This window comes from Lysobacter sp. Root690 (assembly GCF_001427785.1).
Classification (GTDB): Bacteria; Pseudomonadota; Gammaproteobacteria; order Xanthomonadales; family Xanthomonadaceae; genus Lysobacter.
Map to the genome: position 1 here is coordinate 879,607 of NZ_LMHM01000013.1, position 57,671 is coordinate 937,277.

46 protein-coding genes (1 of these 46 running past the window's edge) are annotated in these 57,671 nt (G+C 67.5%); 21 read left to right on the top strand and 25 right to left on the bottom strand.

Features of this window, described 5'->3' with window-relative positions; genetic code table 11:
* Positions 1-157 precede the first annotated feature (157 nt).
* A complete protein-coding gene (locus ASD86_RS15850; protein WP_056112841.1) occupies positions 158-1,534 on the bottom strand; it encodes an MFS transporter in 1,377 nt (458 codons plus the stop codon).
* A 420-nt stretch (positions 1,535-1,954) separates the two neighbouring features.
* The gene (locus ASD86_RS15855) at positions 1,955-2,965 is read right to left on the bottom strand and encodes an NADP-dependent oxidoreductase (RefSeq protein ID WP_056112381.1); all 1,011 of its coding nucleotides are present in this window, start codon (positions 2,963-2,965) and stop codon (positions 1,955-1,957) included.
* 76 nt (positions 2,966-3,041) lie between these two features.
* On the opposite strand from ASD86_RS15855, the gene soxR reads away from it, so the two are divergent.
* The 4 genes from soxR to ASD86_RS15875 all read left to right on the top strand — a co-directional run bounded on the left by soxR (position 3,042) and on the right by ASD86_RS15875 (position 6,475).
* Positions 3,042-3,521, top strand: coding sequence for a redox-sensitive transcriptional activator SoxR (soxR, locus tag ASD86_RS15860; protein WP_056112384.1), 480 nt, complete (start codon positions 3,042-3,044; stop codon positions 3,519-3,521).
* Between the two features lie 152 nt (positions 3,522-3,673).
* Positions 3,674-4,183, top strand: a complete 510-nt coding sequence (locus ASD86_RS15865) for a DUF1993 domain-containing protein (protein WP_056112387.1) — start codon at positions 3,674-3,676, stop codon at positions 4,181-4,183.
* Positions 4,184-4,944: 761 nt separating this feature from the next.
* A complete protein-coding gene (locus ASD86_RS15870) occupies positions 4,945-5,496 on the top strand; it encodes an Ig-like domain-containing protein (RefSeq protein WP_056112391.1) in 552 nt (183 codons plus the stop codon).
* A 688-nt stretch (positions 5,497-6,184) separates the two neighbouring features.
* Complete coding sequence (locus tag ASD86_RS15875; RefSeq protein WP_056112844.1) at positions 6,185-6,475, top strand: hypothetical protein; 291 nt, start codon at positions 6,185-6,187, stop codon at positions 6,473-6,475.
* A gap of 868 nt (positions 6,476-7,343) precedes the next feature.
* Here the strand turns inward: ASD86_RS15875 and ASD86_RS15885 are convergent.
* The 3 genes from ASD86_RS15885 to ASD86_RS15895 all read right to left on the bottom strand — a co-directional run bounded on the left by ASD86_RS15885 (position 7,344) and on the right by ASD86_RS15895 (position 9,074).
* Complete coding sequence (locus tag ASD86_RS15885) at positions 7,344-7,874, bottom strand: tail fiber protein (protein ID WP_056112394.1); 531 nt, start codon at positions 7,872-7,874, stop codon at positions 7,344-7,346.
* Between the two features lie 65 nt (positions 7,875-7,939).
* A complete protein-coding gene (locus ASD86_RS15890; protein ID WP_056112397.1) occupies positions 7,940-8,470 on the bottom strand; it encodes a tail fiber protein in 531 nt (176 codons plus the stop codon).
* A 73-nt stretch (positions 8,471-8,543) separates the two neighbouring features.
* Positions 8,544-9,074: a tail fiber protein gene (locus ASD86_RS15895; RefSeq protein WP_056112399.1), complete on the bottom strand. Its 531-nt coding sequence runs from the start codon at positions 9,072-9,074 to the stop codon at positions 8,544-8,546.
* Between the two features lie 434 nt (positions 9,075-9,508).
* On the opposite strand from ASD86_RS15895, the gene ASD86_RS15900 reads away from it, so the two are divergent.
* Together ASD86_RS15900 and ASD86_RS15910 are read left to right on the top strand one after the other, a co-directional pair.
* Positions 9,509-16,069 carry a putative Ig domain-containing protein gene (locus tag ASD86_RS15900; RefSeq protein ID WP_162253678.1) on the top strand — a complete coding sequence of 2,187 codons (6,561 nt, stop codon included), beginning with the start codon at positions 9,509-9,511 and terminating at the stop codon, positions 16,067-16,069.
* A 735-nt stretch (positions 16,070-16,804) separates the two neighbouring features.
* A complete protein-coding gene (locus ASD86_RS15910; protein WP_056112407.1) occupies positions 16,805-17,461 on the top strand; it encodes a hypothetical protein in 657 nt (218 codons plus the stop codon).
* A 7-nt stretch (positions 17,462-17,468) separates the two neighbouring features.
* Here the strand turns inward: ASD86_RS15910 and ASD86_RS15915 are convergent, their stop codons facing one another.
* Together ASD86_RS15915 and ASD86_RS15920 are read right to left on the bottom strand one after the other, a co-directional pair.
* On the bottom strand, positions 17,469-18,251 hold the full coding sequence (locus ASD86_RS15915; RefSeq protein ID WP_200957257.1) for a hypothetical protein: 783 nt from the start codon (positions 18,249-18,251) through the stop codon (positions 17,469-17,471).
* A gap of 630 nt (positions 18,252-18,881) precedes the next feature.
* Positions 18,882-19,193 (bottom strand): HPF/RaiA family ribosome-associated protein, encoded by a 312-nt coding sequence (locus tag ASD86_RS15920; RefSeq protein WP_056112411.1) that lies wholly within the window; start codon positions 19,191-19,193, stop codon positions 18,882-18,884.
* Between the two features lie 259 nt (positions 19,194-19,452).
* Here ASD86_RS15920 and ASD86_RS15925 point away from each other — a divergent pair, with 259 nt between their 5' ends.
* Entirely contained in the window at positions 19,453-20,193 is a 741-nt protein-coding gene (locus ASD86_RS15925) for a sulfurtransferase (protein WP_056112414.1), read from the top strand.
* A 199-nt stretch (positions 20,194-20,392) separates the two neighbouring features.
* The gene (locus tag ASD86_RS15930) at positions 20,393-21,022 is read left to right on the top strand and encodes a hypothetical protein (RefSeq protein WP_056112417.1); all 630 of its coding nucleotides are present in this window, start codon (positions 20,393-20,395) and stop codon (positions 21,020-21,022) included.
* A gap of 291 nt (positions 21,023-21,313) precedes the next feature.
* Here the strand turns inward: ASD86_RS15930 and ASD86_RS15935 are convergent, their stop codons facing one another.
* Positions 21,314-22,570 (bottom strand): TIGR03862 family flavoprotein, encoded by a 1,257-nt coding sequence (locus ASD86_RS15935; RefSeq protein ID WP_056112847.1) that lies wholly within the window; start codon positions 22,568-22,570, stop codon positions 21,314-21,316.
* Positions 22,571-22,742: 172 nt separating this feature from the next.
* On the opposite strand from ASD86_RS15935, the gene ASD86_RS15940 reads away from it, so the two are divergent.
* A complete protein-coding gene (locus tag ASD86_RS15940) occupies positions 22,743-24,401 on the top strand; it encodes a serine hydrolase (protein WP_056112418.1) in 1,659 nt (552 codons plus the stop codon).
* Positions 24,402-24,881: 480 nt separating this feature from the next.
* Here ASD86_RS15940 and ASD86_RS15945 read toward each other — a convergent pair whose 3' ends face one another.
* A complete protein-coding gene (locus tag ASD86_RS15945) occupies positions 24,882-25,793 on the bottom strand; it encodes a LysR family transcriptional regulator (protein ID WP_056112421.1) in 912 nt (303 codons plus the stop codon).
* 104 nt (positions 25,794-25,897) lie between these two features.
* On the opposite strand from ASD86_RS15945, the gene ASD86_RS28275 reads away from it, so the two are divergent.
* Complete coding sequence (locus tag ASD86_RS28275; protein ID WP_056112425.1) at positions 25,898-26,545, top strand: cold shock domain-containing protein; 648 nt, start codon at positions 25,898-25,900, stop codon at positions 26,543-26,545.
* 264 nt (positions 26,546-26,809) lie between these two features.
* Positions 26,810-28,126, top strand: coding sequence for a sorbosone dehydrogenase family protein (locus tag ASD86_RS15955; protein ID WP_056112429.1), 1,317 nt, complete (start codon positions 26,810-26,812; stop codon positions 28,124-28,126).
* 36 nt (positions 28,127-28,162) lie between these two features.
* Here the strand turns inward: ASD86_RS15955 and ASD86_RS15960 are convergent, their stop codons facing one another.
* The 3 genes from ASD86_RS15960 to ASD86_RS15970 all read right to left on the bottom strand — a co-directional run bounded on the left by ASD86_RS15960 (position 28,163) and on the right by ASD86_RS15970 (position 37,245).
* Positions 28,163-28,834 (bottom strand): hypothetical protein, encoded by a 672-nt coding sequence (locus ASD86_RS15960; protein ID WP_056112433.1) that lies wholly within the window; start codon positions 28,832-28,834, stop codon positions 28,163-28,165.
* 105 nt (positions 28,835-28,939) lie between these two features.
* On the bottom strand, positions 28,940-31,318 hold the full coding sequence (pbpC, locus tag ASD86_RS15965; RefSeq protein WP_056112436.1) for a penicillin-binding protein 1C: 2,379 nt from the start codon (positions 31,316-31,318) through the stop codon (positions 28,940-28,942).
* Positions 31,315-37,245, bottom strand: coding sequence for an alpha-2-macroglobulin (locus ASD86_RS15970; RefSeq protein ID WP_056112439.1), 5,931 nt, complete (start codon positions 37,243-37,245; stop codon positions 31,315-31,317). Before ASD86_RS15970 ends, pbpC begins: the two co-directional genes overlap by 4 nt.
* 495 nt (positions 37,246-37,740) lie before the next feature.
* Between ASD86_RS15970 and ASD86_RS26860 the strand changes: the two genes are divergently transcribed.
* The 3 genes from ASD86_RS26860 (at position 37,741) to ASD86_RS15980 (ending at position 39,624) form a co-directional block, all read left to right on the top strand.
* Positions 37,741-37,893 carry a hypothetical protein gene (locus tag ASD86_RS26860; protein ID WP_157476720.1) on the top strand — a complete coding sequence of 51 codons (153 nt, stop codon included), beginning with the start codon at positions 37,741-37,743 and terminating at the stop codon, positions 37,891-37,893.
* 67 nt (positions 37,894-37,960) lie between these two features.
* Entirely contained in the window at positions 37,961-38,431 is a 471-nt protein-coding gene (locus ASD86_RS15975) for a hypothetical protein (protein ID WP_056112442.1), read from the top strand.
* Positions 38,432-38,634: 203 nt separating this feature from the next.
* Positions 38,635-39,624, top strand: coding sequence for an LLM class flavin-dependent oxidoreductase (locus ASD86_RS15980; protein WP_056112445.1), 990 nt, complete (start codon positions 38,635-38,637; stop codon positions 39,622-39,624).
* Between the two features lie 67 nt (positions 39,625-39,691).
* Here the strand turns inward: ASD86_RS15980 and ASD86_RS15985 are convergent, their stop codons facing one another.
* From ASD86_RS15985 to ASD86_RS16015, 7 genes are all read right to left on the bottom strand, one after another.
* On the bottom strand, positions 39,692-40,219 hold the full coding sequence (locus tag ASD86_RS15985) for an ATP/GTP-binding protein (protein ID WP_056112850.1): 528 nt from the start codon (positions 40,217-40,219) through the stop codon (positions 39,692-39,694).
* 28 nt (positions 40,220-40,247) lie between these two features.
* Positions 40,248-41,210: a hypothetical protein gene (locus tag ASD86_RS15990; RefSeq protein ID WP_056112448.1), complete on the bottom strand. Its 963-nt coding sequence runs from the start codon at positions 41,208-41,210 to the stop codon at positions 40,248-40,250.
* Between the two features lie 52 nt (positions 41,211-41,262).
* On the bottom strand, positions 41,263-41,622 hold the full coding sequence (locus tag ASD86_RS15995) for a roadblock/LC7 domain-containing protein (protein ID WP_056112451.1): 360 nt from the start codon (positions 41,620-41,622) through the stop codon (positions 41,263-41,265).
* A 123-nt stretch (positions 41,623-41,745) separates the two neighbouring features.
* Positions 41,746-42,186: a roadblock/LC7 domain-containing protein gene (locus ASD86_RS16000; RefSeq protein ID WP_056112455.1), complete on the bottom strand. Its 441-nt coding sequence runs from the start codon at positions 42,184-42,186 to the stop codon at positions 41,746-41,748.
* Positions 42,187-42,748: 562 nt separating this feature from the next.
* Complete coding sequence (locus tag ASD86_RS16005) at positions 42,749-43,120, bottom strand: FKBP-type peptidyl-prolyl cis-trans isomerase (protein ID WP_235567784.1); 372 nt, start codon at positions 43,118-43,120, stop codon at positions 42,749-42,751.
* Positions 43,121-43,399: 279 nt separating this feature from the next.
* Positions 43,400-43,864 carry an SUKH-3 domain-containing protein gene (locus ASD86_RS16010; protein ID WP_056112458.1) on the bottom strand — a complete coding sequence of 155 codons (465 nt, stop codon included), beginning with the start codon at positions 43,862-43,864 and terminating at the stop codon, positions 43,400-43,402.
* A gap of 7 nt (positions 43,865-43,871) precedes the next feature.
* Entirely contained in the window at positions 43,872-44,708 is an 837-nt protein-coding gene (locus ASD86_RS16015) for a helix-turn-helix transcriptional regulator (RefSeq protein ID WP_056112464.1), read from the bottom strand.
* A 131-nt stretch (positions 44,709-44,839) separates the two neighbouring features.
* On the opposite strand from ASD86_RS16015, the gene ASD86_RS16020 reads away from it, so the two are divergent.
* Positions 44,840-45,247 carry a hypothetical protein gene (locus tag ASD86_RS16020; RefSeq protein WP_056112467.1) on the top strand — a complete coding sequence of 136 codons (408 nt, stop codon included), beginning with the start codon at positions 44,840-44,842 and terminating at the stop codon, positions 45,245-45,247.
* A 424-nt stretch (positions 45,248-45,671) separates the two neighbouring features.
* The gene (locus ASD86_RS16025; RefSeq protein WP_056112470.1) at positions 45,672-46,892 is read left to right on the top strand and encodes a cytochrome P450; all 1,221 of its coding nucleotides are present in this window, start codon (positions 45,672-45,674) and stop codon (positions 46,890-46,892) included.
* A gap of 53 nt (positions 46,893-46,945) precedes the next feature.
* On the opposite strand, the gene greB is transcribed toward ASD86_RS16025, so the two are convergent.
* The 3 genes from greB to ASD86_RS16040 form a co-directional block, all read right to left on the bottom strand.
* The gene (gene greB, locus ASD86_RS16030) at positions 46,946-47,470 is read right to left on the bottom strand and encodes a transcription elongation factor GreB (RefSeq protein WP_056112473.1); all 525 of its coding nucleotides are present in this window, start codon (positions 47,468-47,470) and stop codon (positions 46,946-46,948) included.
* A gap of 7 nt (positions 47,471-47,477) precedes the next feature.
* On the bottom strand, positions 47,478-47,972 hold the full coding sequence (locus ASD86_RS16035; protein WP_056112476.1) for a copper resistance protein NlpE: 495 nt from the start codon (positions 47,970-47,972) through the stop codon (positions 47,478-47,480).
* 76 nt (positions 47,973-48,048) lie between these two features.
* Positions 48,049-49,584 carry a helicase HerA-like domain-containing protein gene (locus ASD86_RS16040; RefSeq protein ID WP_056112479.1) on the bottom strand — a complete coding sequence of 512 codons (1,536 nt, stop codon included), beginning with the start codon at positions 49,582-49,584 and terminating at the stop codon, positions 48,049-48,051.
* 209 nt (positions 49,585-49,793) lie between these two features.
* Here ASD86_RS16040 and ASD86_RS16045 point away from each other — a divergent pair, with 209 nt between their 5' ends.
* From ASD86_RS16045 to ASD86_RS16055, 3 genes are read left to right on the top strand one after another with little or no spacing between them, the layout of a single operon-like run.
* Positions 49,794-51,386 (top strand): transglycosylase SLT domain-containing protein, encoded by a 1,593-nt coding sequence (locus ASD86_RS16045; protein WP_056112482.1) that lies wholly within the window; start codon positions 49,794-49,796, stop codon positions 51,384-51,386.
* Between the two features lie 30 nt (positions 51,387-51,416).
* Entirely contained in the window at positions 51,417-51,842 is a 426-nt protein-coding gene (locus ASD86_RS26865; protein WP_157476722.1) for a hypothetical protein, read from the top strand.
* Positions 51,839-52,519 carry a lysoplasmalogenase gene (locus tag ASD86_RS16055; protein ID WP_056112487.1) on the top strand — a complete coding sequence of 227 codons (681 nt, stop codon included), beginning with the start codon at positions 51,839-51,841 and terminating at the stop codon, positions 52,517-52,519. Before ASD86_RS26865 ends, ASD86_RS16055 begins: the two co-directional genes overlap by 4 nt.
* Before the next feature lie 107 nt (positions 52,520-52,626).
* Here ASD86_RS16055 and ASD86_RS16060 read toward each other — a convergent pair whose 3' ends face one another.
* From ASD86_RS16060 to ASD86_RS16070, 3 genes are read right to left on the bottom strand one after another with little or no spacing between them, the layout of a single operon-like run.
* Complete coding sequence (locus tag ASD86_RS16060; protein WP_056112490.1) at positions 52,627-53,685, bottom strand: hypothetical protein; 1,059 nt, start codon at positions 53,683-53,685, stop codon at positions 52,627-52,629.
* A gap of 32 nt (positions 53,686-53,717) precedes the next feature.
* Positions 53,718-54,566 carry an archaetidylserine decarboxylase gene (gene asd / locus ASD86_RS16065; protein ID WP_056112494.1) on the bottom strand — a complete coding sequence of 283 codons (849 nt, stop codon included), beginning with the start codon at positions 54,564-54,566 and terminating at the stop codon, positions 53,718-53,720.
* Positions 54,563-55,207, bottom strand: a complete 645-nt coding sequence (locus tag ASD86_RS16070; RefSeq protein ID WP_056112497.1) for an SCO family protein — start codon at positions 55,205-55,207, stop codon at positions 54,563-54,565. Before ASD86_RS16070 ends, asd begins: the two co-directional genes overlap by 4 nt.
* Positions 55,208-55,576: 369 nt before the next feature.
* On the opposite strand from ASD86_RS16070, the gene prmB reads away from it, so the two are divergent.
* Complete coding sequence (gene prmB, locus ASD86_RS16075) at positions 55,577-56,506, top strand: 50S ribosomal protein L3 N(5)-glutamine methyltransferase (protein WP_056112501.1); 930 nt, start codon at positions 55,577-55,579, stop codon at positions 56,504-56,506.
* A gap of 671 nt (positions 56,507-57,177) precedes the next feature.
* Positions 57,178-57,671 carry the beginning of a chorismate synthase gene (aroC, locus tag ASD86_RS16080; protein WP_056112504.1) on the top strand. 637 nt of this gene lie beyond the right edge of the window, so the window shows 494 of its 1,131 coding nt (coding positions 1-494); the start codon lies at positions 57,178-57,180; the stop codon falls past the right edge of the window.

A 57,671-nucleotide genomic window follows, 5' to 3' on the forward strand; every position in this document is an offset into this window, starting at 1 on the left:
GGCGAGTTCGATGCTTCGCAGCGCTGGATGAACTGCGCGACTTCAAATTCAAGCAAAAGCCTCCAGCTGTAGGAGCGGCGTCGTACTGGAGTGCCTTCGATCACAAGCCGCGACTGCGGGAATAAAGCCTGATCAACCGCGAGGTCTGCGACCGACCTCAAGCCGCCTCGACCCGTACCCGCGCCGCCAGCATCAACCCCAGCAGCGCCAGCGCGAAAGCGATCGCGAACCCGCACAGATAAGCCAGCGTGTGCGACGTGCTCAATAACGCGGCGAACAACGAACCGCCGACCGCCAGCGCCGTCGCCGTATAGATCGCATCGCCCAAGTGCAACGCCGACGAGTTCACCCCTTGCTGTTCGGGCGGCGACAGTTCCAGCATCAACACCGACAAAGTCGGATAGATCAGGCCCATGCCGAGCCCGGACAGCACCCAACCGGCGACGCCGATTGCGAGTGGAGTGCGCGGCCAGATCAAGGCGGCGATCGCGATCACGCCGAGCGCGAGCATCGCCATGCCGGCCTGCAGGAACCGCTGCGGCGCGCGTGGGTCGGTGCTGCGGCCGCGATACCACGAACCGGTCGACCAACCGATCGCGCCGAGAGTCAGCACCAGCCCGGCCCAGGTCGGCGACAGCCCACGCTCCTGCGACAACAGCAACGGGATGTAGGCTTCGCTGAGAAAGAACCCGCCCGCGGCGATGCCGCGCAGCGAGACCACGGCCGGCAGGCCGCGCGCGGCGCGCAGCGCGCCGACCGGCAGCAGCCGCGATGCGGCCCAGCCGAGCAGCGCGATCGCCGGCAGCAGCCAAGCCAGCGCGGGCCAACCGCGTTGCTGGCCGCCGTAGTGCAGCGCGAGCAGGCTGGCGGTGGTCAGCAACGCCCACAGCAGCCGGGTGCGTTGCTGGCCGGCGCTGTGCATCGCCTCATGCGTCGCCGACGGGCCAAGCCCGCGCAGCGACGGCAGCACCAGCCAGGCGGCGACCAGCGCCACCACCGGCACCGACAGAAACACCCAACGCCAGCCGAGATGTTCGACGATCGCGCCGCTGATCGCCGGGCCGACCACCGCCGGCACCGCCCAGGCCGCGGCGAACGCGACGAACACCTTGACCCGCAGCGCGACCGGATAGACCCGGCCGACCACCACGTACAGCGCGACCGAGATCAACCCGCCGCCGAAGCCCTGGACCACGCGGCCGGCGATCAAAGCGAGCATCGACGGCGCCAGCCCGGCCAGGATCAGGCCCAGCGCGAACCAGGCGATGCCGTGGCGCAACGGCGCGACCGGACCGCGCGCATCGGCCCAGCGGCCCGCGGCGACCATGCCGACCACGCTGGCGGCGAGGGTGCCGCCGAACGCGAGCGCGTACAGCGGCAAGCCGTCGAGCGCGCGCGCGACCGTCGGCATCGCGGTGGTCACCGCCAGCGCTTCGAAGGCGACCAGCGCGACCAGGGCCACGGCGCCGAGGCTCAGGCCGCGGTAGCGCGGTGCGAACAGGCTGTCGGTGGCGTCGGCTGAGTCGGCTGCGATGTTCGAGACCTCGCGCTCGTCGGCGTTTTCGTCGGAGTGTTTGATGGAACGGGTTTCCTGCAAGGAGGGATTGGCGGCCGCGGAATCTCGCGCGAAAGAATTCTGCGCGAAGAAATCCTGCGCGGACGCTTGGCTGGACCGGGCTGCAGCGCCGACGCGCAAAGACTCGGACGCGCGACGATCCGCATCGCCAGCCGGTATCGGACGATTCGCCATCATGAGCCGGGTGCTTTCCATGCCGACGACTTCAGCCGTTGCCGCCCGATCGGGCAAAGGAGGCTGTCGCCGGCAGGCGCTCGACCGTGGAAGACGCTCCAGACCCGATGCGACCGCTCCGCCTAGCCAGCAGTTGTTCGTCGGACATCGGGACTGGAGCGCCTTCCGCGGTCGAGCGCGAAGACGGCGGTGCGGCTGCGATCTTCATGCGCAGAATCTCAACGCCAACGGCGCGTACACCATCAGCACGACCTTGCCGCGCCCGGGCCCGCGCTCGACCGCGCGATGCGCTTCGGCGGCGCGGGTCAGTGGAAACATCTCGCGCACATGCACCAGCAGGCCATGGCGTTCGTGCATCGCGACCAGTTCGGCCAGACGCGCGCGGCTGCGTTGACCGCGCGCGATCCGCAGGCCGAGCCGTTGCGCGCGCGGCGAATCGCACAAGGTCGCGATGCGGGCGGGGTCGCCGCACAGCGCGAGCCAGTCGTCGAAGCGATCGACACCAAGCGCATCGAACACCGCGTCCACGCCGTCGGGCGCCAGCACCCGCGCTTGCGCGAGGCCGCGGTGATCGTCGTCGATCGGCTGCGCGCCGAGCGCGCGCAGGTAGTCGTGATCGACCGCCGCGGCGCTGCCGATCACCCGCAGGCCCCAGGCGCGCGCCAGTTGCACCGCGACGCTGCCGATGCCGCTGGCGGCGCCATGGATCAGCACGCGTTCGCCGCGTCGCAGGCCTAGATCGCATAGCGCGGCGTGCGCGGTCTGGCCGGTCGAGGGCAGGGCGCCGGCCACCGCCCAACTCATCGTGACCGGTTTGTGGACGACTTGTTCGGCCGGCACGGTCAGCACTTCGGCGTAACTCATCGCCACCGCCCAGCCCATGACTTCGTCGCCGGGGGCGAACGCGTCGACCCCTGCGCCGACTTGATCGACGACCCCGGCGAATTCGTTGCCGAGCCGGCGCGGGAACGCCAGGGTCTGGACATCGCAGGATTCGCCGTCGCGGCTCAGGCCGCTGCGCGCGGCGATGTCGCCGGGCCGCACCCCGGCCGCGCGCACCCGCACCCGGATCTTGCCGGGGCCGGCCTGCGGCATCGGCAATTCGATCGCATGCAGCACCTCGGGCGCGCCGTATCGGTCGAATACGACGGCCTTGACGTGGCTGGCATGCGCGGAACTATCGGGTGGATGTGGAGCGGCGTGCGGGATGGCCATGGCTTGACGTCGAAAGAGGTCGAAGCGCACGATAAAACCTCAACATTGGTTAAGGTCAAGCCCCGGGCGGATCCGCATGAACATGGAACTCACCGTCGGCCAGGTGGCCGAACGCTCCGGCGTGGCGGTATCGGCCCTGCATTTCTACGAAGCCAAGGGCCTGATCCACAGCCTGCGCACCGCCGGCAACCAGCGCCGCTACAGCCGCGATACCCTGCGCCGGATCGCGGTCATCCGCGTCGCCCAGCGCGTGGGCATGCCGCTGGCGACGATCCGCGAGGCGCTCGACACCTTGCCCGGATCGCGCGCGCCCACGCGCGCGGACTGGGTGCGGCTGTCGGCGGCGTGGAAGGACGAACTCGAACAGCGCATCGCCAACCTGAGCCTGATGCGCGACACCCTGGACCAGTGCATCGGTTGCGGTTGCCTGTCGATCGACCGCTGCCGCCTGGCCAATCCGGACGACACCTGGGGCGAGCAGGGCTCGGGCGCGCAGCGGTGGGCGGCGGCGTTGCAGCAAGCCAAGCCGCGGCGTGGAGGCAAGCGCGCGGACTAGGCCGCTGACGTCCCGCGCGCTGTGGTGAGCCGGAGTTGCCTGCAAAAAACCGCGGCGATTTGCCGCGAGCGCGCATAGCGGTGTCGCTGCCGTCGTTACGGCCAAGTCGTGTGGCGTACCATGGGCGTTTCCCTCAGCACGACGAAATCGCCATGACCCTTTCGATGTACTCCGCCAGCGTACCGGTGCTCAAGCAGATGCTCGGCAGTCTCGCCGAGATCCTCGCCAAGACCGAAGCCCACGCCGGCGAACACAAGATCGACCCCGACGCCTACCTGCAGGCGCGTCTGTTCCCCGACATGTTTCCGCTGCTGCGCCAGGTCCAGATCGCCTGCGACTTCGCCAAGGGCGTCAGCGCGCGCCTGGCCGACGTCGAAGTGCCGGTGTACGACGACACAGAGCGCAGCTTCGCCGAACTGCAGGCCTTGATCGCCAAGACCATCGACTTCGTCGGCAGCCTGGAACCGGCGCTGTTTGAGGGCGCGCAGGACCGCGAGATCGTGTTGCGCCCGGGCACGCCGAAGGAACGCCGTTTCGGCGGCGCCGATTACCTGGTCCATTACGGCCTGCCGCAGTTCTTCTTCCACGTCACCACCACCTACGCGATTTTGCGCGGCAACGGCGTCGACATCGGCAAGCGCGATTTCATGGGCAAGTACTGAGTCGCAGGTAACGATCCAAGCGATCGCGGCGCCGTTGCGGCGCCGCGGTTGCGATCGCGATCGGCGGCGAGAGTTCGTTTGCCGATTCCGTCGCGGCCATCTTGAAACGCTCGCTTGCTTGAGCGTTCGATTCAAACCGGCGTCGTTTTATGGGCACGACGCTGCCGACCCGGGCTTCCCGGCAGGGCGCTGCGGTTTTTCGCGTCGTTAAGTCCCGCGTTCGGCAAGCGCATCCGATCGCTTGAACGCATCATTGGCCGACCGATTTCGAAACCTCGCGCGGGCGTCGACCCGCGCATGCGGCGCTGCGCGTCGATTCCCGTCTGGATGCCGCCAGCGATACGCTGAAGCCCACGCGATTCGCGCTTGCGCGGCTGCGCGTCGCGCCGCACGAATCTCGCGAAAAACACCCGCCCATCCGCCGCCGCTGCGCGCTATTTTTATTGTCGATCCGCGCGGGTTTCGCCGCTTGCCGATCGCGCGCACGACGACGCTGTGACGCCCATCGAAAACCCGCCGTGAAGGCGATTTTTGCGCTCGCGCGACGGCCCAATCTCGGCCTGTGCGACACCCGGATGGGATCATGTTTTCCCGGTGGCGACAGGACGTCGCAACGGGTCCGGAACCCGGCACAGATCGCCGATCAAGAGCTCGCCAGGGCACAGCCCCATCGACAGCTCACTCGCATCGCGCAAGCGATGCGGCGCAAGGATGCGCGGTCCGGAACATCCCCCATTCGTTGCAACCCAGAAGGAGTTGGCATGCCGTACAAGAGTATCCAGGGGCCCCTCGTACTGAGTCTGGCGCTGATCGCGTCCGGCGTCGGTGCGTCCGGTGCCCCGAACGTGAGCCAGACTCGCAGTCCGGCTTCGCAGCCGCTGCGATCTTCGATCCAGGAAGTTTCGCCGCACGACGAGGCGCGCTTGCGCTTCGAACAGGCGGTTGCGCCCGACCGCGAGCGCCAGACGTTGGCGCGGTCGATCCAGAACGACATCCAGGGCCTGCGCCGTTACGAGCCGCTCGCCGCGGCCGATCTGGTCACCCACAGCCTCGACGGCGCCGCGTCGACCGTCGCCTTGCGCGGTTCGATCGGCAACGGCGCGGCCATGCACTACAGCCTGGCGCAGCCGCCGCGGCACGGCGAAGTGCGGATTCGGGACGGTCGTGCGACCTACATCCCCGATCCGGGTTTCGAGGGCGTCGACACCTACACCTATCGCGTGCAGTCCGGTCCGGACAGCGTCGAAGCGGTGGTGGCGGTGACCGCGATCCGCGACCGCGTGCTGCCCGCCACAGCGGCCGCGGTTTTGTAACCCGTCCGACGCGGCTCGCGCCGCAGGTTTCACCGTCGCCGCATGGATCGCGGCGACGCTACCGGTACCCCTCGGAAAGGGGTAGGGGACGGCCGCGCACAGGCGTGCGCCGATACGCAGTACCCGGATCGGACCGCGCGCATGGCGCGGCCGGTCCGCCGGCCATCTCGTCGTGGTGATGGCCTGGCCGATCGGACCGGCGCGACGTGCGCCGTTCGAGACGGGATTGCGCGATCCCCGGTGTCGACCGGTTCGCGGCGTTCGCCGGCGTATCGCCAGGCGGACGCCGCGGCCGGCACGGACCGCGATGCAGGTCATGTGACGCCTCATGGCGCCACGCAAGGTTTGGACGCCTTTCATCTCCGTCAGTGATGAAAGCCGAAGCGGGCAGGGAAGCCCGCGCTGTTGGCGGCTCCGGCCGTAGTCCCGCCGCAACTGGGCTTGCGGCGGGGCGGCCGGAGCCGGCGATGGNCGTTCGCGAGGTTCGCGTGTTGCCGGCGATCGCAACGGGACGGCCGCGTGGGCAAGTCCCGGACAGGCCGAAGCGATCGCCGCGCCGCCAGTCGTCGGCCCGTTCGGGTCCGATGGATCGACCATCCGCCACGCATCCGCGCAAAAACTTCTCATGGGGCTTGCATCGCAGGCCGCGCGCGACGACGATGCGTCCTCGGCTTGGGGAGGCCCCGCGATGGAACTGTTGACACTCGATCACTTCAGCTCGCACGTAAACGAGACCTACTCGGCCGTGCTCAACGACGGCGAAGTACCGTTCGTGCTGGTCGAGGCGCGCGCGCTGAGCACGCGGCCGCAGCAGGCCGTGCGGGCGCCGTTCTCGCTGCTGTTCCGCAATGCCTCGGCGTTCCTGTTTCCGCAGCAGACCTATGTCATGCGCCACGCCTCGATCGGCGAAGTCGGCATCTTCCTGGTTCCGGTCGCGCGCGAGCGCGAGGGTTTTCTGTACCAGGCGATCTTCAACTGATCGATCCGCGTTGAGCGGAGCGGGCGGCGCGACTTCTTATTTGCTCGTCATTCCCGCGAAGGCGGGCATTGCGTTACTTCGGCGCAGCCGAATATCCAGGGTTTCTTGCAGGCGTGACGCTGAAGTCTCTGGATATTCGGCTTCGCCGAAGAAGACCCGAACCCGTCTTGGCGGGAATGATGAGCAAAAAACCGCGGCCGCTGCGCGCGCGTGCACGCCCATCGAAACCCGATCACGGCTGACGACATGAGGCTGGGGCCAGATCAAGCCCGGTCCAATCAAACCTGATTCGACGAGTCCGATTCAATCGAGCCCGGTTCAATCAACCTGCTCAAATCAACCCAACTCCGGCCACCAGCGCATCAGCGCATGCGTAGGCATCGCTTCGACCACGCCGAAGCCCAACCGGCGATACAAGCGCAGCGCATCCTGATTGCCATGCTCGACATGCAGACGCATGCCGCAGCGCGCGGCCTGTGCCTGCTGCTGCGCCCATCCGATCAGCGCGGTGCCGATGCCTTGTCCGCGCGCGCCGTCGCCGAGGCTGATGTCGACCAGCAGATGGTCGGGCTGGTTGGTCTGCAGATAGAAGCGTCCGACCGGCTGGCCGTCGCGTTCGATGATGAGGAAATCGACGCCCTGGTAATGGCGCGTGTAGTGAATGTGCTGCAACGCGAACTGCTGATCGAGAAACGCATGCAGCGCCGGCTCGGGCCAGCCCATCGGCGCGAACTCGATGCCGCGCAGTTGCCGGTACAGCAGGCGCAGCCAGGCGATGTCCTGACTATGGGCCGCGCGCAGTCCGATCCCGCGTCGCCATAGCNTCGGGGAACGACAGCGGCGCGGTGGTCGGATTGACGTGCAAGATTTATGGGAACGAGGGGAAGATGCCTTCCAGCGCGATGCAGAAGTTCATCGCGAGATAGGGCTGGCGGTTTTCGTGCGGCTGGTTGTTGCCGGTGGGCAGGACCAGGGTGGGCGAGAACTGGGCGTTGGCGGCGGTGCCGGTGGCGAAGGCGTTGGTGTTGGGCGAACCCAGCGAGTTCCCGCTGCTCGGTATGGCCGCCTTTTTCGCAGTGGTGTTTTGGTTGTACAAGGTGACGCCGTGAATATGGCTCGGCATTTCCTGGGTGGTCAGGGTGACAGAGTTCGAGCCGAAGGTCTCGCCCATCGAACGATCGGTGAGGCCCGGTCCCTGGCCCTGGCTGCAGCCGACGCGGTTGGCGAAGTTCGGCAACTGGAACGTGGTCCGCCCGTCCCCGCCGTACTGAGTGCCGAGCAGGGCGAACAAAGCGGTGTTCTGCTGGATCGGCAGGGTCGTGCCGTCGCAGAACGACCAGCCGCGCGGAGCGAAGTTGAAACCGAAGATCTGGATTTGGCCGATGAAAGGCTCGGTCATGACGATGTCCTCTTATATCTGCCGCTGCGACCGCTCGATGCGGCGCGCGGCGTGGGCGGGTGGGCTCAGCTCTGCGAGGGGAAAACACCGGCCCAGGCAATGCAGAACTGCACCGTCAATGTCGGCATGAGGTTGGCGTGTGGTTGATTACCGCCGCTGGGAGTCAACGAAGCGGGATTCATCGTGATGGGGGTGGAGCCGCTGGTGTCGGTGACGTACATCAAGTCGCCGTTGAGGCCGCCCAGTTCGACGCCGACGCCGATCTGGGTCGCGCCGGCGGTCGCCGGCGTCGCCAGCAGGGTGTGGCCGTGGGCCGGCATCTGTTGCTGGGTAAGGGTGACGTTTTCGCTGCCGCTCGCCTGGCCGATCACATAGGTGCCCAAGCCCGGACCGGTGCCCTGGTGGATCGGCACCTGACCCTGCAGATCGGGCACGGCGAAAGTGTTGACGCCGTCGCCGCCGTAGGTGGTGCCGAGCAGCGTGTACAGAACATCGTACTCGGCAATGGGTTTCAACTTGCCGTCGCAGGCAAACCAGCCATTGGGAACGCGGCCGAAACCAAACAGTCGGATCTCGCCGACATAGGGCGTACTCATGGTAATTACTCCGGAACCTTGAATGCTGAAAGGTGTGGCCGCCTCGTGCGACCTTCTGGTAGCTGCCCGCGGCTCAATTGCGCGACGGGTAGATACCTTGTATGGCGATGCAGAAAACGATCACGCGGTAGGGCTGTAGGTTCGGGTGCGGCAGGGTGTTGCCGGCCTGACCGATAGTGGCCGGCGCCAGTGGCACTTGCGCCCCACCGGTGTTCGCGTAGATCGGGTTCGAGGTGGTTCCGTAGAAGTTGTTGGTCGGGTTGCGGCCGGTGGCCGCGGCGGTCACGCCGCACAGGTTGTGATTATGAGCCGGCAGTTGCGGCGTGAGCAGAGTGACGTTCTCGACGCCCCCGGTTTCGCCCTGTTGGTAGGGTGTGGGGCTCCAGCCCCCATCGCGCGACGTGCCGGCCCCCACCGGCGTCCGGCTGCGCAGGTCCGGCAATGCGAACGTGGTCTGGCCGTTGCCGCCGTACATGGTGCCCAGCAACGAGAACAGCGCCTGATTTTGCGCGATAGGCAGCAACTGACCGTTACATAGGGCAAAGCCCTTGGGCGCGAAATTGAACCCGACGGTCATGATCTGTCCCAGGAATACTTCTGTCATCTCTTCCCCCAGAGGATGTTTCCGGGCGCCGTGCGCGCTTCCGGATGAAATACCTCGCCTCCGCCGCACGGCCCGACCGCGCACGGCGGGAACGGGCCGGTCCGACCGGGCCAGGCATGGCGCGTGAGCGCCATGATCTTGCTTAACGCAGATCGGTGGCAAAGGCGGCCGGTTTTCCTGCCGAACTGCGTATCAGGTCATGGAAAGGGGCATGCCAGGGGCACGCGGCATGCAGACCAGGGCCAGATCGATCATTGGGTACACGGTGGCGGGGCCGGGCACGACGCCCGGGGCCGCACCGTCAGGGGATGACCAACATGCAACAGCAGTCAGCGCGCCATGCGGACGGTTCTTACGTCTCGCGTCTGCACACGGTACTTCGCTCCGGCGTGTTCGCGCTATGCGGACTTATGGCCCTATGGGCCGGATCGGCGGTGGCTCTGCCTCCCTCGGTACATTGCCCGGTGGTCACCATGTCGGTCGCCAACGGCGGCACTCAGACCCTCGACGTGAGCACCTGCGACGGGCCGGCCAACTTCGGCATCGGTATCGTCCGCGTCCATCCCGCGAACGGCACGGCCAGCACCGACCAGGATCTGCAAACGGTCACCTATACCCATAACGGCGGCAGCACGCTCACCGACACCTTCATTTTCGAGGACGGCGACAACGGCGATGTCACTGTTAACGTAACCATCGCACCGGGCACCAGCCCGATCACTGTCAATCCGGCGACGATCAATCCACTGCTCGGCGTGCCCTACAACCAGACGATGACCGCCACCGGCGGCGTCGCGCCCTATACCTATGTCCAGACGGCCGGCACTCGGCCGACCGGTCTGAACTTCAGCAACGGTACCTTCAGCGGGACGGTAAGCCAGCGCGGCAACTTCGCGGTGGCGATCACCGTGACCGACTCGACCCTGCCCACGCCGATCACCACGGTCAAGTCGTATTCGATCTCGATTCCCAACACTCAGCCGGTGATCGGTCCGGACCCGCTGCCGGCGATGACGGTGGGTATTCCTTACTCGGTAGCGCTGACTTCGAGTGGCGGTTTCGCGCCCTACGACGACTACCTGATCGACAGCGGCGCCTTGCCGCCCGGTCTGACCATCAGCAATCTCGGCGTGATCAGCGGTACGCCGACCGCGACCGGCAATTTCAGCTTCACGGTGAAATCCACCGACCAGAGCACGGCCGGCCCGGGCGTGCCCTCGGTCGCGTTCGGTCTGAAGACCTATAACGTCACCGTCGCCCTCGCGCCCACCATCGTCGTCAACCCGGCCACCATACCCGGCGCCACCGTCGCCGTCGCCTACAGCCAGACCTTCACCGGCAGCGGCGGCACCGCGCCGTACACCTTCGCCATTACCGCCGGCGCACTGCCGGCCGGACTGAGCCTCAACACCACCACCGGCGCCCTGACCGGCACTCCGACCGCGGCCGGCACCTTCAACTTCACCGTGCGCGCCACCGACGCCAACAGCTTCGCCGGCACCCGCGCCTACACCCTCGTGGTGGCGCCGCCGACCACGGTGATCGCGCCGACCACCTTGCCCAACGGCACGGTCGCGAACGCCTACAGCCAGGCCATCACCGCCAGCGGCGGCATCGCGCCGTACACCTATGCGATCACCGCCGGCGCCTTGCCGGCCGGTCTGACCCTGAGCGGCACCGGCGCCCTGAGCGGCACGCCGACCGCGGGCGGCACCTTCAACTTCACCGTCACCGCGACCGGCAGCAGCACCGGCACCGGCGCGCCGCACACCGGTTCGCGCGCCTATGCGCTGGTGATCGCGCCGCCGACCGTGCTGCTGCCGGCGACCAGCTTCGCCCCGGCCACCGTCGCGGTCGCGTACAGCGCCAACCTCAACCCCGCCAGCGGCGGCACCGCGCCGTACACCTACGCGCTCACCGCCGGCGCCTTGCCGCCCGGCATGACCCTGAGCAGCACGGGCACGTTGTCGGGCACGCCGACCGCGCCGGGCACGTTCAACTTCGCCGTCACCGCGACCGATACCAGCACCGGCAGCGGGCCGTACAGTTCGGCGCCGCGCGGCTATACCTTGCAGGTCGTCAATATTCCGCCGGTCGCCAATCCGGTCTCGGCCACGGTCGCTTACAACAGCACCGCCAACCCGATCACCTTGAACATCACCGGCGGCGTTCCGACCTCGGTGGCGATCGCCACGGCGGCCGCGCATGGCACCGCGACGGCCACCGGCACCACGATCACCTACACCCCGACCGCCGGTTACGCCGGTCCCGACAGCTTCACCTACACCGCGACCAACACCGCCGGCACCTCGGCGCCGGCCACGGTGACGATCACGGTCGGCAACCCGACCATCACCGTCTCCGCGTCCGGTCCCTTGACCGCGCAGATCGGCGTCGCCTACACCCAGACCTTCACCTGGAACGGCGGCACCCAGCCGTTCATCGGCTACGCCGTCACCGGCCTGCCGGCCGGCCTGTCGAGCACCGCCAGCACCGCCAACAGCGTGACCGTCAGTGGCACGCCGAGCGCGGCCGGCAGCTTCACCCTCAACGTCAGCGCCACCGACAGCAGCACCGGCACCGGCCCGTTCACCACCGCCCAGGCGTTCACCCTGACGGTCAGCTCGCCGATCCTGACCCTGACCCCCGCGGCCGGCACGCTCAACGCCACCTACGGCGCCGCGTACAGCCAGACCTATGTCGCTGGCGGCGGCACCGCGCCGTACAACTACACCGTGTCGGCGGGCGCATTGCCGGCCGGCCTGAGCCTGGATGCGAACACCGGCGTGCTGTCGGGCACTCCGACCGTGACCGGCCTGTTCACCTTCTCGGTGCGGGCACGCGACAGTTCCACCGGCAGCGGCGCACCGTTCGCGCGCACCCAGAACTACGTCATGCAGGTGGCCGCGCCGACCATCGTGATCGCGCCGCCGACCGTGCCGGCTGCGCAGGTCGCGACTGCTTACAGTCAGGCCTTGAGCGCCAGCGGCGGCATCGGCGTCTACACCTACGCGGTCACCGCCGGCGCCTTGCCGCCCGGCGTGACCCTGAGCGCCACCGGCACCATCGCCGGCACGCCGAGCGCGGGCGGCACCTTCAACTTCACCGTGACCGCGACCGACGCCAATGCGCAAAGCGGTTCGCGCGCTTATTCGCTGATCGTCGGCGCGCCGACCGTCGTGGTCGCACCGGCGACCCTGCCGGGCGGCGGCGTGGCCCAGGCCTACAGCCAGACCGTGACCGCCTCGGGCGGCACCGCGGGCTACAGCTTCGCGATCACCGCCGGCGCCTTGCCGGGCGGCCTCAGCCTGGCCAGCAACGGCACCCTCAGCGGCACGCCGAGCGCGGGCGGCACCTTCAACTTCACCATCACCGCGACCGACAGCAGCACCGGCAGCGGCCCGTACACCGGTTCGCGCGCCTACAGCCTGACCATCGCGGCCTCGACGGTGATCCTGCCGCCGACCACCCTGGCCGCGGCGACGGTGACCAACCCGTACAGCGCCACCATCAACGCCGCCACCGGCGGCACCGCGCCGTACACCTACGCGGTCAGCGCCGGCAGCTTGCCGCCCGGCCTCAGCGTCAGCAGCGCCGGCGTGATCTCGGGCACCCCGACCGCGCCGGGCAGCTACAGCTTCAGCCTGCGCGCGACCGACAGCAGCACCGGCACCGGTCCGTACACCTCGGCGCCGCAGACGTATGCGCTGCAGGTCAACGACATCGTCCCGGTCGCCAATCCGGTCTCGGCCACGGTCGCCTTCAACAGCGCCGCCAATCCGATCACCTTGAACATCACCGGCGGCATTCCGGCCTCGGTGGCGGTGGCGACGGCAGCGGCGCACGGCACCGCGACCGCCAGCGGCACCACGATCACCTACACCCCGACCTCCGGTTACGCCGGGCCCGACAGCTTCACCTACACCGCGACCAACGTGGCCGGCACCTCGGCCCCGGCGACGGTCACGATCACCGTCGGCAACCCGACCATCACCGTGACCGCGTCGGGTCCGCTGACCGCGCAGGTCGGCAGCCCGTATACGCAGACCTTCACCTGGGCCGGCGGCACCTCGCCGTACACCGGCTTCGCCGTCACCGGTCTGCCCGCGGGCCTAAGCGTCACCGGCACCACCGCCGACAGCGTGACCGTCAGCGGCACGCCGAGCGCGGCCGGCAGCTTCGCCCTCAACGCCAGCGCGGCCGACAGCAGCACCGGCAACGGGCCGTTCACCACGCCGCAGGCCTTCACCCTGACCGTGGGCGCGCCGACCCTGGCGATGACCCCGGCGCCGGGCAACCTGCCGATGAACTACGGCGTCGCCAGCACCATCAACTTCGCCGCCAGCGGCGGCTCGGCGCCGTACAGCTTCAGCCTGGTCAGCGGCAGCCTGCCGATCGGTGTGTCGTTCAGTTCGGCCGGCGTGCTCAGCGGTACGCCGACGGTGCCGGGCAACTACAACATCGCGGTGCGCGTACTCGATTCCAGCACCGGCGCCGGCGCGCCGTTCGCCCTGCAGCAGAACTACACCATCGTGGTCGGCACCCCGGTCATCACGATCGATCCGCCGACCCTGCCCAACGGCACCGCCGCGGTCGCCTACAACGCCAGCCTCAGCAGCACCGGCGGCGTCGCCCCGTACAGCTACTCGCTGCTCAGCGGCGCGTTGCCGATCGGCCTGGCCTTCAACTCGGCCGGCGTGTTCTCCGGCATCCCGCGCTCGGACGGCAACTTCAGCCTGACCGTGCAGTCCACCGACAACAACGGTCAGACCGCCTCGAAGGTCTACACCTTCACCATCGACCCGGCGATCGTGACCATCTCGCCGGCGACCCTGCCGGGCGGCACCGTCGGCGTGACTTACAACGAGAGCCTGAGCAGCAGCGGCGGCATCGCCCCGTACAGCTACGCGATCGTCTCGGGCAACCTGCCGATCGGCTTGGCCTTCACCTCGGCCGGCGTGCTCAGCGGCACCCCGACCACCGCCGGCAGTTACACCGCTAACATCCGCTCGACCGACGACGCCGGTTACAACACCACCGTGCCGTACACGATCGTCATCGCCGACGCGGTGCCGGTCGCGAGAGACGACAGCGCGAGCACTCTGTCGAACGCGCCGGTGACGATCGATGTCACTGCCAACGACACCGGCATCATCACCTCGATCGCGCTCGGCACCGCGCCTGCGCACGGCACCGCCACGCTCAGCGGCACCGACGTGATCTACACGCCGGCCGCGAACTACTTCGGCAGCGACAGCTTCACCTACACCGCCAGCGGCCCCGGCGGCACCTCGGCGCCGGCCACGGTCACGATCACGGTCAACGCCTTGCCGGTTCCGCAGGGCCAGCCGCAGACCGCGACCACGCTGTCGACCCAGCCGGTCACCATCGACGCCGCCACCGGCGCCACCGGTTCGCCGTTCACCGGCGTGACCTTGCTCAATCCGCCGAGCTCGGGCACCGCGGTGGTGCAGGGCACCCAGATCGTCTACACGCCCGCGGCCACCACCGTCGGCGCGATCGCGCTGACCTACACCTTGAACAACGCCTTTGGCCCGTCCGCGCCGATCACCTCGACCATCACCGTCAACGCGGTGCCGGTCGCGCAATCGCGGCGAGTGCGCACGGTCGCCGGCGCGACCATCACCGTCGACCTGGTCGCCGGCGCCACCGGCGGTCCGTTCACCGGCGCGAACCTGGTCTCGCTGACCCCGGCCTCGTCGGGCAGCGCGGCGGTCAGCGGCTCGGGCGGCAGCTACAAGCTGACCTACACCCCGGTGATCGGTTACTCCGGCATCGCGGTCGCGAGCTTCACCCTCAACAACGCCTTCGCCACCTCGGCGGTGGCGACGATCGAGGTCGAAGTCATGCCGCGCAGCGATCCGTCCAAGGACGCCGAAGTGCTCGGCGTGCTGTCGGCGCAGACCTCGGCCACGCGTCGCTTCGCTACCACCCAGATCGGCAACTTCCAGCAGCGCCTGGAAGGCCTGCACGGCGGCGGCGAAGAGGGCGCGCGCTTCGACAACGGCCTGAGTTTCTCGATCGACCCGCGTTGCCGCGACGATGCGCCGCGCACCCCGGGCAACGACTGCCGTCAGCCGATGCTCGGCGACGAACGCGCCGCGATCGAGTCCAGGCCGCCGGTGCAGGGCACGGGCTCGCGTTACGGCCTGTGGACCGGCGGTACCTTGAACAGCGGTAACCGCGACGGCCGCAGCGGCGGCGCGAGCGGCATCGACTTCGAGACCACCGGCATAAGCGCCGGCGCCGACTACCGTCTGCGCGACGACTTCGCCCTGGGCGGCGGCATCGGCTATGGCCGCGACGACACCGAGGTCGGCCAGCACGGCAGCCGCAGCAAGGCCAACGGCTACAGCGCGGTGCTGTACGCCAGCTACCACCCGGGCAAGAGTTTCTACCTCGATGGTCTGCTGGGTTACCAATGGCTGTCGTTCGACTCGCGCCGCTTCGTCACCGACACCGGCGGCATGGTCACCGGTTCGCGCGACGGCAATCAGTGGTTCGCCTCGATCTCGGCCGGCGCCGACTACCAGCGCGACCGCCTGCGGATCTCCCCGTATGCCCGCCTGGACGTCGCCCGCGCGCGCCTGGACGGCTACACCGAACGCGGCGACGCGCAGTACGTGCTGAACTATCGCGACCAGGACATCGACACCACCACCACCAGCCTGGGCCTGCGCATGGACTACAGCTACCCGGTCCGCTGGGGCACGTTCGCGCCGCAGCTGCGCCTGGAATACCAGCACGACTTCCAGGACGACAGCTTCGCCACGATGAGCTACGCCGACATGGTCGGTGGCCCGTTCTACCGCGCCCGCATCGACGGCCTGGACCGCAACCGCTTCGTGTTCGGCTTGGGCGCGATCCTGCAGACCGAGCGCGACTGGGTGTTGCGCTTCGAGTACCGCGGCCTGTTCGGCAGCGGCAACGACGACGACAACAGCTTCATGATCAATCTCGAGAAGAAGTACTGATCGATGGACCGGGCGCGGCCTTGGGGCCGCGCCCGGGAATCGGGAATCGGGAATCGGGGATCGAGAATCGAGAATCGAGAGTCGAGAGTCGAGAGTCGAGAGTCGAGAGTCGAGAGTCGAGAGTCGAGAGTCGAGAGTCGGCTTTGCCGGATCAGCTGTTGCTCGTCATCTCCGCGAACGCGGGGATCCAGGGCCTCATCGCGACATATCCGCAACCGCTCGACTCGCGACAACAACAACGGCGCATCCCATTCTTCGCCGCTACTTTTTTGGATCGTCATTCCCGCGAACGCGGGAATCCAGCGACTTTCCGCGGTGTTGCCAGTTACCTGCGACACGACCGCAACCACTCATCTCGCCGCAACGGCGAAGACGCATTCATTCACCGCGCAATTCTCCAGACCGTCATCCCCGCGAAGGCGGGGATCCAGAGACTTCAGAGTCATGTAGCGATGAGGCCCTGGATCCCCGCCTTCGCGGGGATGACGACTTGGGGTTTCGTCGCTACCAACAGCAAGCGACATCAACGAGATCGAATCAGCGGAACCAAGCCAACGGCACCAAACCAACGGCACCAAACCAAAGGCACCAAACCAACGGCACCAAACCAAAGGCATCGGCGAAGGATGCGGTACGGACGGAACTGACGGACGCCGCAATCACGGCAATCAGCCCAAACCGCGAAAACCCCAAAAATGCCAAGATGCCCGCACCGCCCCAAGCGTGCATCCCGCAATGTCCGACCCCGCCAGCGAATCCCAAGGCCGCCTGACCGAGACCGCGTTAGCCGCGTTGCCGCTGTCCCTGCCGATGGAACAGCGCGCCGCGCTCGAAGCCGCCTACGCCACCCCGACGCGCGCGTATCACAACATCGGCCACGTCGCCGAAGTGCTGCGCCACTACGCCGACGTCGCCGCCGGACCCGGCTGGCGCCAGCCGCGCGAAGTCGCGCTGGCGGTGCTCTACCACGACGCGATCTACGCCGCCGGCCGGCGCGACAACGAGGCCCGCTCGGCGCTGCTGGCGCGCGAACACATCGCGCGCTGGCTGGCGGGCGAGGGCATCGACGCCGACCGCGTCGCCGAACTGATCGAACTCACCGCGCGCCACGGCGCGATCGCGCGCGACGAGGTCGACGAAGAAACCCGTTTGTTCCTCGATGGCGACATGGCCATCCTCGGCGCCGAACCGTCGGCGTTCGACGCCTACGACCGCGGCATCGCCGCCGAATACCGCGGTCACGTGCCCGGCCCGTTGTTCCGGCTCAATCGCCGCCGCTTCCTGAAAGCCTTGCTCAAGCGCGAACGGATCTTTCTCAGCGACTATTATCACCAACGCTTCGACGCGGCCGCGCGCAACAACCTGCGCCGTTCGATCACCACCAAGCGCTGAGCCGCGCTTACAGACGCCAGACGACCAGCGCCTGCACGGCCGATTCGTCGGTGTCCGCATCGCCCAGCTTGTTGCGCCAATACTGATATTCCACGCCGACGAACAATTGGTTCGGCCGGCCCCACAGCTGTTCGCCGAGGTCGTAGCGAATCTGCGGCTGGGCCAGCACATGCGCCGGTGTGCGCTGGCCGAATTCGTTACGGCGCGAGGCCACGTACTCGACGTGACCTTCGATGCTGAAACTGGCTTTGCCGAGCTTGAACGGGCGCGCGCCGTTGAGGTCGAGCATCCAGCTATTGCCTTCCTTCGGCGCGCCGCCATGGCGCACACCGCGGCTGTCGTCGATATAGGCGGTGATGTCCAGGTTGAGGAAGGCGAAGCCCGGCGCGTCCAGCGACAGGCGCACGCCCGGCAGGTACTTGAGCACCTTGGCGTCTTCGGCGGCATTGACGCCGACCAGCAGGCCGATGTCCTTCACCGGGCCCCAGCCGGTTTTCGCGCCACGGATCTTGCCGAGGCTGAAATTGCCGTAGTACTCGCCGTAGGCGTCGAGCTCGCCATGGCCGCGGCTGAAGTCGATGAAGCCGAAGTTGTCGCCGTATTTCCAGCCGTCGGCGTGCTGCAAGGTCCACACGCTGGTCTGCGCGCTGGCGTTGGCGGAATAGGGAAGGTCGAGCCGGCCGCGCTGCCATTGCAGTTCGGTGGTCGACCAATCCAGGGCCTGCGCAGACGGAGCGATCAGGCCGAGGGCGGCGATCGACAACAGACGAAGGTGAGCCAATCGCGACACGGCAGGCATCCGCGGTGCTGAAGGAATGGCCAGCTTCGGATTCGATTTTTCGTTTGTAAATGGCTGATTGGTATCAAAAATATTGTGCGTGGACGGAACGCGCATGGCGGTGTTGCGATCGGTGCCGGAGCGTCGTCCGGATGCACCGCGTTGGTGAAAAAATCATCGTGCGATCAAGGTCGTGCGCAGCGGCTCGCGCGGCTGGGGGGCTTGATCGATTTTTTCTGATGCACGCTGGCGAATTTCGATCCAGGACCGACGCAGGCGGTCTGGCGCCGGCGCAATCGCGCGAAATTCGCGTCTCCGAGCGCCCGCGATTTGCTGATCGACACGATGCGCGCGGGTGTCGAAATCCTGCTCGGATCATCGGCTGCACCGAAGTTGCCGTAATCGCCAGGCTCGCATGGAGCCTGGCGAGTCCGATGCGATCGGATCGAGTTTATACGCGCCGGCCGTTAGCTTTGCCGGCGCTGTCGCGACACGAAATATCGGTTAGTGAATTCGTGAAACGGCGGCTCGCTCGTAGCGGTATCGGGTCGGTTTGCTCCGTTGCACCAAAGCATCCAACTGTGCGTATTTATTCGCGGGCTACCCGCCCGACCGCACGAACCACCGGCCGAACCACAACCATCAGCTCGACAACCGCCCCAGCGAACTGTCCAGCACCCGCTGCAGCTTGCGCGCCGCGCCGCTGATCGCCGCGCGCATGGTGTCGGCGTCCTCGGTCGCGGCCACCGGCGGGCGGCCTTCCAGCCGCGCTTCGATGGTGCAGTGCTTGTCGCCGCCGCCGGCCTTGGCGCCGTTGACGTCGCGCAGATGCACTTCGACCCGGGTGACCTGATCGCGGAAACGCGCCAGGGAATGATCGACCACGCCCGCGACGTGCTGGCTGAGCGACGCGTCGCCGCGCAGATGGTGGTCGGTGTTGAGCTGTACCTTCATGCAAACGCCTCCTTATGGCGTGAGATCAGGACGATGCCCGCACGCTCGGGCGTTGGCCCTCGCTGCGGCACCTTGCGCGGCTCGCGTATTCGCTTGGCGGCCATGCAGAAATTGGGACAGCCGGGCCGTCGGAAGGTTCGCGGCACGGTTCAGGTCCGGCCCAGCCGGGTCGTGTCAGGCTCGCAAAGGCGCCGCCGGTTCGACCCCGGACCGAGGGCGCAAAACCGGGCCGCGACGGCGCTGGCTTAGAATGGCGGCCATGATCGTCAACATCGCCGCCTACCACTTCACCGTCATCGACGATCCGCCGCAGCTCGCCGCCCACTTGCGCGAACAGGCCCAAGCCCTGGAACTGCGCGGCACCGCGCTGGTCGCGGGCGAGGGCATCAACCTGTTCCTGGCCGGCGCCGCCGCCGCGATCGAAACCCTGCTCGACGGCCTGCGCGCGCAGCCGCGCTTCGCCGGGCTCAGCGTCAAGTACAGCCACAGCCGGGCCCAGCCGTTCGCGCGGCTCAAGGTCAAGCTCAAGCAAGAGATCATCGCGTTCCGGCGCGAACGCGCCTCGCCGCTGCGCGAACGCGCGCCAAGCGTGACGCCCGACACACTCAGGCGCTGGCTCGATCGCGGCAGCGACGACAACGGCCGGCCGGTGGTGATGCTCGATACACGCAACCGCGAGGAGGTCGGCTACGGCAGTTTCGACCATGCCCTGACCCTGCCGATCGACAATTTCACCGACCTGCCCGAAGCGCTGGCCCCGCACCGCGAGGCCTTGCGCGACGCCACCGTGGTCAGCTTCTGCACCGGCGGAATTCGCTGCGAAAAGGCCGCGTTATGGCTGCGCGCGGACGGCATGGACAATCTGCTGCAGCTCGACGGCGGCATCCTGGGCTACTTCGAACAGGTCGGCGATCAGCATTACCAGGGCCGCTGTTTCGTGTTCGACGAGCGGGTCGCGCTGGATCCGCGATTGCAGCCGCTGCACGACCGCGACGCCTGAGCGTTCGACGTTTTTGCCATTTATTACAAACTATTAACCCGTCCAAACGGGGCCAGCGGTTAGGCTGCGCGTTCGCACCGCGCCGGCGCCCCCGCGCCGATCCCCCGCGCGCAGCGAATGCAGCCAGGCCTCGCGTTCCAGCGGCAACCCGTATGGTGCCGTCCGCGCAGGCCCAGTCGATCAGCTACGAGGACCCCGAATGAACCGACGCTTGTTCCCCGCCCCGACCGTGCTCGCGCTCGCCGTATTGGCGCTCGCCGCATGCAGCCAGGGTGCGCCGGTCAACACTGCCGCCCCGCAGGAAACCACCGCCGCTCCGCCGCCGCCGCAACAGTCGGTGCCCGATCCGGACGCCGATCCGGTCGCGCGCGCTTCGCCGCCGACGCTGACGCCGGTCGCGCTGGGCATCTTCGAACCGGGCAACCCGGTCGCTCAGGCGACCACCGGCAAGCTGACCATCGACGACCTGGAGCTCAAGGGCGAAAACGGCTCGTTGTACAAGACCGAGCGGGTCGCGATCGTGCGTGGTGGCGACCAGTATTCGGCCGGCCAGACCTACGGCGCGACCATGCAGGTCGAGGCCAGCCAGACGGTCGAACTGCGCCGCGTGATCGAGCAGGTCCCGCCGAAGGAAACCCCGGCCAACGCGTTCTGCGGCACCGTGCCGACCGGCTTCATCGCCCTGGCGAAGGTCAGCGAATCGACCGGCGACGTGGTCAAGCTGATGGCGTTGCAGGGCAGCGACCTGCCCGCGGCGACCGCGCAGGGCGTGGGTTTGTGCGCCTCGATGTTTTATATGGGCAAGACGGCTGAGAAGGCGCCGGCTTGAGGCGACGTGGTTCGGCGGCGTAGCGGCCGCCGATCTTTGTTTGCGCGGAGCTGATTTGGTTTGATCTGGGTTCGATGTGAGCGCGCAGACTCGCGTGCTCGCAAATCCGTCAGCGTAAGTTGCGTCAAGCGCAATGATCAACCAAGCCTGCGTCAACGCCTCACTTTGAAATCGTAACGACCCAAGCACGCGTCAATTAGCCCACTTTGAAAAAGGGGGCTGGCGCCCGGCGTATCTGTTTGATGTCGCTTCTGTGAGTGCGCCGGGGGATTTGCCGTTGCTCTTCGCAACTCACCCGTTCGCTACGTCCAGCAAATACCGCGCCGCAGCCTCTCCCGCGATCAACCCACTGGCGAAACACGCAGTCAACAAATAACCGCCGGTCGGCGCTTCCCAGTCCAGCATTTCGCCGGCGCAGAACATGCCGCGCGGCGATGAGCGCAGTTCCAGATCGGCGGTCATCGCCTCCAGGCGCACGCCGCCCGCGCTGCTGATCGCTTCGGCGATCGGGCGCGCGCGCAGCAGGCGCAGCGGCAGGCGCTTGATGGTGCGCGCGACCACCGCCGGATCGTTCAGACCGTCCTTGCCGAGCACTTCGAACACCAGCGCCGTCTTGACCGCGTCGAGCCCGGTCTGCCGGCGCAGATGTTCGCCGACGCTGCGGCCGCGGCGTGGTTGGGCGAAGTCGCGTTGCAGTCGATCCAGTTCGCGTCCCGGCGCCAGATCCAGTTGCAGGTCGGCGTGGCCGTGCATCGCGATCGCCTCGCGCAATGCCGCCGACAAGGCATAGATCAGGCTGCCCTCGATCCCGTCCGCGCTGACCACGCATTCGCCCTGCAGTGCCTGCGCCTGGCCGCGTTCGTCGAGCCAATGCGCGATCACCGCCTTGAGCGGCGCGCCGGCGTGGCGGGCGACGAAATGTTCGCTCCAGCCGATGTCGAAACCGCAGTTGGACGGCTGCAGCGGCGCGATGTCGATGCCGCGTTCACCCAGCCAGGCGGTCCAGGCGCCGTCGGAACCCAGCTCCGGCCAACTACCGCCGCCGAGCGCGAGCACGCTGGCGCGCGCGCGAACGCGGGTTTCGCCGTGCGGGGTTTCGAACCGCAGCGCGCCGTCCTCGCTCCAGCCCAGGCAGCGGTGTTGCACATGGAAACGCACGCCGTCCTCGCGCAAGCGCCGCACCCAGCCGCGCAGCAGCGGCGCGGCCTTGCGGTCCATCGGGAACACCCGGCCGGAACTGCCGATGTAGGTGTCCACGCCGAAACCGCGCGCCCATTCGCGCAACGCATCGGCATCGAAACGGTCCAACCAACGGCCGATGGCGTCGCTGCGCGCGCCGTAGCGTTGGTCGAACGCCGGCCGCGATTCGCCATGGGTGAGGTTGAGCCCACCCTTACCGGCGATCAGAAACTTGCGTCCGACCGAGCCCTTGGCCTCGAACAGATCGACCTGCACGCCCAGCGCGCGCGCGACCTGCGCGGCCATCAGGCCGGCGGGGCCGCCGCCGATCACGGCGAGGCCGGGCAGGGCCGTGTCGGGCAGAACCATGTCGGGCAGGGCCATGTCGGATAAATCAGGCGTGGGAACGGACATGCTCGGACAGGCGGTCGCGCGGAACGGTCGGACATTATGCGGCTTGGACACACGGCGAGCCTCTGGCATCCGCCGCCGCGATCGCCGACAGTGATGCCTTGACGGTTTGACCAGGGATACAGACACGATGCGAGCCACCGACTGGAAGGCGCACGGCGCCGGCCTGCTGATCTGCGTGAGCGCCGCCGGCGCGGCCGCGCAAGCGCCGGCGACGACCGAAACGAGCATCGCGCCGGAGCAGGCGTTGCCCGAACAACTGCAGGACTTCGACGCCTACGTCGACGCGGTGCGCAAACAGTTCGAGGTGCCCGGGATCGCGGTGGCGATCGTCAAGGACGGCCGGATCGTGCTCGAACGCGGCTACGGCCTGCGCGAACTCGGCAAGCCCGAGGCGGTCGACGCGCACACCCTGTTCGCGATCGCGTCCAACACCAAGGCCTTTACCTCGGCCTCGCTGTCGATGCTTGCCGACGACGGCAAGCTGAGCCTGGACGACCGGGTGATCGATCACCTGCCGTGGTTCCGCATGGCCGACCCTTACGTCACCCGCGAAATGCGCGTGCGCGATCTGCTCGCGCATCGCAGCGGCCTCGGCCTGGGCGCGGGCGATCTGCTGTACTGGCCGGGCACCGATTACAGCAACGAGGAAGTCGCGCGGCGCCTGGCCGAAGTGCCGCTCAGCGGCGGGTTTCGCGGCCAATACGCCTACGACAATATTCTCTACGGCGTCGCGCAACTGGTGATCGAAAAGGCCAGCGGCCAGAGTTATCGCGAGTTCCTGGCCCAGCGCATTTTCAAGCCATTGGGCATGGACGAGACCCGTTACAACTCCGATGCGCTGCGCGCCGGCGACAACGTCGCCAGCGGTCACGCCAAGGCCGATTTCAAGGACCTGCAGGCGGCGCCGCGGATGACCTGGTCGAACGTGGCCGGCGCGGGCGGGCTGTATTCCAGCGTCCACGACATGAGCAAGTGGATGCGCGTGCAACTCGATGGCGGCGTCTACGCGCGCGAGGGCGACAAGGAACAACGCTTGTTCAGCGCCAAGCGTCAGAAGGAGATGTGGTCGGTGGTCACGCCGATGCCGATCGCCGAACCGGCGGTGCCGGAACTCGCGCCGGTCAAGCCGAATTTCTCCGGTTACGGCGAAGGCTGGCAGCTCACCGACTATCGCGGCAAGAAGCTGGTGTGGCATACCGGCGGCTGGCCGGGCATGGTCTCGCGGGTGACTTTGGTGCCCGAACACAAACTGGGCGTGGTTGTGCTGACCAACGCCGAACTCGGCGGCGCGTTCCAGGCGGTGACGATGCGCGCGCTCGATGCGTATCTGGGCGCGCCCAAGACCGATTGGAATGCCGCGTACGGCGCGGCGCTGGCGAAGAGCCGCGGCAAGGCCGACGAGGACTGGAACCAGCACCTCAAGGCGCGCGATGCGAAATCGAAACCGTCGCTGCCGTTGTCGGGCTACGCCGGCACGTACCGCGACCCGTGGTATGGCGATGTCTATGTTGAAGCGGCCGCGGGCGGCAAACTGCGTCTGCGCTTCGGCCGCACCAAGGACCTGATCGGCGAACTCAGCCCGTGGCAGCACGACACCTTCGTGGTGCGCTGGGATCAGCGTTGGCTCAATGCCGACGCCTTCGTCAATTTCTCGCTGACCCCGGACGGCAAGGTGCGCGAGGTGCGGATGGAGGCGATCTCGCCGCTGACCGATTTCAGCTTCGATTTTCAGGATCTGCGCCTGACGCCGGTGGCGCCGCCGGATGCGGGCAAGAAGGCGGGGTGAGGGGATTCGGCTTCGGTCGCGCGGCTTTGGGTAGTGCTTTCGTGCGAACTTCGCCGAGCCCGGTGATTGCGGGGCGGGGCTGGAGTCCCGCCAGCCAATGATTTCGAAACCGCGCCGTCTGTTGCGTTTCAGTCCGTGATCGGAATTCACTGGAGCTGCGCGTGGCCCGGGCACGTGTTCGCGATACCGGTTTGGGCCCGATCCCCATACCGCGGGGCACCAGGCTCGGCCGATCGCTCGATCGTGGCCGGGACGGGGTAGGGAGATGCGCCGCCCGCGTCGTTGTTGTCTAGGACTGGACTTCGGTCCGGTCCGCCCGTCGGCGTGGCTCCAGGACGCCGGCGGCCGCTTGTGGCCGAGCGGGACCGTGCCCGCTCGCCACTTCCGGCCCCGCACCGCGGCGCTACGCGGTGCGGGGCTTTCTCGTTGCGGGTGGGCGTGCGTGCAATCCCGGACGAGCCCGGACCGAACGAGTCAGCCTTATTCCCAAGCCTCCTCGCCACCGCTTGGGGTCAGCCGCTGGGCGACGAAATCCAGGAAGCACGCGATCCGCGACGCCAACTGGGTATTGCGGTAATACACCGCGTTGATCGGCTGGCGCACGTCCAGAGTCTCGCGCGCGAACAACTGCACCAGCGCGCCGTCGTGGCGGTCGCGGCGGGTCATGAAGTCGGAAAGACAGACGATGCCTTCGCCGGCCAACGCGAGCTGGCGCAAGGTCTCGCCGCTGGACGCGTGCAGGTTGGGCGCGATGTCGAGTTCGTTGCCGTGCGCGTCGCGCAGCGGCCAGCGATTGAGCGTCGCGGTCGGCGCGAAACCCAGCAGGGTGTGCGCGCTCAGATCGGCCACCTCGCGCGGCTTGCCATGGATCTTCAGATACGCCGGACTGGCCAGCACGCGCAGGCGGCTGCTCGGCAGCGGCCGCGCGTGCAGGGTCGAATCGGCGAGCGCGCCGATCCGGATCGCGATGTCGGTGCGCTGCTCGAGCAGGTCGATGATCTGATCGTTGGTGTTGAGCTCGAGTTCGATCTGCGGGTATTTGACGCGGAAATCGCCGATCAACGGCACGATCGCATGCAGCATGAACGGCGACGCCGCGTTGACCCGCAAGCGCCCGGCCGGCTGCTGCCGGCGCAGCGCCATCTGCTCCTCGGCATCCTCGACCGATGCCAGGATCGCGCGCGCGCGGGCCAGCATGCTCTGGCCTTCCTCGGTCAATTCCAGCCGGCGCGTGGTCCGCCGCAGCAGGGTGGTGCCGAGCTTCTCCTCCAGCCGGCTCAGCGCGCGGCTGACCCCGGACACGGTCTGCTCCAGCGACTCGGCCGCGGCCGTGATCGAACCGGTGTCGACCACGGTGGCGAAGGCCAGCAGTTCGTCCAGGGTGATTTTCATGCCTGCATTCTAGGCACGAGCGCCGCCGCTGCGCTGTGTTACGGGCCTTGTCTGGCGGTACTCCCCGGCGAATACTGGGACGACCTCGCTTGCCTGCGCCGCATATGAGAACCCACGGAACCCTGGTCAAATGGAATGACGAGCGCGGCTTCGGTTTCATCGCCCCGGCGCAGGGCAGCGACGAACTGTTCGTGCATGTGTCGGCGTTCCGGCGCGGTGGCGCCCGGCCGCAGGTAAACGAGTTGGTGTCGTTCGAAATACGCACCAAGCCCGACGGCAAGAAAGAAGCGATTAACGTGATGCGTGCCGGCGAAGCCGCGCGGCGGCCGGCGCATCGCCGATCGTCACGCGATGCGGCTGCGCCGCGTACGGGGTTGATCGGAAGCGCGCTGAGCATCGCCGCCGTTGTCGCGATCGGCTGGGTGGGCTACGACCGTTATTTCGGCGGTCGCGATGTCACGCACGCGCCGATGGCCGAATCCGCTGACGCCGCTTTATCCGGCAGCCATCGGGCATCGCCCGGGTCGGTCGCTCGCGTGTCGGATAGTCGTCCTGCAATGCCCGCGTCGACGGCGGAAGCGGCCGAATCCGCGGCCGCTGCATCCCGCCCTCGTCCGGCATTCGTTTGCGACGGGCGCGAGCATTGTTCGGAAATGACCTCCTGCGCAGAGGCGAGGTTCTTTCTGCAGCACTGCCCCAATACGAAGATGGATGGCGACGACGATGGCCTGCCCTGCGAGCAAGAGTGCTGAGGAAACGCGCGATAACCCGCGCGGCTCTTTTGCAGGAAGCTTGAGCCCCGACGCTGTTCACTGGGTCGCATCGAAACGCCGCTGAAAACTGAGCGAAAAGCGCCGGGGGCTGAAACCCATCCACAAAAGGCCTCGCAGAGCGCGAGCGGTCGCGCAAAACCGGCGTGCTTCACATTACGAGTATCGACTCGCCGCGTTTCTCGCCGGCTTTACTTCCTGCGCCGCATCCTCGCCGCAGGCATCGCTCGCCCCAGGAGTCCGACCATGATCCGTTCGCCGCGGGTGACCGCGTTATCGATCGCCGCCACACTGGCGCTCACCGCCTGCGGCGAAAGCGCGACCCTGCGGGTCTCCGACGGCACCGGCGCGTCGCCGACGCTGCCGTCGCCGAATCCGACCACGTTGCCGACCGTCAACATCGCGCCCGCGATCGGTTGGCCGCGGGGCGCCAAGCCGACGCCGGCGCCGGGATTGGCGGTGACCGCGTTCGCGGTCGGGCTGGATCATCCGCGCTGGCTGCAGGTGTTGCCCAACGGTGATGTGCTGGTCGCCGAAAGCAATGCGCCGTCCGACGGCGAGAAACCCTCAGGTTTCAAGGCTTGGATGGCAGGCCGGGTGATGAAGAAGGCCGGCGCGACGGTGCCGAGCGCCGATCGGATCAGCCTGCTGCGCGATGCCGACAACGATGGCGTCGCCGAGTTACGCACGGTCCTGCTCAAGGACCTGCATTCTCCGTTCGGCATGGCCCTGGTCGGCAACGAACTGTATGTCGCCAACGCCGATGCAGTGTGGCGTTTTCCGTATCGCGAAGGCGAGACCACGATCGCCGACAAGGGCAGCAAGGTCACCGATCTGCCGGCCGGGCTCAATCATCACTGGACCAAGAACCTGATCGCCAGCCGCGACGGCGGCAAGCTCTACATCACCGTCGGTTCCAACAGCAATGTCGGCGAGAACGGGCTGGACAAAGAAGAGGGACGCGCGGCGATCTGGGAACTCGATCGCGCCAGCGGCGAAAAGCGTTTGTTCGCGACCGGGCTGCGCAATCCCAACGGCCTGGCCTGGGAGCCGGGCACCGGCGCGCTGTGGACCGCGGTCAATGAACGCGACGAGATCGGCAGCGACTTGGTCCCCGACTACATCACTTCGGTCAAGGACGGCGGGTTTTATGGCTGGCCTTACAGCTATTACGGCCAGCATGTGGATGCGCGGGTGAAACCGCAGAACCCCGAACTGGTCGCCAAGGCCCTGGTGCCCGATTACGCACTCGGGCCGCATACCGCCTCGCTCGGCATCGCGTTCTCGCAGGGCACCAGCCTGCCGGAGGCGTTCGCGAACGGTTTGTTCGTGGGCCAGCACGGTTCGTGGAATCGCAAACCCAAGAGCGGCTACAAGGTGATCTACGTGCCGTTCAACAACGGCAAGCCCGATGGCGCGCCGGTCGATGTGCTGACCGGTTTCCTCAATGCCGACGAAGACGCGCAAGGGCGGCCGGTGGATGTACGCCTGGACAAGCACGGCGCCTTGTTGGTCAGCGACGACGTCGGCAATACGGTGTGGCGGGTGACCGCGGCGAAGTGAGCGTTCGAAACCGCGAAGATCGACGCGGACGCGCGATCAATCGCAGCCGTCGCGTCCGCCGTCGAACAACACCGCTTGTTGCGCCTTCGCCGCTTGCGGTCGCAGGCCCGCGGCGCTGACGCTGAGTTTGAGGTGTTCGGCCGAGACCTCGACCCGCAGGCGCTTGCCGCCGCCGCGCTCGAGGTATTCGATCACCCGCGTGCCCGCGACGGCGTTCTTCGCCGGTGGCGCGCTCGCGGCGGAGCGGACGTATTCGATTTGTCCGCTGGGATTTGCGATCAAGGTCGGCATCGCATCCGGGTTGGATTTGCGTGCCTTGGCCGAGCGCAAGGTCTTGACCGGCGCGTCGGCGTGAGCGGTTGCCGGCGCGGACACGATCGGCGCGGTCGCCATCGCCGCGTGCTGGCCGTCGCGCGAGAACATCAGGCGCAGGCGTTTGTCCGGATCGTCGCCGTCGGCGCGCTGCAACTGGCCGGTGAGCCAATCGGAACGTTCGCGGTCGGGCAGCAGGCGCAGCAGCAAGGTGGCGCGGCCGTTGGGTTCGACTTTCTGGATCCAGCAGCCGCGTACCGCGTCGATATCGGCCGTTGCGGCGGGTGGCGTGGGCGGAGTCGGTGGCGTTGCGGCCGCGGCATCGAAGGCGGCGAACGCGAACAGTAGCGGCGCGGCGAAACGCAGCGAGCGACGGGCAGCGGATGAGCGGGCCATGCGGGACTCTCGCGAAGGTGACCGGGCTCGATCTTAAGCGTCCGCGCCGCCGATCCCGGGTTTTAGGCGCCTCGCCGTGGCCGGCGGTTCAGCGAGCGGCGCGCGTCATTGCACCACCGCCACCTCGATCTCGCGCTCATCGCTGCGGCCATGATCGTCGACCACCGACAGACGGAACTGGCCGGTGCGGTCCGGCGTCCAAGCCAGCGCCTTGCCCGCGTCGGCGCTGCCGATGAAGGTGTTGCCGACGAACCAGAACACCTTCGACACGTCGGCATCCACCGTCGCGGCCAGACTCAGGTTGACCTGATCGGGATGCGACAGCCGCATCGTGTAGCGGGTGGCGCGATACGGCGAGGTGATGCTCGGCGCCGAGCCCAGCCAGTCCTGCGCGCCGCCGCAGTCGTGGCCGGCCGGCGGCCGCCGGCGCGGAATTCCGGCCTGCACGAACACCTGGGCCAGATCCGACGGCCAGAATTCGAACACTTCGGTGCGCATCGTGCTCGGGTCGAAACGTCCGCACACCGGTCGGCCGGTGGCGCGGTCGAGCGCGATCGCGCGATGCACGGTGCTGATCCGGATCGGCGACTTGCCCGGTATGAACCAGGTCATGCCGCGCTGCGGGCACCACGCGTTGGGCAGATCGCCGCTGGCGCGACACACTTCGACTCGCTTGATGTTGATCGGCCATTGCCGCACCGGTTCGGCCAGATCCACGCGCGCGGCCTGCAGACCGTCGACGATGTCGAAGAACAGCGGCGCGGCGGCTTCCACCCCGATCAACGCCGGATTGCTGGAGCCGTCGAAGTTGCCCAGCCACACCACCAACACGTAAGGCCCGACGATGCCGGCGCTCCACGCATCCCGGAACGCCCACGAGGTGCCGGTCTTCCACGCCACCGGCAAGGGCCGCGAGGCCGATTGCGAACCCGCGTCGGGACGCGGATTCTGCCGCAGCATGTCGCGGGTGATGTAGGACGCCTCGGCGCTGAGCAGGCGCGCGCCTTCCTCCTGCGGATCGTCCTCGCGCCAGCGCAGCGGACGCAGGCGGCCGTCGTTGCCGAGCATCGCGTACATGCGCGCGAGTTCCTCCATCGTCACTTCGCCGCCGCCGAGCACCAGCGCGAGGCCGTAGTGATCCTTGCTGGCCATGCGGCTGACCCCGGCCTGGCGCAGGAAATCGTAGAACGTGGGTTGCTTGAGTTGCGCGGCGACGCTGACCGCGGGGATGTTGCGGCTGCGCACCAGCGCTTCGGTCGCGGTCACTGGCCCCATGAAGCGGCCGTCGAAGTTTTCCGGCGTGTACGGTCCGAACGCGCTGGGTACGTCGCGGAGCACGGTCTGCGGATGCAGCACGCCTTGATCGAGGGCGAGCGCATAGATGAAAGGCTTGAGTGTGGAGCCGGGCGAACGCTTGGCGTCGCTGCCGTTGACCTGGCCCTGGATCGAGGTGTCGAAATAATCGGCCGAACCGACCAGCGCGCGCACGCCCATGTCGCGGGTGTCGATCAGGATCGCGCTGGCGTTGCGCAGGCCGCGGCTGCGCTCGCGTTGCAGATGATTGCGCACGCGTTCTTCGAGCAGCCGCTGCAGGCGCGCGTCGAGGGTCGTCTTGAGTTCCGGCCCGGCCTGCGGATGCCAGGCGCGTTCGGCCAACACGCGATCGACCAGATGCGGCGCGCGGAACGGCAGTTCGCGCGCGCTGTGCAGGCGCAGCGGCAGATTGAGCAGCGCGTCCTCGGCGAGGTCTTCGGGATGACGTTCACGCCAGCGCGCATACAGACGGGCGCGCGCGGCTTCCAGGCCGGTGCCGATGTAGAACGCGTCGTCATCGCGCGCGGCGAGTTTGCCGCGGCGCGAGGGCGCTTGCGGCAATACCGCGAGCGCCAACGATTCTGGAAGGGTTACGCGATCGGGTGGCTTGCGGTAATAGATCAGGCTGGCCGCGCCGACGCCTTCGATATTGCCGCCGTAGGGCGCGAAGTTGAGGTAGGCCTCGAGGATTTCGTCTTTCGAATAGAACAGCTCCAGTTGCAGCGCGCGCGCGATCTGCACCAGCTTGCCGCGCACGTCGCGGGTCTGCAGGCGCCAGCGCAGACGCGCGAGCTGCATGGTCAGGGTCGAGCCGCCGATTCGCGCCTCGCCGCTGCCGTAGGTCGACCACGCGCCGCGCACCAGGCTGATCGGGTTGAAGCCCGGATGCCAGCGGAACCAGGCGTCTTCCTGCAGCATCACCGCTTCGACCAGTTGCGGCGAGATGTCCTTGAGTGGCACCCACAGCCGGTAACGCTGATCGCTGGCGAGGGTCAGCCGCAACAGCCGGCCCTCGCGATCGCGCACGACGGTGGACAGCGGGATCGATTCGGATAACGAAGGGTGGGGCCACCACCGCGCGCCGATCAGCACCGCGGCGAGGACGGTGAGGCTCAGCAGCCACCACCGCCATCGCCGCAGACCGCGGCGCAAGCTTGCGCGCACGGTCATGGCGTCGGCACGGTCACCTGCAACTCACCGGCCGGGCCGCCCTGCGCGTACACCGAGCGCTCGTACATCGATTCGGCATACACCGGCGGCACCACGAACTTGCCGCTGTTGTTGGCGCGCACCTTGTACTTGAACTCGGTGACCGCGCTGCCGACGTTGCCGTACAGGACGATGCGGTCTTCGCGCTGTTCGACATGCTCCGGAGTGAAGGTCGAACCGGGCAGGGCGAGGGTCTGCTGCGGCGCGGCGTTCGGGTCTTCGCCGTCGCGCGAGGGCTGGCCGTCCTCGTCGCCGCCTTCGCTGTCGCCGCATTCCTCCTCGCAGCCTTCTTCCTCCGAATCGCTGCTGCCGGCATCGCTCGCGGTCGGCACGACGGCGTACTGCATGATCGGTTCGAAACCGCCCGGCAGCAGGTCGACCACCGCGATGTTGCCGCGCACCTGCGCACCCAAGGCTCGCACCCGCAGGCGCACAGTGACTTCCTGGCCCTGCTTGAGCGCGGCGATCGGCTTGCCGGCGTCGTCGAGGTAATCGCGGATCACTTCCAGGCCCTTGTCCTGCACGGCCTTCGGCAGCGCGCGATCGAAACCGCTCTGATTGACCAGATACCAGGCCGGCGCCGGACCGCCCGGCGCGACCCACAGGCGCAGATCGCCGCCGGCGAAACCGCCGCGCGCGATCGAACCCTGGGCGGCGCCGATGCGCCGCGACTTGCCGTCCTTGCCGGCCGCTTCCAGCACCGGCAGCGGTTGCTGCGGCTGGGCGCCGGCATAGGCGTCCATCGCCAGCACGGTCAGCGCCGCGGACAAGGTGTTGTAGCGGTTGTTGCGCAACGGATCGAGCAGATGCTCCAGCGCCGTGGGCTTGAGCTGGTCCTTGGCCAGCGCGGCGAAGTGGCGATTGAGCAGGTACACGCTCCAGGCCTGGGCGATGCCGCTGTCGTAATAGACCGAATAATCGGTGCCGGCGCCCGGCGAGCCGAGGTTGGCGCGGATCAACGCCTTGTTGGCGAGCGGCCGCGCGGCCTTGTCCTGCTGCAACAGCTGATAGCTCGACGCGATCAGCAGCCCGGCCACGTCGTTTTCCCAGGTCTTCGGCTGGTCGCGCTTGATCTGCTCATGCACGCCGCTGAGCAGGTTGCTCGCGGTGCGCCCCTGACGGACCAGCAGGTACACGGCCAGCGCGCGGCTGCGCAGCGAGGCCAAGTCGTTGCCGGAACGGTCGGCGGCCATCTGTTCGAGATAACCGTTGAGCGAACGCAGCAGATCGTCGGGCACGGCTTGACCACGGTCGCGCGCTTCGAGCAGATACAGCGCCGCGTAACCGGTGACGAAATCGTCGGCATCCGGCGTCGCCGTCCACAGACCGATGCCGCCTTCGCTGTTCTGGCGCGAGCGCAGCACGTCGATGATGCCGAGCCTGGGATTGCCCGCGCCCGGGCCGATCACCTTGCCCAGTTCCGGATGCGACTGCAGCACCAGCGCCGGGAACGCACCGCTGAGCAACTGCTCGCTGCACTGGTGCGGGTAATCGCCGAGGTAGGCGGTCAGCCCGTCCAGCGCCACCAGCGGCGACACCGAGGCCGAGATCTGACGCGTGGCGTGCTGGTCGTACATCGAACGCAGCGGCTGGATGATCGTGCGCTTGTCGGTGCGGCCGGCGATCAGGTCCTGGCGTGCGACCAGTGCCGGTCGCAACGACAGTTCGATCCGTCGCTGCGCTTTGTACGCCGTGCCCGACGCGGCCTGGATGCCGATCGGCAAGGCGCCGAGCGCATTGCCGGCGCGCACCCGGAATCGCACCGTGGTTTCGCTGCGCGGCGCGATCGAGACCGCCGCAGGCGCCGCGCCGACCAGGGTCAGCGACGGCGGCAGTTGCAGGCTCACCGCGACTTGCGCCGCGCTCTTGGCGCCTTCGATGGTGTTGGCCACGCCGACCGGCAGGTCGAACTCGTCGCCGGGCGCGACATGGGTCGGCACGGTCGGGGTCAGCACGAAATCGCCGCGCACGATCGCATCGCGCTGGATCACGCCGATGCGTTCGGGCGTGACCGCCACCGCGACCACCCGCACCTTGCCGTTGAAGTGATCGGGCAGGGTGAACTTGAACTGGTGGGCGCCGTCGACATCGACAATGCCCGACCACCACACCGCCGGTTTCTCCGATTTGCGTTTGAACGGGTTGAGGTGCTTGGACATGCCGCCTTCACCGTCGCCGCCGGGCGCGGCCGAGGCGGCGATGCGGCTGAACTCCGGCAGCAGCAAGTCGAGGATCTGCGTGGTGTCGACCTGCAGCGCCTTCTTGCGGAAGAAGTGATCCAGCGGTTCGCCGACCTTGTAGCGCGCGACCTGCAGGATGCCTTCGTCGACCGCGAACAGGACCACGCGCGCCTTGCTGTCGGTGGTGACGTCGGCGGTCATCGGCGTGCCGGGCTTGGTCACCTTCGGCAGCGTCAAGGTCAGCGGCTGGGTGCGCGCGCTGCGATCGACCGCGAACGGCGCCACGCCGTACGACAGCGGGCTCATGTAGATCTCGTCGGAGTTCGGATCGCGCAGGAACTGCACGTTGATATAGCCGTTGCCCTCGAAATCCGCCGGCACGGTGATCTTCTGCACGCTGGCGTTGCTATCGGCGCGGAACCACACGTGGGCGTAGACCTTGTCGCGCTCCAGCGTGATCAGGCCGCTGCCGGCGTACGGCGCGCGCACGCTGACCTCGATGGTCTCGCCCGGCTTGTAGCTGGGCTTGGACAAGGTGAGGCTGAGTTCGGCGTTGCGTTCCAGCGAACGGCTCAGATTGGCCGCGCCGGCGATGCGGTAGCCGATCTGGTTGAGCACCTTGCCGTCGCTGCCGCGCACTTCGAGCACGAAGTCGCCGGGCTGGTCGGTCGGCAAGGTAACGGTCTGACGGCCGCCCGCCATCGCGACCGGCTGATCGCGCAGGTCGTAGCGGCGCTCGTGCGAGACGTAGCGGTACAGACCCGAGTCCTGCTTGGTCAACACCGACACATACCGCTTCTCGACCACCACCGCATGCAGGCCGTCGACCGCCTTGGCCTTGCCGTCCTGACCGATGCTGAGCAATTGCAGGGCGCGCTTGGCGCCGCGCTTGACGTAGTTGAGATCGTCGAGCGGCTTGATGCCGACCAGGAAGTCGTTGTTCGACACCAGCGCGGTGGTCTGCGCGGCGACGCTGCGGCCGCTGCCGGGTTCGAACGCGCGCGCCAGGAAACTCAGCTGGTAGGTCGCGCGTTCGTACTTGGTCAGGTCGAGCTTGAACTCGGCCTTGCCGTCGGCGTTGGTGGTCTGGTCGCTGAGCGCTTCGTCGTAGCCTTCCTTGGCCCGCTGCGGGTCGAAGAACTGGTAACCCGGGTGCTGGGCGAAACTCGGGAAGTACGGACGCAGCACCATCGTGCCTTCGACCCGGCGTTGCTGCGCGGGGGTGCCGAACAGGTTCTCGGCCTCGACCGTCGCCGACAATTGCTCGGGCTTGATCCAGCCGTTGGGGTTATCCGACGACAGCTTGGCGCTGACCTTCATCGTGTCGGGCGCGAACTCGCGCACCTGCACCGAGGTCGAGCCGATCGTGGTGCGCTGGTTGTCGCGGCCGAGCAGGAACAGCTGGATCTGCCAGGTGCCGCTGGGCGCGCTGTCGCTCGGCGCGAAGCTGGCGCTCTCGAAGCCTTGTTCACTGAGCTTGAGCTTCTCGCGCTTGGCCACGTTGCCGCGCGGATCGGTGAACTCCCACTCCAGCGGCAGGCCGGTCAGCGGACGCTTCCAGTCGGCGGCGCGCACGATCATGCCGATGTTGATGGTGTCGCCCGGCCGGTACAGGCCGCGATCGGAGAACAGGAAGGCGTTGAGCGCGCCGGCTTCCAGATCGTTGGGTTCGCCGCCGATGTCGAAGCGCGAGTAATCGAGCTTGCGCTGTTGGTCGTCGATCGGCAGGAACGAATAATCCTCGCCCTGGCTGACGGTCAGCATCGCCGGTTGTTTTTCGCGCTTGAAACCGGTCAGCGACGGCAGCTGCGCGCGGCCGCTGGCGTCGGTGTCGGTTTCGATCAGGGTCTCGCCGTTGCGCGCCACCGCGCGCACGCGCGCGCCGGCCACCGGTGTGCCGTTGGCCAGCGATTGCACGAACACGTCGCGGCGTCCGTCCATCGCTTGCTTGACCACGATGCCCAGGTCGGTCAGCACGATCAGGCGGGTGTCTTCCTCGCTGCCGGCGTCGTCGGCCAAGGTTTCCTGCGCGCTACGTTTGCTGTCGTCCTCGCTCATCGTGCGCAGGCTCAGCAGGAACACGCCGCGGCGGCTGGGCTTGAGGTACTGGCCCAGGTCTACGCCTTCGTAATGGGCCTTGGCCGGATTTTCGGCCGGCAGCACCAGACGTTTTTCCTCGCGTTCGACCAGGCTGTCGGCGCTGAGGTTGTAGAAGGTCGGCTTGTCATAGGTGCCGTTGTTGTTGAACACCAGGTGCTGGATCTGATCCGGCAGGACGCGTGCAATCTCCAGGCGCGCGGCCGGCACGTTGCGCGAGACCACGCTGATCCGGCGTTCGCCGCGCAGCGACAGCAGCGCGCCGTCGCCGACGAAACGCAGCAGCTTGGGATACTCGGGCACGGTCTGCACGGTGGCGTAATTCGCGCCGAGCATGAAGCCGCCAAAGGCCTTCAGGCCCTTGTTGACGCGCAGATAGATGCGCCGGCCCGGCGGGGCCTGGAACTTGAAGCTGTGGCTTTCGATGTATTCGCGTTCGGTCGGCATCGCGCTCAGCGGCAGCGCGGTGGCGGCCTTGAGCACCGCCTCGTCGACATCGCTCTGCGACCAGCTGTAATTGCCGCTCTGCTGCGCCGCCGGACGGCGCGGGTCCTTGGCCGGCAGCAGCCAGGCGCGAACCGCGCCGGCCACGTCGGTGTCGCGCATGGCGTTGTTGAAGGTCAGCACCAGCACTTGTTCGGGTTCGAAGCGTTCGTTCTCGACCAGGGTCGCGGCCACGTCGCTGACGTTGACGCTGTACAGCGAAGGCAGGCGCACGCTGGCGCTGAGCTTGTCCGCGCTGCCGGTGCCGCCGCGCTTGGCCGGCACGCCGGCGGCGAGGTCGAGCACCACGGTGCCGCCGTTCTCGGGCAGGGTCAGCGGTTCGGAATGGACCCAGGCCTTGAGCCGGCGTTCGTCGTAAGTGACGGTGTACTTGGGCGCGGCCAGCGCGGTGGACGCGCCATCGGCGAGCTTCAGCGTGATCCGCCGCTGCAGTTCGGTTTCATCGACCGGGTGCGAGAACTTGAGTTCGAACACCGCTTTCTTCAGCGCCGGATCCTGCGGGTCTTGATAGAACTCGCTGTTGGCGATCTCGGCCTTGAACGGCGCGGTCTCGAACTCGAACGCGTTCTCCTGCAGCACCACCTTGGGCGCTAGGGTCTGCTTCGGGTCGAGTTCGATCGAGTATTGGGTCTTGACCGGCCAGTCTTCCGACGGGGTGAACACCAGGGTCTTGTCGTCTTCCCAGGTCCACGCGCCCTTGAGTTCCGGGGTCATGGTCACGCCGACCGGCGCCGAACCGACTTGCTTGATCGGCGCGGCCGAGTCGGAAAAGCTCAGCCGCAGGCTGTCGACCTTGGGCGGGGTGCGGTCGTAATCGGTGAGCTCGGGGGTGTGCAGTTCGACCGCGAGCGCGCCGGGAATCACCGGCTTGGGCCGGGTGACCAGCCAGTAGCTCAGCGAGCCGACCACGATCAGGCCGAGCAGGCTGCCGAGGTAGAGGCGGGGTTTTTGCCGGATGCGCGCGAACAGCGCGGCGAGCCAGGACGGCGGCGACCAGGCGATGTCGCCGAACACGGCGCGGCTGGCGCGGGTCCACGGTTTCGGGCGGCCGGCGTCGCCGGACTCCGCGGCGGGAGCCGGTTGCGGGGGCGGGGCAGAGGTTTGCATTGCGGAGATTCCGATCCGTGGTGCGGTGGCTAGTGCCGGGCCGGGCGATCCTGCCCGGCCGGTCCCCAAGAGTTTTCGACTGCATTTCGACCGCGCGGGGTGTGCTTTGCGGCACATACGCGTATCGATCGATGCGGTAGACCCAAATGTTAGGAAATTGTTCCTGCCGTTCGTCGGCTTGTCGAGATTTTTTTATTGCTGGGCGTTGGTGGCGGTTTGGCGGCGGGTCGAACGCCGGGGTTCGAACGCGTCGATCGGCCCGCTGGCGGGGCCGCTTTGGTCCTGGCAAGGGCGTGATAGTGACAGCAAGTCGCGCGCTTTCGCGCCGCGACCTGACAAAGCTGGCAGGTGGATGCTTTCGCCTGCGCCCGACTTTGCCGATGGCGACATTCATCGCCCGACACATCTGCCTGCGGCGACAGCCCCTGCCGATGGCACTTGGTCGGCCACCGCCGCACGTTCTAAGCTCGGGGCCGTTTTGTTGCTGGAGTCTGCATGGACATCGTCGCCATCCTCGTCGTCGTCGTCGGGTTGTATCTGGCGTTCAAACTGGTCGGCCTGCTGTTGAAGGGCGCGATGTGGCTGCTGGTGATCGGCGGCTTGTACTGGCTGATCGCGCCGCTCGCGGGCTGGCCGATGCCGGGCTGAGGTCGGGCAGGACGTTGGTTTGGCTGTGGGTTCGGGTTTCGACCATCACCGAGGAGAGTGCCGCGTCATGAACGACTCGCATCAAGCCGTGCCCGCGCAGTGGGTCGCCGACACCCAGGACATCGGCCGCCTGGTCCGCGCGATCTACGAATGCATTTCCGGCCCGGCCGGAGCGCCGCGCGACTGGGCGCGGTTCCGTTATCTGTACCACCCGCGCGGCCTGAGCTTGCGCACCGTGGTCGAGGCCGATGGCTCGACCCGCGCGGTGGTGTTCGATGTGGAAAGCTATATCGCCGACGTCGAGGCGCTGTTCGCCACGCAATCGTTTTACGAGGTCGAGACCGACCAGCGGATCGAACGCTTCGGCCAGATCGCGCATGTGTGGAGCAAGTACGACGCGCGTCCAAGTCCCGACTCGCCGGCGCTGCTCAAGCGCGGCGCCAACAGCATCCAGCTGTGCCATGAGCACGGGCGCTGGTGGGTGTTCTGCACGATCTGGGACAACGAGCGCGAAGGTTTGAATTTCGACCTGTTCTGAGCGCGGCATTCAAACCTCTCTCCCGCGCGCGGCGACCGTAGGACGTGCGCGGCTGAGAGGGGTTGGGTGAGGGCACGACAACGCAGGATCTTGCGATAAGGGCCACCAGGGCAACACAGAAGCGCCGATCCGGACCGAATACGGCGCTGGAATCGCGCGCCGCGGCCCCCAGATCGTAAGCACTCCCCCCGGAACACCCCCGCATGCTGCCGTATTCCGTGCTCGACCTCGCCCCCGTCACCCAGGGTAGCGACGCCCGTCAGGCCTTCGCCAACAGCCTGGACCTGGCCCGTCACGCCGAAGCGCTGGGCTACAACCGCTACTGGCTGGCCGAACATCACAACATGCCGGGCATCGCCAGCGCCGCGACCGCGGTGCTGATCGGCCATATCGCCGGCGGCACTTCGACCATCCGGGTCGGCGCGGGCGGGATCATGCTGCCCAATCACGCGCCGCTGCAGGTCGCCGAGCAGTTCGGCACCCTGGCGTCGCTGTACCCGAACCGCATCGATCTGGGCCTGGGCCGCGCGCCCGGTACCGATCAAGCCACCGCGCGCGCGCTGCGTCGCTATTACGACGGCGCCGACAGCTTTCCGCAGGATGTCGCCGAACTGCTGCATTACTTCGGCCCGGTGCAGCCGGGCCAGACCGTGCAGGCGGTGCCCGGCGGCGGGCTGGAAGTGCCCGTTTGGCTGCTCGGGTCGAGCTTGTTCAGTGCGCGCCTGTCGGCGGCGATGGGCCTGCCGTTCGCATTCGCCTCGCATTTCGCGCCCGACGCGATGGACGAGGCGCTGACCTTGTACCGGCGCGATTTCAAACCCTCCGCGCGCCTGCAACGGCCGCACGCGATGCTGGCCTTGAACGTGGTCGCGGCCGACGACAGCGCGCAGGCCAAGCGTCTGTTCACCACCCAGCAGCAATCGTTCGTCAATCTGCGACGCGGCCGGCCCGGGTTGATCCCGCCGCCGATCGACGACATCGAGACCTTCTGGACGCCGATCGAAAAAGCCGGCGTGGCCCAGGCACTGGCCTGCGCGGTGGTCGGCGATGCAGTCGAGGTGCGCGACGGCATCGCCGCCTTCATTGAGCGGCATCGGCCGGACGAACTGATGATCACCGCGAACGTGTTCGAGCACGGCGCGCGGCTGCGTTCGTTCGAACTGGCGGCGCAGGCGTTGCGGGCGAGCGCTTAGTCGTTACCGCGAAAAGACGCGGGGCTCGTCGCGGCGAGCCTCGCGTTGGCGTTGTCCTGGCGTCGGCTCAGGCCGACGTCGACGCGCGCTGGTTCACCACCGACTCGGCGTAGCGGTACGACAGCAGAATCCGGATCAAGGCCTCGACCTGCGAACCGTCGCGCGCGTCCAGCCGCACCACCGGCAGCTTGTGGCCGAGCTGGGTCAGCGCGTCGCGGAAATGCAGCAGGCCGAAGTCGTTGCTCACGTCGGTGTGGGTGACCCCGACCGCGAACGAAGCCTGCGGCGCGATCTTGGCGAACTCGACCAGCAGCATGTCGGTCTGCGCGACCATGTCGCCGGAATCGGCCGCGACCAGCACGATGATGCCGACCGCGCCGTCGCACACGAGCGGCCACATGAAGTTGAGGTAGCGCTGACCCGGCACACCGTACACGTGCAGCAGTTCGCCGCCGTCCAGCTCGATGGTGCTGTAGTCCAGCGCCACCGTGGTGTGGGTCTTCTCGCCCATCAGCGCGTGGCTGATCGGCATTTCGGTGCTGACCGGTTCGACGTCTGAGATCGCGCGGATCGCGGTGGTCTTGCCGGCGCCCATGCCACCGACGAAGGCGAGTTTGATCACGTCACTGGCCACTGCCGGCTCCCAGGAAATTCAGGCCGAACCGGCGCGCGAGGCGCCGGATCAGACCCAGTTCGGACGATCCGCCCTGACGATGCGCGGGCATCGCGACGGGCGCGGCTTCGGCCAGTCCGGTGGCCAGGGCGACCGCGAACAGTCGCTTCAATTCAGCGTGCGGCGTGGCGGTGGCCTCGGCCAGCGCCGGCAGCGACCACGGACTGCGCAACAGACACCCCAGCGGTAGCAGCCATTGCGTCGGCAACGCGGTCGACGGCATCAGCGGCCAGCCGCGCAACTGCAGCGGGCGCAGCGGATCGACCTGCGCCAGCGGCGCGTCGTGGCCGATGGCGATGTCCCACAGCAACGATTCCAGCGAATAACTCTGGGTCACGTCCTGCTGGTATTTCTCGACGTACTGCTTTTGCGTCAGCGCGGTGATGAACCAGTTCGGGCTCATCGCTTCAGCGACCAGCTCCGGGTAGGGCATGCGCCGGATCATATGCATGCGCGAGGCGCCCAGGTCGGCGACCAGCCGGAACAAACCAGATTCGAACAGATACAGACCCTTCGGCGCGCTCAACAGGTGTTGCACGAACGGCAGCGCGTCGGCCGCGGTCGCATCGTTGGCCTCGGATTCGTCGCGGCCGTGGCGCAGGCGTTCGCGCACGCTGCGGCCGAGTTCGCCGGACTCGATGTTGATGTCGACCGAATACACCGAATCGGGGTCCCACGGCAGCCGGCCGATGCGCAGCACCGGAATGCCGCGGCGCATCGCCTGCTCGACCGCGTTGCGGCTCAGGCTGGTTTCGGTGCCGGTGATCAGCAGATGCGCGGGGCGGTCGCTCCACGCCTGCAGATCGATGTCGAGTCCCTGCTCGCGCAGGCCGACGCACGCGGCATGCAGACGCGCATGCCGCGATTTGTCGAGATCGGCGCTGACGACGAGGTAGCGTTTGGACGATGGCATGCGCGTGTCTCGCATCAACCGGTGGCGGTCATGGCGCGCGGCCGCGCGGCCATCACTTGAAGTCGAGGGTCTTTTCGAACGACTTGAGTTCGTGACGGGCCATCGCCAGGTTGGCGCGCGCGCGGTCCAGCACCACGTACAGGAACAGGGTCGGGTTGCTTTCGAGCGGACGGATCAGGTGGTACTGCTTGCTCAGGCTGATCAGCACGTCTTCGATCGTGTCGTTGAGGCCGAGCTGCTCGGCGACGCGACGCTTGGCGCGCACCACTTCGGAGTTGCCAGCCGCGGCGACTTCCAGGTCGACGTTGCCGCCGCCGGAGGTGGCCAGGGCCATGCCGCTGTCGCTGTCGACCAGCGCGGCGCCGACGAAGCCGGCCAGGTTGTTGAGTTCGTCCAGTTGCAGTTTCGACATGTGCGGCTCCGTTGCGGTTCGATGGGAAGTGCGGTGGTTCGGGCGTGTAGCGGGTGGCGCGGTTGAAGCCGGTGCGCGCATTCGCCGCGCGCGCACGGATGCGCGCACGAGGGCGGATGCGGGTTAGCGGCGCGCGAGCAGGGCGCCGATGCGGGCGGCGCAGTCGCGGGTGGCGACCAGCAGCAAGGCCAGGTTGGTGTCGGCGCCGGCCATCGCCAGCAAGGTCAGCGGCTTGGGCGCATCGATGCGGAACAGCACGATGTTGCCGCGCGAGGTGCACACGGTGGCGTAATCGGCGCCGCTGAGCTTGACCTCTTTGGCCAGGGTCTCGCCCAGGGTCAGGAAGGAATTGGCCATCGCCGCGATCCGGCGCGCATCGGCCTCGCCGGATTCGAGTTCGGCCAGCGGCCGGCCGTCGGCCGTGGACACGCAAATCGTGCGCAGGTCCGGCAGCCGTTGCTTGCAGCGAGCGAGTTCCTCCGTCAGCACTACGCCGAGCGAGTTCTCGGTACGGTGGGACGATTCCAGTCGCCCCAGTAACAACTCCACCGTGGTTTGCTGCATGTCTTTGCGATCCCCTGAGCACACTTGACGCAGATTGTGCTGTGATTATTTAGTGTAATAAATCACAAAAAAATATGCATTGCGTCACAGTGTAGGGCAAGTGGCGGACAGGAACTACTGCCCCACTGTCAGTTTTTGCAGTCGCTTGCTAACGACCGGATAGGCAAAGTCTTGTTCGTGTGGTGATCGATTGGCGTCGCGCGAGCCTCGGCACGCCTTCGGAAGTCGCGAACGTCGCAGCCCGGGTGCCGTGATTTGGGGCCGCTCCCTGTAGGAGCGGCGCGAGCCGCGACCGCGTCATCGGGCCTACGGCGCTGGTATCGATGCAGATGAGTTATCGCGGTCGCGACTTACGGCGCTCCTACAGCCGCGAACGTTGCAGCCCGGTCGCCGTGATTTGAGGCCGCTTCCTGTAGGAGCGGCGCGAGCCGCGACCGCGTCATCGGGCCTGCGGCGCTGGTATCAATGCAGATGAGTTATCGCGATCGCGACTTGCGGCGCTCCTACAGTCGCGAACGTTGCAGCCCGGGTTGGGACGCGGGCACGCGGCCCGCGCGCCGATTCAATGCGCCTGCACGCCCAGCAATTCGACTTCGAACACCAGCGAGGCATCCGGCGGGATCACGCCGCCACCGGCGCCGTCGCGGCCGTAGGCCATGTCCGAGGGCACCATCAGCACACGCTTGCCGCCGACCCGCATGCCGGCCACGCCGTCGTCCCAGCCGCGGATCACCCGGCCGGCACCGAGCAGGAAGCTGAAAGGCTTGCCGTGATCGTAGGAACTGTCGAACTTGCTGCCGCGCTTGTTCGCGGCCTTTTCGTCGTAGAACCAGCCGGTGTACTGCACGATCACTTCCTGGCCCGACTGCGCGACCGCGCCGGTGCCCGGGCGTTCGTCGATGGTCTGGAACTGGGCGATGCGGCCGCTGAACACCTTCGGCGCGGCGGCTTGTTCTTCTTGCGCAGCCGGACGCTTGCAGGCGCTCAGGCTCACGGTCGCGGCGGCCAGCGCCAAGGCCAGCGGCAATGCGGACGCGCCGCGTCGCAGCACCGAGCGCAGACGGCGGGTCGGCAGGTTTGCATCGGCGGACAGGTAACGGACGAAGGGCACGCGCGGCCTCGGTGTGACGATGACGGGTTCACAGCTTAGCCGCTAAGCGCGCGCCGCGGCCTTGGCAAGCGGTGCGGTTGCCGCGCGGACGCCGATGCGCGCTCAATCCAGCGCGATCGCAAGGATGGCTTGATTGCGACGCAGAAGAATATTGCCGAGCGCGTCTTCGACGCTGTCGCCGAAGCGGCGCAGGCTGTCGTCGTATCCGCCGAAGATCGCGCCGTCATCGCCGATCAGATAGGTCAGATGCGCGCTGTAGCCCTGGCCGATCGGCAACAGGCGCTGTCGCGCCGCCGGTTCGTAGCGCTCGCTGGCCCAGGCGCGGTCGAAACGCGCGATCGCGAGGACCGGGTCGAACAAGGACTCATCGGTATCGGTGCCGGACCACGACGGATGGCGCAGGCGCAGCCCGGCGAAAGCGCGCGCGAAACGCAGGCCGCTGGCGAGCACGCGGTAGCCGTCGTTCTCCCAGGCGCGTTGAATCGCGCCGACCTCGACGTCGCGGTCGGCGCGCCAGCCGTGCCGCTGCAGCGCGGCGCGGGTTTCGGGATCGAACCTCCAGTGCATCGCGCGCTCAGTGCCCGTCGCGCATGCGGCCTTGCGCCGGATCGTCCGGCGCCAGGCTCGCGCCGAACGCGCGCATCGCCTGCGCGGTCGCGGCGTCGGCGGGGAAGAACGATTCGATCGCCAGTTCCGACAAGGTCACGTCCATCGGCGTGCCGAACACGGTGGTGGTGCTGATGAAGGCCAGTTCGCCCAGTTCGCTGCGCAGGCGGAACGGCACGGCGACGTGCAGCGACGACGGCAGTTCGGTTTCGTCGTACTCCTCGGGCGCGGGGTAGGCCGCGAGTTCCTCATACAGCGCTTGCAGCACCGGGTCGCCGGTGGTGTCGATCTGGTGGCGCAGCCGATGCAGGATATGCGCGCGCCATTCGCCCGGATTGACGATGCGGGTGGCCAGGCCTTCGGGGTGCAGGCTCGCGCGCAACACGTTGGCCGGCCGCGCGAGCAGGAAGTCGGGCAGGCCGGCGAGCAGCGGCGCGACCGCGCGGTTATGGGCGATCAGATTCCAATGCCGGTCGACCGCCAGCGCCGGGTGCGGTTCGTGCCCGTACAGCACCAGTTCGATCGCGGCGTAGGCCTCGTGCAGGGCCGGATGGTCGAGGCTGCGTTCGGAATACATCGGCGCCAGGCCGGCCGCGGTCATCAGCTGATTACGCTCGCGCAAGGGCACGTCGAGGCGGTCGGCCAGGCGCAGCAGCATCGCCCGGCTCGGCAGCGAGCGGCCGGTTTCGATGAAGCTGACATGGCGGGTCGAGATCTGCGCCAGATCGGCCAGATCGAGTTGGGTCAGACGGCGGCGCTGGCGCCAATCGCGCAGCAGCTCGCCCACGGGGCGTTGATCGTTCATGCCGGCCACGATAGCCCAGCGGCGGCGCGCATTGGCATTACCTGGCACGTAATCGACCGGCCGCGGGTGCGGGTGTGTGATGGCGTCAAGCAAACACGAACGATCACGACGATCACCCACAGGAGACGATCATGGCCATTACCTTTCAACCGCAGGCTTCCACCTTGTTGCGCCGCGCACTGGTGCTCGACGCCGGCGTGTCCGGCGCCGCCGGCTTGTTGCAACTCGCCGCGACCGCGCCGTTGTCGCGCTGGCTCGCGATCGATCCGGGCTGGCTGCGCGGAGGCGGCGCGGTGTTGCTCGCCTGGATGCTGTTCGTGGGCTGGGTGGCCACGCGCAAACCGATCGCGCCGGCGCTGGCGTGGACGGTGATCGGGGTAAACCTCGCCTGGGTCGCCGGCTCGGTGTTGTTGCTGGTCGAGGGTGCGATCACGCCGAACGCGCTGGGTCTGACCTTCGTGCTCGCGCAGGCGGCGGTGGTGGCGGTGTTCGCCGAGCTCCAGTTCTTCGGTCTGCGCCGTCAACTCAAGGCGGCGTGAGGCGAGCGGACAGCCGATAAAAGTAGTCGCGTCGTCAGTTGTTTTCTGTGATGCGCACGAAGATTTTCAGTGTCGTAACACGCCGTGGCGAGCGTATTTCTGACAGCTAGATCCCACCGGAAACGCGATGCTATAAGGCCGGTACTGTGCGGTTTTCGCCGCACAGTCCACCGTTGCGTACTGATACGTACTCATAGACAAGGAGATGAGAGATGGCAAGGTTGCTTCGCGCTGCTCGTGTCGCTATGAACATCCATCCCAACGAAACCAGCAGCCTGTGGAAGACGTGGCCGCTGTGGGTGGAATTCTGATCCTAGGCTCTATCCGCACGCTCGCCTGACCTGGTCAGGACGATGTGAGCAGGACCATGTAAGCAGGAGGGCGGCCGATCGCCGGTCGCCCTCCGATCAGAACGAGGCGCTCCTTGACCATCCAACCCGATCCCGCGGACGATCCCGCGGCGCGCCTGCTCGAGCGCGTGCGTCGCGAAGGCCCGGTGCTGCCGTTGCCCGGCGGTGTCGTCGGCATTTTCAGTCCAGCCCTGGCCAACAAGGTCGACAAGATCAACTCCGACGATCTCAAGGTCATCGATTCGCTCGCCGACGTGCTCGGCATGCGCAAGTCCGAACCGGTGACCTGGCGCGAAGTGCGCGCCCTGCTGACCGAGCGCAGCGGCGCGCTGGTCACGCCCGAACAGATGCGCGCGTTGCACCGGCGCATGCAGACGTATCTCAGCGAGCACACCGGACGCGAGCAAGACCTGACCAAGCTGATGTGGCGCACGGTGTCGCGCGCGCTGATTCCGCTGGCGATCGACGGCATCGACGGCCGCGATCTGCGCACCCTGATCGACGAGCAGGAACTGCGTTTTCGCATCCAGCTCGAACAGCACGTACCGCTGTGGCGGCGGATTCCCGATTTCCTGCTGCACCGCGCGGCAACGCGGGCGATTACCCGGCAGATCAAGCAACGCGTCGCGCGTGGCGAGTCGCGCGACGATTTCACTCAACCTTTGCTCGGGTTGGTGGATCGGATCGGGGTGGATCGCGTCACTTACTTGGTGACCGTGCAGATGATCGCGATCTCCGGCGTGCCCGGCATGATGGCGGCCTGTCTGGTGTATGCGATGTCGAATTACCCGCAATGGCGCGAGCACTTGCAGGAGGAAATGGACGCGCTGGAGTGGGAGGAGTTGTACACCCTGCCGATCCGCAAGCTGCCGCACACCATACGTTTCATCAAGGAAGCGATGCGGCTGTGGACGACGCCGTTCGTGACCCGGCGGGTCGCTCAACGTGATATCGATCTCGACGGCGTGTCGGTCAAGAAAGACCAGATCTACGAGTTGAGTTCTTACATCCTGCATCACTCCGAGGAATACTGGGACGAGCCGGAAACCTTCGATCCCGACCGCTGGCTGTCGTCGCGGCGGCAGGAGGCCAAGGGCGCCTACGTGCCGTTCGGTTTCGGCCCGCGCTCGTGCGTCGGCGCCTCGGTCGGGCATGCCCAGTTGGTGTTGTTCTGCGCGATGATGGTGCGCGACTTCCGCTGCGACCTCAGCCCGGTGCATTCGCCGTGGATGCGCAAGGAAGGTTTCGCGGTGCCGACCGATTTCGTCGGCGTGGTTTCGCTTCGTCAACGTTGAATGCTCGATGCGCGAGTGCGTCGAGCTGGCCCGCTGCGCTTGACCCGCCGCGCTCACTCCGGCGTGTTTGGACCCGCGCCGCTGTAATCGACCTGCACGATCGCGAACCGCGCCATGCCGCCGGGCAGCATCGCTTCGAATTCGTCGTCGACCCGGCGCTTGAGCATCGCCCGCGCCAGCGGCGAATCGATGCTGATGTGGCCCAGGCGCGCGTCGGTTTCGTCGGGGCCGACGATCCGGTACCGCGCCAGCTCGCCGTCGGCGACTTTTTCGACTTCGACCCAGGCGCCGAAGAACACCGACTGCGGGTCGCTCGGCGTGGTCTCGATCACCCGCAGCAGCGGCAGGCGCTTGCTCAGGTAACGCACGCGCCGGTCGATCTCGCCGAGTTGTTTCTTGCGGTAGGTGTATTCGGCGTTTTCCGAACGATCGCCCTCGGCCGCCGCGGCGGCCAGGGCTTTGACGACTTCCGGGCGGCGTATTCGCCACAGGTCGTCGAGTTCGTGCTTGAGCCGCGCGTGGCCCTCCCGCGTGATCAGGGCGGTGCCGGTTTCGGCGGGAGGACGCCAGCGACCCATAGCGGCCTTACTGCGCCGCGCTTGCGCGCTTGAGGCTGAGGTTGGCCTGCGATTCGATCGCCTTGCCCTCGGTGTCGAGCTGGCGGATTTCCTCGTGCGAGACCACTTCGAACAGGCGATCGGGATCGGTCTTGCTGTTCGGGTCCAGGCGCAGGCGCTTGCCGTCTTCCTCGGCGGTCCAGGTGCCGTCGCCCTTGAAGGCGCCATCCTTCTTGCCCTGGTAGGTTTCGTCGACCGCGTAGCTGCCGTCGGCCTTGAATTCGATCTTGGTGTCGATGCCGCTGCAATCGGCGCAGGGCAGGGTGCCGCTGAAGCTGCCGGCGAAGGCGGCGGCGTCGAAGCCGGCCTTGGGCGCTTCGGCGACCGGGGCGGGTTCCGGCGCCGGCGCGGGTTCGGCGGCCTTGGCGGCTTCGGCCGGCGCGGCCGGCGCTTCGGCGGGTTTATTGCAGGCGCTCAGTGCGAGCGCGGCGAGGCAGGCGAGAGCGAGCAGTTTCTGATTCATGTGCGGCTTCCTGTGCAATGAGTGGAAACGAACGGTGTTGGATTGAAACGATCGATGCGGTCGCGCGCCGGTGGCCTCAGCGCTTGCCGCCGAAAATGCCGCCGAGCAGACCGCGCAGGATCTGCCGGCCCACCTGGTTGCCGACGGTGCGCGCGGTCTGCTTGGCCATGGTCTCGACCATGCCTTGGCGGCGCTTGGTGCCGAACACCGCGTCCTTGACCGCCTGACCGAAGCCGCCTTCTTCCTGGTCGTCCTGTTCGCGGGTCTTGGCCGGCGGCGCCTGCGCCTGTTCGGTCGCGGCCTGCGCGCGTTGCAGCAACATTTCGGCGGCGGACTCGCGGTTGATCGCGGTGTCGTACTTCGGCCCGATCGGGCTGGTCGCGCGCACCTGGGCGCGTTCGGCCTCGGTGATCGCGCCCATGCGGCAGCGCGGCGGCGCGATCAGGGTGCGTTCGACCGGCATCGGCACGCCCTTGTCCTGCAGGGTCGAGACCAGCGCTTCGCCGGTGCCGAGCTGCGAGATCGCTTCGGCCACGTTCAAGGCCGGGTTCGGCACGAAGGTCTCGGCCGCGGTCTTGACCGCTTTCTGGTCGCGCGGGGTGAACGCGCGCAGCGCGTGCTGCACCCGGTTGCCGAGCTGGCCGAGGATGTTGTCGGGGATGTCGTCGGGGAACTGCGAGCAAAAGTAAACGCCCACGCCCTTGGAACGGATGATCCGCACCACTTGTTCGACCCGCTGCTGCAGCGCGGCCGGCGCATCGTCGAACAGCAGGTGCGCTTCGTCGAACACGAACACCAGCTTGGGCTTGTCGATATCGCCCACTTCGGGCAGCTGTTCGAACAATTCCGACAGCAGCCACAACAAGAAGCTGGAATACAGGCGCGGCTTGAGGATCAGCGAATCGGCGGCGAGCACGTTGACCACGCCGCGGCCGTCGGTGCTGGTGCGCATCAGGTCGGCCAGCTGCAACGCCGGTTCGCCGAAGAAATGATCGCCGCCTTCCTGTTCCAGGCGCAGCAGCGAGCGCTGGATCGCGCCGACCGACTGGGTGCTGACCAGGCCGTAGCTGGTCGAGATGTCCTTGCGCTCGTCGGCGACCAGGCCGAGCAGGGCGCGCAGGTCTTCCAGATCAAGCAGCAGCAGGCCGCGGTCGTCGGCAAGCTTGAACACGATGTCGAGCACGCCGGACTGGGTGTCGTTGAGTTCGAGAATGCGCGCGAGCAGGGTCGGGCCCATTTCGCTGACCGTGGTGCGCACCGGATGGCCGAGTTTGCCGAACAGGTCCCAGAACACCACCGGGCTGGCGCTCGGCGCCCAGTCGGCGATGCCGATCTCGGTCAGCCGCGACTGCAGTTTGTCGTTGGACGCGCCGGGCATCGCCAGGCCGGCCACGTCGCCTTTGACGTCTGCCAGGAATACCGGCACGCCCTGCCGCGAAAAACCTTCGGCCAGGGTCATCAGGGTGACGGTCTTGCCGGTGCCGGTCGCGCCGGCGACCAGGCCGTGGCGGTTGCCCAGCTTGGTGTGCAGGTAGACCAGGCCGCTGTCGGGCGTGGTGACGGCCTTGCCGAGCAGGATGTCGTTCGGGCGTGCGTCGGGGGTCGGGGCCATGTCCGCGTCCGTGGTTCGATTAGGGAGCAAGCGGTCGATTCTAGCGGCAGGCGTGGGTGGTTCGTGAACGCTGGCAGCGTGTGAATGGCCGTCAAGACCGCCGAGCCACTCGCCACGCACGGAAAACCCGATCGCGTCGCAGTTCTTGCCGCGCGCGGACCCGCGCCGTTACCCTGGCCCCCCGCAACAAGGACCTGCCGCGCGCCCTCATGCCCGTTTCCTTTAGCTTCGCTTCGTTCAATGGCCGCGCCTTGTTCGCGCCGCTCGCCGCCGCACTGGCCCTGTGCAGTCTCGCTCCCGAAGCCGCCGCGTTGTCCAAGCGCGATCAGGCCGCGGTCGACGCGCTGACCCAGCGCATGCAATCGGCCGAGACCCGTTACCAGTCGGCCCTGGTCAAGATCCGCAACGCCGATCCCAGCGGCCGCCAGGACAGCGACGCCGCGCTGGAGGACATGGAGGACGTGATCGCGGTCTGCCTCAAGCAGAAGGGCTGCCAGGTCAACACCATGCTGGCCGGCTACAAGCGCCTGCTGAAAGCCAACGCCGATGCCTCGGCCGCGAACAACGACGACGGCGACGACACGACCGCCCTGGACAGCGACAACTTCGCCGCCGACGTGCCCGAGGCCGCGCAGGCGGCCGCGTTGCTCAGCGACGACGGCCAGCGCTTCGTCAAGATGGTCCAGTACAACCCGGCGGTGCAGGCCGGCATCCGCCGCTGGCTGACCGACATGCGCGGCCCGCTGATGCAGAGCTACGACAACTATCAGTACATGCGCCAGATGATGTGGCCCTCGTTCGAGCGCGAAGGCCTGCCCGAGGCGTTGCTGTTCGGGATCATGGCCAAGGAATCCAACGGCCGCGTGCATTCGACCTCGCGCGCCGGTGCCGCCGGGCCGTTGCAGTTCATGTTCGCCACCGGCAAGCGCTTCGGCCTGGGCGACGACGGCAGCGGTTTCGACACCCGTTACGACCCGCGCGCGTCCTCGCAGGCGGCGGCCGAGTATTTGAACGAACGTCTGGGCCAGCTCAACAACAGCATCGAGATGTCGCTGGCCGCCTACAACGGCGGCGAAGGCCGCGCGCTGCGCATCAACAACGCCAGCGGCGGGCGCAATTTCTGGGACGAATCGGTCTACAACCAGTTCCCGGCCGAAACCCGCGACTACGTGCCGATGGTGATCGCCGCGGCCTGGTTGTTCCTGCATCCGCGCGAATACGGCCTGCAATTCCCGAAAGTCGACAACAAGGCGGCGACCATGCGCCTGGTCAAGCCGACTTCGATTTATGAGCTGACCATCTGCATGGGCAGCAGTGGCAGCCGCGAGGGCTACATGCGCGCGCTGCGCAACCTCAACCCGCGCTACAAGGGCGAAAACTACCTGGCCGCGGGCACCACGCTCAACGCCACGCCGAAGATGGTCAGCCTGTACAACCGCTGGTGCGTGCAGGGCAAGCGCGCCGAGCTCGCGCGCACCTTGGTGATGAGCGATGCGACCACCGCGATCGTGCGCACCGGCCCGTTGACCGTATTGCCGGCCGACGCCACCGGCGAAGACGGCACCGTGCCGGTCACCGTCGCCACCGGCGTGCCGACCACGGTGGCCACCGGCAAGCCGGCGCCGGCCAAGAAGCCCGCCGCGCCGCGCACCCACAAGGTGCAGCGCGGCCAGACCCTGACCGATGTCGCGCAGAAGTTCCAGTGCGACACCAAGCAATTGGCCAAGGCCAACGGCATCAAGGGCCCGCGTTACATGGTCAAGCCGGGGCAGACGCTGAAGTTGAGCGGCTGCGGGGGCTGATCCGCACTGCGCGGTGTCGCGGGCTGACGCATGGATGTGCACAGCTCCGCTCTAGACGGCTTCGTCGCCATGGCGACCAAGCCTTCCGTTGCCAGGCTGGCTAGGCAAACGCGTCCGGCGATCTGTCGTCGCGACAGTCGCGGCGGTCGAGCCGGATCGCAACTTCATCGGCGCATCGATCCTGCCGATGGGGTCGATCCCGGCTTGTGGTGTTTGCAAGCCGACACCAACACGGCCTGCCGTGCGTATTCGCCGCGATGCGCGGCGACCGGGCCGATGCGCGCGCCAGTGCCGCGTTTCAATCGCCGTGAAGAGAATTCGGTTTTCGCCGCGACCCTGGCGAGTCAGACACGTTCGCGCGAATGCATCGAGGCCATAATCGATCAAGCCGGCATCGCAGCCGGCGCCGCGCCGGTACGCGGATCGGTTGCGATCACTCAGGATGCAAGCGCATGAATCAGACGATCGACGATTCCGTGACCGCGCCGCGCGCATGGCGGGCGGCGGTGGCCGCGTCGGCCTTGCTCGCGATCGCCGGCGCCTATTTTTCGCCATGGCTGCACTACCTGTTCAAGCCGCTGACCACGCTGTTGATAGTGGCCATGGTCTGGCGCCACGGGCGCGTGGCCGAGCCCGGTTATCGCCGCGCGATCGTGATCGGCTTGCTGCTGTCGACTTGTGGCGATGTGTTCCTGATGCTGCCCGGCGACTGGTTCGTGTTCGGACTGGGCTCGTTCCTGTGCGCGCACATCGCGTATCTGCTCGGGCTGGCGCGGCGCGCGCGCCTGTTCGCGCGGGTGTGGCCGTATCTGGCCTATGCGCTGCTCGCCGGCGCGGTGTTGAGCGTGCTGTGGGCGCATCTGCCGGGCGAACTGCGCATCCCGGTGATCGTCTACGTGGCGGTGCTCGCGGCGATGGCGGCGCAGGCCGCGGCGGTGTGGCGATGCCATCGCTCGCGGTCGACCGCGCTCGCGGCGCTGGGCGGCGCGTTCTTCGTCGCCTCCGATGCCACCCTGGCGATCGACCGCTTCGCCGCGCCGTTCGGCGCCGCGTCGGCGGTGGTGCTGGCGACCTACTGGATCGCCCAGAGCCTGATCGGTCTGTCGGTATGCACGTCGCACAAGCCGGAATAGAGGTGAGCGCCACGGTGGCGATGCGACGCCAGAAACCGTTTTAAAGCGCGCCCACGAAGCGCGGCGACGGCGAGCCGCCGCGCAACCACCATCCGACTCTCGATTGCCTAATCCCGATCCCGCTTTTTAGTCTCTTCGCCCGCGTCCTTCGCGGCCCCATCCGCGGGCGCCACCGCCTCGCGCGCCTTGTTCCACCATTGCGCCGCGGTGGCCTTGGCCTTGCCGGTGCCATCCTTGACCGAACCGCTCAGCGCCGCCCAATCGGCCTGCTCCTCGGCGAAACCGGTGGCGGTGCGCAGCAGTTGCGGGCCTTCGCTGGCGATCATTTCCCAGGTCAGGGTCGCGACCAGGCGCGGCATGAAGATCGCCGAATCGACATCGCCGCCCTTGGCTTCGACTTTCGCGATCAACGCGACCAGTTCCTTGCGCACTTCCGTCGGCGCGGTCGGATCGACGCTGAGTTTCTTCAGCGCGCTCAGGCCGTCGCGGGTGCGGCCTTCCTTGAATGCGATGCCGACCGGCGGTATCTGCGCGAACCACGGCTGTCCCAGCAAATGGCCGAGCGCGTCGAAATGCACCTGCGCGCGTTCCCATTCCTGCTCGCTGGCGGCGAAATACGCCAGCGCCGCGTGCAGCACCACCATGTGTTCGGCCGGCGGCAGATCTTCGCCGGCCTGCGTCGGCAGCGCCCAGGCCTTCGCGCCCTCCAGCTTGGCCAGTCCGGGCCATTGCTCGCGCTGGAACACCACCGCGCGCAGCGAGGTCGCCGCGGCGCGATTGAACGCACTGCACGATTGGCCTTCGACGATGTCGCTTTCGGCCAGGGCGATGGTGTTCTTGTTGGCGATCAGCGCGCCGTAGGCCATCAGCACATGCACCACGCACAGGTCGGCTTCGCTGAAATCGCCCTTGGGCAGGTCGGCGGTGGGATTGTTGCTCGCCCAGTTTTCGCCGCTCCACTTCAGACCTTTCTGGTACGCGGTCAGGCCGCCGGGCAGGCCGTTTTCGGACAATCGGCGGTACTGGGTGTAGGTGATGCCGTCGCGCAGTTCGGCCAGTTGTTCGGTTTCGCTCTTGCTGCCGCACGCGGCCAGGGCCAGAGTCAGTAACGCGACGGTCGCGCTCAGGCAAGCCCGGCGCAGGGCCGGGCGGTGGGTCGATGGCATGGTCCCTTCCTTAGGAGAAGCGTTGATGGGGTTCAGTCGCTGCGTCGGGCCAGGGCCTGGCCCAGGCGCACCGCGGTTTCCGCGCCCAGGCCGGCGTCCAGCGCGGCCACGCCCGGCGGCAGCAGCACGATCACGGTCGAGCCGTAATTGAAGCGGGCCATTTCGGCGAAACGCTCCAGGGTGATGGTTTCGCCGCGATAGTCCTTGGTGGTGACGATGTCGCCGTAGCGCGGAATCTCCACGCCGCTCCAGACCGTCTCCACGCCCGAGACCAGCAGCGCGCCGACCATCACCATCGCCATCGGCCCGAACTCGGTGTCGAAGTGGCAGACCAGGCGCTCGTTGCGCGCGAACAAACGCGGCACGTTGCGCACCGCGTCGGGGCCGACGCTGAACAAGCGGCCCGGGACATGCACGGTTTCGCGCAGGGTGCCGGTCCACGGCATGTGCACGCGGTGGTAGTCCTTCGGCGACAGGTACACGGTGGCGAACACGCCGTCGCGGAACGGCGCGGCCGCCGCTTCGTCGCCGCCGAGCAGTTCGGTGGCGGTGAACGACTGGCCCTTGGCCTGGAAGATCTCGCCGTCGCGGATCGGCCCGCATTGGCTGATGCGGCCGTCGGCCGGCATCAGCAGCACGCGCGGATCGGGATCGGGCACGCGCGCGCCGGGCTTGAGCGCGCGGGTGAAGAAGGCATTGAAAGTCGGGTACGAGCGCGGATCGGAGTTGGCCGCTTCGCCCAGGTCGACGCCGAACTTGCGCGTCACCGTGTCGATCAGCCAGCGGCTGACGCCGGGGCTGTCGGAATAGGCCAGCGTGCGCGCGAGCGACGACATCAGCCGGTGCGGCAGGACGTAGGTGAGGGTGGTGACGAGGCTCAAGGCGCGGCCTCCGTCAGCACGGTCATGTCCTTGGCGATCACGTTCGGGTCGAACGGCGGACGCAGCAGCCCGGCCATGCGGCCCTGCGGATCGAGCACGACCATGCTGGCGCTGTGATCGAGGGTGTACTGGTCCGCCGGGGCGCCGTCGGGCGCCGGCACCTTGGCGAACACCATGCTCAGCGACTTGGCGAAGCTCTCCAGCGCCGGAACATCGGCGGTGGCGGCCAGGGTGTCCTTATGGAAGCCGTGGGCGTATTCGCCGATCTTGTCGGGCGTATCGCGCTCGGGATCGACCGAGACGAACAGCACCCGCGGCCGGGTCGCTTCGGGAATCGATTCCCAGGCTTTCTGTGCGACCGACATCTGCGCCAGGGTGGTCGGGCACACGTCGGGGCAGTGGGTGAAGCCGAGGAACACCAGGGTCCAGTGGCCCTTGAGCTCGCCGGGAATCAGCTGGGTGCCGTCGGACTGGCGCAGCGAGAACGCGGGCAGGGTGCGGAGCGGTTCGATCAGGCGGACCGCTTCGGTCTGCGGCAGCGACGCGTGCCGCACGCTGCCGAAATACTTCTGCGAGGCCCACAGGCCGAGCGCGGCGGCGAGCGCGGCGATGAGGACGATGGCGGTGGTGCGATTGAACATGGCGGTTCCAGCGTGTGTGCCGGGCCATGATACCGGCGATGGCCGGCGAGGCGGGTTTGCTTGTGCCCGCAGAATCGAAGGCGTGATACCCCGTGCTTTTCCCCCATTTGGAAAAGGGGGGCAGGGGGGATTCGCTTTTAGCACCGTACAAACGATGCACTCCGAGCCAAAAGCGAATCCCCCCTGGCCCCCCTTTTCCAAAGGGGGGAACCCGTCGGGTGGGTTTAGCCAGGAATCACAAGTTCGCGCCTCCCCAAACCCCGCGAAAACCATCGCAAACGCAAGCCAAAACGCCCCAAACCGCGCAACCCCCGCGATAACGCCCCTGCCGCCGGTATACTGCGCGCCTTGTTTCGCCCTGGACCCACCGTGCCCGCTCCCGTCTCCTTCGAATCGCTGACCCTCGTCGACCTGATCCGCTACGGCGCCAGCCGCTTCAGCGCGGCCGGGCTGACCTTCGGCCACAGCTACGACAATGCCCTGGACGAGGCCACCCAACTGGTCCTGCACGCGCTGCACCTGCCGCACGACCTCAGCCCGGTCTACGGCCAGGGCAAGGTCACCAGCGAGGAGAAGGATGCGGTGCTGGCGCTGTTCGAACGCCGCATCGGCGAGCGCATCCCGGCCGCTTACCTGACCGGCGAAGCCTGGTTCGCTGGCCTGAGCTTCAAGAGCGACAGCCGCGCCCTGGTGCCGCGTTCGCCGATCGCCGAACTGATCGAGTCCGGCTTCGAGCCCTGGCTCGGTGGGCGCGAGGTCGAGCGCGCGCTGGACCTGTGCACCGGTTCGGGCTGCATCGCCATCGCCACCGCGCATTACCACCCCGATTGGCAGGTGATCGGCGCCGACATCAACGACGCGGCGCTGTCGCTGGCGGCCGAGAACAAGGAACGCCTGCACACCGGCAACGTCGAACTGCGCAAGTCCGACCTGTTCCAGGGCCTGCGGGGCGAGGTCTTCGATCTGATCGTGACTAACCCGCCGTACGTGACCAACGACGAAACCGACGCGCTGCCGCGCGAGTATTCGCACGAGCCCGAACTGGGCCTGCGCGCCGGCGACGACGGCCTGGACCTGGCGCTGAAGATCCTGCGCGACGCGCCCGATCACCTCAGCGAACACGGCGTGCTGATCTGCGAAGTCGGCGAGGCCGAGCGCGCATTGGTCGAACTGCTGCCGCAGTTGCCGCTGGCCTGGGTCGAATTCAAGGTCGGCCAGATGGGCATCTTCGTGGCCGAGCGCCACGACCTGGTCGAACACCACGACACGATCAAACGGCTCGCCGACGCGCGAGCCTGAGCCACGCGCGTCGGCGGCCGGTAGCGAAAGGCGGATCGCGCCTTTCGCAGCGCCGCGCGTTGCGCTGATCGCCAGCGTTACGTCCCGGCGCCAAGCCGGTCGGAACTTATCTGTTGCCGGTGGGCCTGCGGTTAGCGGGTCTGTCGCGAGCGGGTGAGCGCCGGAAGCGAATTTCCGACGAATGCCCGCGGGTTTCAGCCTCCGTGGCGGATGCGCGTGGGACCTTCGTTACAGCGGAAACCGGGCATGTCGGCTATCGTGGCTTGGGTCGGTGGTACGTTCGCGATAGTGGTTTGCGGGTGTTGGCGGAAGCGTTCATCGCTTTAGCGTTCGGCCCTCACCCCAACCCTCTCCCGCAAGCGGGAGAGGGAGCTGAAACGCGGCGAACCCAGTCTTCGCGCTGCTTCAAGCACCGATGCACCGCTCCCTCTCCCGCTTGCGGGAGAGGGCCGGGGTGAGGGCCAACGCCAGCCGCCGCGATTGCATCAACCGTGGTTCCGAGCCCGCAACAATGCTCATTTCCACAAGCGAACGCCGCGTCATACCATCGAAGCGACAAGCGCGACGCAAGCGCAAGCCACGACCCACTTCATAAAAAGCACACGCGCAGCACCGAACATTCTCCTCGCCCCACACGCCGGCCGCGACCGGCACGTACCAGGAAACCCGTCGTGTCCAGCAACAGCTTCGGAAAGCTCTTCACCGTGACGACCTTCGGCGAAAGCCACGGCCCGGCGATCGGTTGCGTGGTCGACGGTTGTCCGCCGGGGCTGTCGATCGCGCCGGAAGATTTCCGTCGCGATCTGGACCGCCGCGCCACCGGCAAGACCCGCCACACCTCGGCGCGGCGCGAGACCGACGACATCGAAATCCTCAGCGGCGTGTTCGAAGGCCGCACCACCGGCACCCCGATCGGGCTGCTGATCCGCAACACCGACGCGCGCAGCAAGGACTACGGTTCGATCGCCGAACAATTCCGTCCCGGCCATGCCGACTACAGCTATTGGCAGAAATACGGCCTGCGCGACCCGCGCGGCGGCGGGCGCTCCTCGGCGCGCGAGACCACCATGCGCGTGGCCGCCGGCGTGATCGCCAAGAAGTGGCTGGCCGAACGCTTCGGCGTGGTCGTGCGCGGCTTCATGTCGCAGATCGGCGAAGTCGTGCC

Excerpts from the sequence above, each read along its gene's own strand:
- ASD86_RS15895 (WP_056112399.1), bottom strand. The coding sequence starts at position 9,074 with ATGACAGAAGTATTCCTGGGACAGATCATGACCGTCGGGTTCAATTTC.
- ASD86_RS15920 (WP_056112411.1), bottom strand. The coding sequence starts at position 19,193 with ATGAAGGTACAGCTCAACACCGACCACCATCTGCGCGGCGACGCGTCG.
- ASD86_RS26865 (WP_157476722.1), top strand. The coding sequence starts at position 51,417 with ATGGATGTGCACAGCTCCGCTCTAGACGGCTTCGTCGCCATGGCGACC.
- ASD86_RS15870 (WP_056112391.1), top strand. The coding sequence starts at position 4,945 with ATGCCGTACAAGAGTATCCAGGGGCCCCTCGTACTGAGTCTGGCGCTG.
- ASD86_RS15970 (WP_056112439.1), bottom strand. The coding sequence starts at position 37,245 with ATGCAAACCTCTGCCCCGCCCCCGCAACCGGCTCCCGCCGCGGAGTCC.
- ASD86_RS16020 (WP_056112467.1), top strand. The coding sequence starts at position 44,840 with ATGGCCATTACCTTTCAACCGCAGGCTTCCACCTTGTTGCGCCGCGCA.
- ASD86_RS26860 (WP_157476720.1), top strand. The coding sequence starts at position 37,741 with ATGGACATCGTCGCCATCCTCGTCGTCGTCGTCGGGTTGTATCTGGCG.
- ASD86_RS15930 (WP_056112417.1), top strand. The coding sequence starts at position 20,393 with ATGAACCGACGCTTGTTCCCCGCCCCGACCGTGCTCGCGCTCGCCGTA.
- ASD86_RS15885 (WP_056112394.1), bottom strand. The coding sequence starts at position 7,874 with ATGACCGAGCCTTTCATCGGCCAAATCCAGATCTTCGGTTTCAACTTC.
- ASD86_RS15985 (WP_056112850.1), bottom strand. The coding sequence starts at position 40,219 with ATGGGCGCCGGCAAGACCACCGCGATCCGCGCGATCTCAGACGTCGAA.
- ASD86_RS16055 (WP_056112487.1), top strand. The coding sequence starts at position 51,839 with ATGAATCAGACGATCGACGATTCCGTGACCGCGCCGCGCGCATGGCGG.
- ASD86_RS16040 (WP_056112479.1), bottom strand. The coding sequence starts at position 49,584 with ATGGCCCCGACCCCCGACGCACGCCCGAACGACATCCTGCTCGGCAAG.
- ASD86_RS16035 (WP_056112476.1), bottom strand. The coding sequence starts at position 47,972 with ATGAATCAGAAACTGCTCGCTCTCGCCTGCCTCGCCGCGCTCGCACTG.
- pbpC (WP_056112436.1), bottom strand. The coding sequence starts at position 31,318 with ATGACCGTGCGCGCAAGCTTGCGCCGCGGTCTGCGGCGATGGCGGTGG.
- ASD86_RS15990 (WP_056112448.1), bottom strand. The coding sequence starts at position 41,210 with ATGCCATCGTCCAAACGCTACCTCGTCGTCAGCGCCGATCTCGACAAA.
- ASD86_RS15975 (WP_056112442.1), top strand. The coding sequence starts at position 37,961 with ATGAACGACTCGCATCAAGCCGTGCCCGCGCAGTGGGTCGCCGACACC.
- greB (WP_056112473.1), bottom strand. The coding sequence starts at position 47,470 with ATGGGTCGCTGGCGTCCTCCCGCCGAAACCGGCACCGCCCTGATCACG.
- ASD86_RS15935 (WP_056112847.1), bottom strand. The coding sequence starts at position 22,570 with ATGGTTCTGCCCGACACGGCCCTGCCCGGCCTCGCCGTGATCGGCGGC.
- ASD86_RS28275 (WP_056112425.1), top strand. The coding sequence starts at position 25,898 with ATGAGAACCCACGGAACCCTGGTCAAATGGAATGACGAGCGCGGCTTC.
- soxR (WP_056112384.1), top strand. The coding sequence starts at position 3,042 with ATGAACATGGAACTCACCGTCGGCCAGGTGGCCGAACGCTCCGGCGTG.
- ASD86_RS15865 (WP_056112387.1), top strand. The coding sequence starts at position 3,674 with ATGACCCTTTCGATGTACTCCGCCAGCGTACCGGTGCTCAAGCAGATG.
- ASD86_RS15960 (WP_056112433.1), bottom strand. The coding sequence starts at position 28,834 with ATGGCCCGCTCATCCGCTGCCCGTCGCTCGCTGCGTTTCGCCGCGCCG.
- ASD86_RS16015 (WP_056112464.1), bottom strand. The coding sequence starts at position 44,708 with ATGAACGATCAACGCCCCGTGGGCGAGCTGCTGCGCGATTGGCGCCAG.
- ASD86_RS15890 (WP_056112397.1), bottom strand. The coding sequence starts at position 8,470 with ATGAGTACGCCCTATGTCGGCGAGATCCGACTGTTTGGTTTCGGCCGC.
- ASD86_RS16070 (WP_056112497.1), bottom strand. The coding sequence starts at position 55,207 with ATGTTCAATCGCACCACCGCCATCGTCCTCATCGCCGCGCTCGCCGCC.
- ASD86_RS15995 (WP_056112451.1), bottom strand. The coding sequence starts at position 41,622 with ATGTCGAAACTGCAACTGGACGAACTCAACAACCTGGCCGGCTTCGTC.
- ASD86_RS15980 (WP_056112445.1), top strand. The coding sequence starts at position 38,635 with ATGCTGCCGTATTCCGTGCTCGACCTCGCCCCCGTCACCCAGGGTAGC.
- ASD86_RS15940 (WP_056112418.1), top strand. The coding sequence starts at position 22,743 with ATGCGAGCCACCGACTGGAAGGCGCACGGCGCCGGCCTGCTGATCTGC.
- ASD86_RS16045 (WP_056112482.1), top strand. The coding sequence starts at position 49,794 with ATGCCCGTTTCCTTTAGCTTCGCTTCGTTCAATGGCCGCGCCTTGTTC.
- ASD86_RS15925 (WP_056112414.1), top strand. The coding sequence starts at position 19,453 with ATGATCGTCAACATCGCCGCCTACCACTTCACCGTCATCGACGATCCG.
- ASD86_RS16000 (WP_056112455.1), bottom strand. The coding sequence starts at position 42,186 with ATGCAGCAAACCACGGTGGAGTTGTTACTGGGGCGACTGGAATCGTCC.
- ASD86_RS15910 (WP_056112407.1), top strand. The coding sequence starts at position 16,805 with ATGTCCGACCCCGCCAGCGAATCCCAAGGCCGCCTGACCGAGACCGCG.
- ASD86_RS15855 (WP_056112381.1), bottom strand. The coding sequence starts at position 2,965 with ATGGCCATCCCGCACGCCGCTCCACATCCACCCGATAGTTCCGCGCAT.
- ASD86_RS16060 (WP_056112490.1), bottom strand. The coding sequence starts at position 53,685 with ATGCCATCGACCCACCGCCCGGCCCTGCGCCGGGCTTGCCTGAGCGCG.
- ASD86_RS15955 (WP_056112429.1), top strand. The coding sequence starts at position 26,810 with ATGATCCGTTCGCCGCGGGTGACCGCGTTATCGATCGCCGCCACACTG.
- ASD86_RS15945 (WP_056112421.1), bottom strand. The coding sequence starts at position 25,793 with ATGAAAATCACCCTGGACGAACTGCTGGCCTTCGCCACCGTGGTCGAC.
- ASD86_RS15875 (WP_056112844.1), top strand. The coding sequence starts at position 6,185 with ATGGAACTGTTGACACTCGATCACTTCAGCTCGCACGTAAACGAGACC.
- ASD86_RS16010 (WP_056112458.1), bottom strand. The coding sequence starts at position 43,864 with ATGCACTGGAGGTTCGATCCCGAAACCCGCGCCGCGCTGCAGCGGCAC.